Source organism: Bacillus sp. 41-22 (assembly GCF_025809295.1).
In the GTDB taxonomy this organism is placed as follows: domain Bacteria; phylum Bacillota; class Bacilli; order Bacillales; family Bacillaceae_G; genus Bacillus_A; species Bacillus_A mycoides.
The window spans coordinates 2,800,560-2,858,230 of sequence record NZ_CP084035.1 but is presented as its reverse complement, the minus strand read 5'-3'; the positions used below and the strand labels follow the sequence as shown (position 1 = coordinate 2,858,230).

Annotated in this window: 54 protein-coding genes, 3 pseudogenes and 4 other annotated features (2 of these 61 cut by a window edge); of the genes and pseudogenes, 40 read left to right on the top strand and 17 right to left on the bottom strand. The window is 34.8% G+C overall.

From position 1 onward, the window contains the following. The 4 genes from LCF45_RS14610 to LCF45_RS14595 form a co-directional block, all read left to right on the top strand. On the top strand, positions 1 to 620 hold the 3' portion of the coding sequence (locus LCF45_RS14610) for an ABC transporter ATP-binding protein (protein WP_002165550.1). 481 nt of this gene lie to the left of the window's left edge; 620 of the gene's 1,101 nt are visible here — the last part of the coding sequence; the start codon falls outside the window, past its left edge; its stop codon occupies positions 618 to 620. A 395-nt stretch (positions 621 to 1,015) separates the two neighbouring features. Continuing rightward, complete coding sequence (locus LCF45_RS14605; protein WP_033708081.1) at positions 1,016 to 1,183, top strand: type 2 periplasmic-binding domain-containing protein; 168 nt, start codon at positions 1,016 to 1,018, stop codon at positions 1,181 to 1,183. A 443-nt stretch (positions 1,184 to 1,626) separates the two neighbouring features. After that, positions 1,627 to 2,226 carry an undecaprenyl-diphosphatase gene (locus LCF45_RS14600; RefSeq protein ID WP_002127913.1) on the top strand — a complete coding sequence of 200 codons (600 nt, stop codon included), beginning with the start codon at positions 1,627 to 1,629 and terminating at the stop codon, positions 2,224 to 2,226. After that, on the top strand, positions 2,189 to 2,350 hold the full coding sequence (locus LCF45_RS14595) for a hypothetical protein (protein ID WP_002127911.1): 162 nt from the start codon (positions 2,189 to 2,191) through the stop codon (positions 2,348 to 2,350). Before LCF45_RS14600 ends, LCF45_RS14595 begins: the two co-directional genes overlap by 38 nt. Positions 2,351 to 2,921: 571 nt before the next feature. Here the strand turns inward: LCF45_RS14595 and LCF45_RS14590 are convergent. After that, on the bottom strand, positions 2,922 to 3,512 hold the full coding sequence (locus tag LCF45_RS14590) for a hypothetical protein (protein WP_243513723.1): 591 nt from the start codon (positions 3,510 to 3,512) through the stop codon (positions 2,922 to 2,924). 616 nt (positions 3,513 to 4,128) lie between these two features. Between LCF45_RS14590 and LCF45_RS14585 the strand changes: the two genes are divergently transcribed. After that, the gene (locus tag LCF45_RS14585; protein WP_002013512.1) at positions 4,129 to 5,160 is read left to right on the top strand and encodes a Delta(5) desaturase DesA; all 1,032 of its coding nucleotides are present in this window, start codon (positions 4,129 to 4,131) and stop codon (positions 5,158 to 5,160) included. A 537-nt stretch (positions 5,161 to 5,697) separates the two neighbouring features. Here the strand turns inward: LCF45_RS14585 and proC are convergent. Next, positions 5,698 to 6,516: a pyrroline-5-carboxylate reductase gene (gene proC / locus LCF45_RS14580; protein ID WP_002168136.1), complete on the bottom strand. Its 819-nt coding sequence runs from the start codon at positions 6,514 to 6,516 to the stop codon at positions 5,698 to 5,700. Between the two features lie 339 nt (positions 6,517 to 6,855). Further along, positions 6,856 to 7,066 (top strand) — a binding site (T-box leader). Positions 7,067 to 7,211: 145 nt separating this feature from the next. Between proC and proB the strand changes: the two genes are divergently transcribed. Both proB and LCF45_RS14570 read left to right on the top strand, forming a co-directional pair. Then, entirely contained in the window at positions 7,212 to 8,315 is a 1,104-nt protein-coding gene (proB, locus tag LCF45_RS14575; protein ID WP_199626780.1) for a glutamate 5-kinase, read from the top strand. 103 nt (positions 8,316 to 8,418) lie between these two features. Continuing rightward, positions 8,419 to 9,666, top strand: a complete 1,248-nt coding sequence (locus tag LCF45_RS14570) for a glutamate-5-semialdehyde dehydrogenase (protein WP_002165561.1) — start codon at positions 8,419 to 8,421, stop codon at positions 9,664 to 9,666. A 77-nt stretch (positions 9,667 to 9,743) separates the two neighbouring features. Here the strand turns inward: LCF45_RS14570 and LCF45_RS14565 are convergent, their stop codons facing one another. Together LCF45_RS14565 and LCF45_RS14560 are read right to left on the bottom strand one after the other, a co-directional pair. Continuing rightward, entirely contained in the window at positions 9,744 to 10,937 is a 1,194-nt protein-coding gene (locus tag LCF45_RS14565) for a NupC/NupG family nucleoside CNT transporter (RefSeq protein WP_002127907.1), read from the bottom strand. Positions 10,938 to 11,151: 214 nt separating this feature from the next. Then, a pseudogene (locus LCF45_RS14560) lies at positions 11,152 to 11,348 on the bottom strand (helix-turn-helix domain-containing protein); the annotation flags it as partial. Here LCF45_RS14560 and LCF45_RS14555 point away from each other — a divergent pair. Further along, positions 11,305 to 11,454: a hypothetical protein gene (locus LCF45_RS14555; protein WP_003190241.1), complete on the top strand. Its 150-nt coding sequence runs from the start codon at positions 11,305 to 11,307 to the stop codon at positions 11,452 to 11,454. The pseudogene LCF45_RS14560 and the gene LCF45_RS14555 overlap by 44 nt on opposite strands. Before the next feature lie 236 nt (positions 11,455 to 11,690). Here the strand turns inward: LCF45_RS14555 and LCF45_RS14550 are convergent, their stop codons facing one another. Then, positions 11,691 to 12,137 carry a DinB family protein gene (locus tag LCF45_RS14550; RefSeq protein ID WP_254865058.1) on the bottom strand — a complete coding sequence of 149 codons (447 nt, stop codon included), beginning with the start codon at positions 12,135 to 12,137 and terminating at the stop codon, positions 11,691 to 11,693. A gap of 370 nt (positions 12,138 to 12,507) precedes the next feature. Between LCF45_RS14550 and LCF45_RS14545 the strand changes: the two genes are divergently transcribed. The 7 genes from LCF45_RS14545 to LCF45_RS14515 all read left to right on the top strand — a co-directional run bounded on the left by LCF45_RS14545 (position 12,508) and on the right by LCF45_RS14515 (position 18,506). After that, the gene (locus LCF45_RS14545) at positions 12,508 to 13,551 is read left to right on the top strand and encodes an ArsR/SmtB family transcription factor (RefSeq protein ID WP_003190247.1); all 1,044 of its coding nucleotides are present in this window, start codon (positions 12,508 to 12,510) and stop codon (positions 13,549 to 13,551) included. A 57-nt stretch (positions 13,552 to 13,608) separates the two neighbouring features. Continuing rightward, positions 13,609 to 14,823 carry an MFS transporter gene (locus tag LCF45_RS14540; protein WP_002168141.1) on the top strand — a complete coding sequence of 405 codons (1,215 nt, stop codon included), beginning with the start codon at positions 13,609 to 13,611 and terminating at the stop codon, positions 14,821 to 14,823. A gap of 97 nt (positions 14,824 to 14,920) precedes the next feature. After that, the gene (locus LCF45_RS14535) at positions 14,921 to 15,247 is read left to right on the top strand and encodes an antibiotic biosynthesis monooxygenase family protein (RefSeq protein WP_078203508.1); all 327 of its coding nucleotides are present in this window, start codon (positions 14,921 to 14,923) and stop codon (positions 15,245 to 15,247) included. 106 nt (positions 15,248 to 15,353) lie between these two features. Further along, positions 15,354 to 15,941: a hypothetical protein gene (locus LCF45_RS14530; protein ID WP_080021423.1), complete on the top strand. Its 588-nt coding sequence runs from the start codon at positions 15,354 to 15,356 to the stop codon at positions 15,939 to 15,941. Between the two features lie 85 nt (positions 15,942 to 16,026). Next, positions 16,027 to 16,731 (top strand): nucleotidyltransferase domain-containing protein, encoded by a 705-nt coding sequence (locus tag LCF45_RS14525; RefSeq protein ID WP_002127903.1) that lies wholly within the window; start codon positions 16,027 to 16,029, stop codon positions 16,729 to 16,731. Between the two features lie 218 nt (positions 16,732 to 16,949). Beyond that, positions 16,950 to 17,369: a VOC family protein gene (locus LCF45_RS14520; RefSeq protein ID WP_263892856.1), complete on the top strand. Its 420-nt coding sequence runs from the start codon at positions 16,950 to 16,952 to the stop codon at positions 17,367 to 17,369. A 354-nt stretch (positions 17,370 to 17,723) separates the two neighbouring features. Next, positions 17,724 to 18,506 carry a class I SAM-dependent methyltransferase gene (locus LCF45_RS14515; RefSeq protein WP_002127899.1) on the top strand — a complete coding sequence of 261 codons (783 nt, stop codon included), beginning with the start codon at positions 17,724 to 17,726 and terminating at the stop codon, positions 18,504 to 18,506. A gap of 166 nt (positions 18,507 to 18,672) precedes the next feature. On the opposite strand, the gene lsrF is transcribed toward LCF45_RS14515, so the two are convergent. From lsrF to LCF45_RS14495, 4 genes are read right to left on the bottom strand one after another with little or no spacing between them, the layout of a single operon-like run. Further along, the gene (gene lsrF, locus LCF45_RS14510) at positions 18,673 to 19,455 is read right to left on the bottom strand and encodes a 3-hydroxy-5-phosphonooxypentane-2,4-dione thiolase (protein ID WP_002032842.1); all 783 of its coding nucleotides are present in this window, start codon (positions 19,453 to 19,455) and stop codon (positions 18,673 to 18,675) included. A 6-nt stretch (positions 19,456 to 19,461) separates the two neighbouring features. Next, positions 19,462 to 19,824 (bottom strand): cupin domain-containing protein, encoded by a 363-nt coding sequence (locus LCF45_RS14505; protein ID WP_000909986.1) that lies wholly within the window; start codon positions 19,822 to 19,824, stop codon positions 19,462 to 19,464. A 25-nt stretch (positions 19,825 to 19,849) separates the two neighbouring features. Continuing rightward, the gene (gene lsrK / locus LCF45_RS14500; RefSeq protein ID WP_263892840.1) at positions 19,850 to 21,412 is read right to left on the bottom strand and encodes an autoinducer-2 kinase; all 1,563 of its coding nucleotides are present in this window, start codon (positions 21,410 to 21,412) and stop codon (positions 19,850 to 19,852) included. Continuing rightward, complete coding sequence (locus LCF45_RS14495) at positions 21,397 to 22,344, bottom strand: sugar-binding transcriptional regulator (protein WP_263892839.1); 948 nt, start codon at positions 22,342 to 22,344, stop codon at positions 21,397 to 21,399. The genes lsrK and LCF45_RS14495 overlap by 16 nt, the downstream gene beginning before the upstream one ends. Before the next feature lie 197 nt (positions 22,345 to 22,541). Here LCF45_RS14495 and LCF45_RS14490 point away from each other — a divergent pair, with 197 nt between their 5' ends. From LCF45_RS14490 to lsrB, 4 genes are read left to right on the top strand one after another with little or no spacing between them, the layout of a single operon-like run. Continuing rightward, entirely contained in the window at positions 22,542 to 24,035 is a 1,494-nt protein-coding gene (locus LCF45_RS14490) for a sugar ABC transporter ATP-binding protein (RefSeq protein ID WP_002168147.1), read from the top strand. Then, on the top strand, positions 24,032 to 25,000 hold the full coding sequence (locus tag LCF45_RS14485; RefSeq protein ID WP_263892838.1) for an ABC transporter permease subunit: 969 nt from the start codon (positions 24,032 to 24,034) through the stop codon (positions 24,998 to 25,000). Before LCF45_RS14490 ends, LCF45_RS14485 begins: the two co-directional genes overlap by 4 nt. Beyond that, positions 24,997 to 25,995 carry an ABC transporter permease gene (locus tag LCF45_RS14480; RefSeq protein WP_002168149.1) on the top strand — a complete coding sequence of 333 codons (999 nt, stop codon included), beginning with the start codon at positions 24,997 to 24,999 and terminating at the stop codon, positions 25,993 to 25,995. The genes LCF45_RS14485 and LCF45_RS14480 overlap by 4 nt, the downstream gene beginning before the upstream one ends. Then, positions 25,992 to 27,035 (top strand): autoinducer 2 ABC transporter substrate-binding protein LsrB, encoded by a 1,044-nt coding sequence (gene lsrB / locus LCF45_RS14475; RefSeq protein ID WP_002168150.1) that lies wholly within the window; start codon positions 25,992 to 25,994, stop codon positions 27,033 to 27,035. The genes LCF45_RS14480 and lsrB overlap by 4 nt, the downstream gene beginning before the upstream one ends. Positions 27,036 to 27,171: 136 nt before the next feature. On the opposite strand, the gene LCF45_RS14470 is transcribed toward lsrB, so the two are convergent. Further along, positions 27,172 to 28,674, bottom strand: a complete 1,503-nt coding sequence (locus LCF45_RS14470) for a malate:quinone oxidoreductase (protein ID WP_044438243.1) — start codon at positions 28,672 to 28,674, stop codon at positions 27,172 to 27,174. Between the two features lie 432 nt (positions 28,675 to 29,106). On the opposite strand from LCF45_RS14470, the gene LCF45_RS14465 reads away from it, so the two are divergent. Both LCF45_RS14465 and LCF45_RS14460 read left to right on the top strand, forming a co-directional pair. Next, positions 29,107 to 30,153, top strand: a complete 1,047-nt coding sequence (locus LCF45_RS14465) for a DUF2332 domain-containing protein (RefSeq protein WP_263892837.1) — start codon at positions 29,107 to 29,109, stop codon at positions 30,151 to 30,153. A 112-nt stretch (positions 30,154 to 30,265) separates the two neighbouring features. Continuing rightward, positions 30,266 to 30,802, top strand: coding sequence for a DinB family protein (locus tag LCF45_RS14460; protein WP_016127168.1), 537 nt, complete (start codon positions 30,266 to 30,268; stop codon positions 30,800 to 30,802). A gap of 263 nt (positions 30,803 to 31,065) precedes the next feature. Here the strand turns inward: LCF45_RS14460 and tnpB are convergent, their stop codons facing one another. Together tnpB and LCF45_RS14450 are read right to left on the bottom strand one after the other, a co-directional pair. Further along, the gene (tnpB, locus tag LCF45_RS14455) at positions 31,066 to 31,194 is read right to left on the bottom strand and encodes an IS66 family insertion sequence element accessory protein TnpB (protein WP_002185576.1); all 129 of its coding nucleotides are present in this window, start codon (positions 31,192 to 31,194) and stop codon (positions 31,066 to 31,068) included. Further along, complete coding sequence (locus tag LCF45_RS14450; RefSeq protein WP_263894888.1) at positions 31,175 to 31,573, bottom strand: hypothetical protein; 399 nt, start codon at positions 31,571 to 31,573, stop codon at positions 31,175 to 31,177. The genes tnpB and LCF45_RS14450 overlap by 20 nt, the downstream gene beginning before the upstream one ends. Positions 31,574 to 31,787: 214 nt before the next feature. On the opposite strand from LCF45_RS14450, the pseudogene LCF45_RS14445 reads away from it, so the two are divergent. Beyond that, positions 31,788 to 31,927: pseudogene (locus LCF45_RS14445) on the top strand (RNA polymerase subunit sigma); the annotation flags it as partial. Between the two features lie 90 nt (positions 31,928 to 32,017). Beyond that, complete coding sequence (locus LCF45_RS14440) at positions 32,018 to 32,563, top strand: NADPH-dependent FMN reductase (protein ID WP_088291005.1); 546 nt, start codon at positions 32,018 to 32,020, stop codon at positions 32,561 to 32,563. A gap of 100 nt (positions 32,564 to 32,663) precedes the next feature. Here LCF45_RS14440 and LCF45_RS14435 read toward each other — a convergent pair whose 3' ends face one another. Next, positions 32,664 to 33,149 carry a GNAT family N-acetyltransferase gene (locus LCF45_RS14435; protein WP_078203504.1) on the bottom strand — a complete coding sequence of 162 codons (486 nt, stop codon included), beginning with the start codon at positions 33,147 to 33,149 and terminating at the stop codon, positions 32,664 to 32,666. A 52-nt stretch (positions 33,150 to 33,201) separates the two neighbouring features. Next, entirely contained in the window at positions 33,202 to 33,582 is a 381-nt protein-coding gene (locus LCF45_RS14430) for a VOC family protein (protein ID WP_078203503.1), read from the bottom strand. 261 nt (positions 33,583 to 33,843) lie between these two features. On the opposite strand from LCF45_RS14430, the gene LCF45_RS14425 reads away from it, so the two are divergent. The 3 genes from LCF45_RS14425 to LCF45_RS14415 all read left to right on the top strand — a co-directional run bounded on the left by LCF45_RS14425 (position 33,844) and on the right by LCF45_RS14415 (position 37,247). Then, positions 33,844 to 34,335, top strand: coding sequence for a hypothetical protein (locus LCF45_RS14425; protein WP_002127879.1), 492 nt, complete (start codon positions 33,844 to 33,846; stop codon positions 34,333 to 34,335). A 216-nt stretch (positions 34,336 to 34,551) separates the two neighbouring features. After that, positions 34,552 to 36,072: a cell wall-binding protein EntB gene (entB, locus tag LCF45_RS14420; protein ID WP_254865057.1), complete on the top strand. Its 1,521-nt coding sequence runs from the start codon at positions 34,552 to 34,554 to the stop codon at positions 36,070 to 36,072. A 500-nt stretch (positions 36,073 to 36,572) separates the two neighbouring features. After that, entirely contained in the window at positions 36,573 to 37,247 is a 675-nt protein-coding gene (locus LCF45_RS14415) for a hypothetical protein (RefSeq protein WP_016120402.1), read from the top strand. 29 nt (positions 37,248 to 37,276) lie between these two features. Here the strand turns inward: LCF45_RS14415 and LCF45_RS14410 are convergent, their stop codons facing one another. Both LCF45_RS14410 and LCF45_RS14405 read right to left on the bottom strand, forming a co-directional pair. Continuing rightward, positions 37,277 to 37,780 carry a kinase gene (locus LCF45_RS14410; RefSeq protein ID WP_002127873.1) on the bottom strand — a complete coding sequence of 168 codons (504 nt, stop codon included), beginning with the start codon at positions 37,778 to 37,780 and terminating at the stop codon, positions 37,277 to 37,279. A gap of 120 nt (positions 37,781 to 37,900) precedes the next feature. After that, positions 37,901 to 38,320, bottom strand: coding sequence for an SgcJ/EcaC family oxidoreductase (locus LCF45_RS14405; RefSeq protein ID WP_263892835.1), 420 nt, complete (start codon positions 38,318 to 38,320; stop codon positions 37,901 to 37,903). Between the two features lie 212 nt (positions 38,321 to 38,532). On the opposite strand from LCF45_RS14405, the pseudogene LCF45_RS14400 reads away from it, so the two are divergent. The 3 genes and pseudogenes from LCF45_RS14400 to LCF45_RS14390 form a co-directional block, all read left to right on the top strand. Further along, positions 38,533 to 38,828 (top strand): annotated as a pseudogene (locus tag LCF45_RS14400) (YfzA family protein); the annotation flags it as partial. Between the two features lie 22 nt (positions 38,829 to 38,850). After that, positions 38,851 to 39,390, top strand: a complete 540-nt coding sequence (locus tag LCF45_RS14395) for a GNAT family N-acetyltransferase (protein ID WP_002127871.1) — start codon at positions 38,851 to 38,853, stop codon at positions 39,388 to 39,390. Between the two features lie 42 nt (positions 39,391 to 39,432). Continuing rightward, entirely contained in the window at positions 39,433 to 39,957 is a 525-nt protein-coding gene (locus LCF45_RS14390; protein ID WP_201031270.1) for a cysteine hydrolase family protein, read from the top strand. A gap of 181 nt (positions 39,958 to 40,138) precedes the next feature. On the opposite strand, the gene LCF45_RS14385 is transcribed toward LCF45_RS14390, so the two are convergent. After that, positions 40,139 to 40,576 (bottom strand): YndM family protein, encoded by a 438-nt coding sequence (locus LCF45_RS14385; protein ID WP_002127868.1) that lies wholly within the window; start codon positions 40,574 to 40,576, stop codon positions 40,139 to 40,141. A gap of 150 nt (positions 40,577 to 40,726) precedes the next feature. Here LCF45_RS14385 and LCF45_RS14380 point away from each other — a divergent pair, with 150 nt between their 5' ends. The 11 genes from LCF45_RS14380 to LCF45_RS14330 form a co-directional block, all read left to right on the top strand. After that, entirely contained in the window at positions 40,727 to 44,239 is a 3,513-nt protein-coding gene (locus tag LCF45_RS14380) for a DUF4020 domain-containing protein (RefSeq protein ID WP_078422379.1), read from the top strand. Positions 44,240 to 44,347: 108 nt separating this feature from the next. Continuing rightward, positions 44,348 to 44,584 (top strand) — a binding site (T-box leader). Between the two features lie 54 nt (positions 44,585 to 44,638). Next, positions 44,639 to 44,875, top strand: a binding site (T-box leader). Between the two features lie 194 nt (positions 44,876 to 45,069). Beyond that, positions 45,070 to 46,146: a bifunctional 3-deoxy-7-phosphoheptulonate synthase/chorismate mutase gene (locus tag LCF45_RS14375; RefSeq protein WP_002013433.1), complete on the top strand. Its 1,077-nt coding sequence runs from the start codon at positions 45,070 to 45,072 to the stop codon at positions 46,144 to 46,146. 9 nt (positions 46,147 to 46,155) lie between these two features. Further along, positions 46,156 to 46,375: a binding site (T-box leader), on the top strand. 53 nt (positions 46,376 to 46,428) lie between these two features. Next, a complete protein-coding gene (aroC, locus tag LCF45_RS14370; RefSeq protein WP_002013434.1) occupies positions 46,429 to 47,601 on the top strand; it encodes a chorismate synthase in 1,173 nt (390 codons plus the stop codon). Positions 47,602 to 47,619: 18 nt separating this feature from the next. Next, positions 47,620 to 48,720, top strand: a complete 1,101-nt coding sequence (gene hisC / locus LCF45_RS14365) for a histidinol-phosphate transaminase (RefSeq protein ID WP_063225784.1) — start codon at positions 47,620 to 47,622, stop codon at positions 48,718 to 48,720. Then, positions 48,713 to 49,813 (top strand): prephenate dehydrogenase, encoded by a 1,101-nt coding sequence (tyrA, locus tag LCF45_RS14360; RefSeq protein WP_002131144.1) that lies wholly within the window; start codon positions 48,713 to 48,715, stop codon positions 49,811 to 49,813. Before hisC ends, tyrA begins: the two co-directional genes overlap by 8 nt. A 16-nt stretch (positions 49,814 to 49,829) precedes the next feature. Further along, a complete protein-coding gene (aroA, locus tag LCF45_RS14355) occupies positions 49,830 to 51,119 on the top strand; it encodes a 3-phosphoshikimate 1-carboxyvinyltransferase (RefSeq protein WP_002013437.1) in 1,290 nt (429 codons plus the stop codon). A gap of 154 nt (positions 51,120 to 51,273) precedes the next feature. Next, positions 51,274 to 52,437, top strand: coding sequence for a GNAT family N-acetyltransferase (gene eis, locus LCF45_RS14350; protein ID WP_263892832.1), 1,164 nt, complete (start codon positions 51,274 to 51,276; stop codon positions 52,435 to 52,437). Between the two features lie 161 nt (positions 52,438 to 52,598). Further along, entirely contained in the window at positions 52,599 to 53,003 is a 405-nt protein-coding gene (locus LCF45_RS14345; protein WP_002032786.1) for an NUDIX domain-containing protein, read from the top strand. Between the two features lie 126 nt (positions 53,004 to 53,129). Continuing rightward, positions 53,130 to 53,696, top strand: coding sequence for a TetR/AcrR family transcriptional regulator (locus LCF45_RS14340; protein WP_002185597.1), 567 nt, complete (start codon positions 53,130 to 53,132; stop codon positions 53,694 to 53,696). 252 nt (positions 53,697 to 53,948) lie between these two features. Further along, positions 53,949 to 57,065 carry an MMPL family transporter gene (locus LCF45_RS14335; RefSeq protein WP_215565919.1) on the top strand — a complete coding sequence of 1,039 codons (3,117 nt, stop codon included), beginning with the start codon at positions 53,949 to 53,951 and terminating at the stop codon, positions 57,063 to 57,065. Between the two features lie 313 nt (positions 57,066 to 57,378). Beyond that, positions 57,379 to 57,671, top strand: partial view of an ABC-F family ATP-binding cassette domain-containing protein gene (locus LCF45_RS14330; RefSeq protein ID WP_002032778.1) — the 5' end (the start) only. Its footprint extends 1,333 nt past the window's final position; 293 of the gene's 1,626 nt are visible here — the first part of the coding sequence; it begins with the start codon at positions 57,379 to 57,381; its stop codon lies off the right edge, out of view.

The window sequence follows — 57,671 nt, the reverse complement described above, 5'->3', positions numbered from 1 at the left end:
CTTTATCAAACTTAGATGCGAAGTTGCGTGTTCAAATGCGTGCTGAGATTACAAAATTACACAAGCAGCTGCAAACGACATCTGTATATGTCACGCATGATCAAATTGAAGCTATGACGATGGCGACGCGCTTAGTTGTACTAAAAGATGGGATTATACAGCAAGTCGGTACACCGAAAGAAGTGTATGATAATCCAGAGAATGTATTTGTCGGCGGATTCATCGGCTCTCCTGGAATGAATTTTTTCAAAGGAGTATTAACAGATAATGCAGTTATGATTGATAAGTGGAAAATTGAAGTGCCAGAAGAGAAGATGAAAGGCTTGCGAAATAAGGGCTATACGAATAAAGAAATCATAATAGGAATACGTCCAGAAGACTTTTATTATGGAAAAGAAATCGAGGATTTACCATATAACACAAAAGTAATGGTATGTATTGATGTAGCAGAATTAATGGGGGCAGAAACATATCTATATTCTAACATTAATGGCCAATCCTTTGTTGCACGTGTGGACACATCTTTAGATGTGCAAAGTCAATCTAATATAGATCTAGGTTTAAACATGGACAAAGTGCATTACTTTGATTCAGAAACTGAGAAACGAATTGTTTTTTAGATAATAATTAATATGATTATACCTTTAGAATTTCTTCAACTACTACAAATAAATGAATAGCAAAAAGCCGATTATCCTTTAGATTACAGGGAATCGGCTTTTTTATATAAAAGATTGCTTAGCGTATATTATCAAGACCTAAATCCAAAAAACACTTAAAATATCACGCTCCTAACATATTGTATATGACTAATATGTTAGGAGCGTTTATTTTGGTAATGAGTTTTGAAACTGAATTTGAATAGTATTTTTCTCAATCTGGATAAAAATAAGGAAAGTACCATAAACGGTCGTTTTGGGTACTTTCCTTAATTCTTTGTAGGTTTAAATTAAAGCTCGATCAAAAACATGTATTAGAAACATATAATTTTTCTTATTTAATTAACAGCGGATAGGTGTCTGCAAATAAATTATATCAATCAGAAGTTGTCTACAAAGAAATATGTGATTCTAAAATTGTTGCGGAACTAGCCGTTGCATACCGAAAGACGAATATAAACCCAGAGTTACAAGAGTTTTTGAAAATAGCGAAAGGCAAGGCGATGAACACATTTACAAAATGACGAGAAAATGACAAAACTGTAAGAATGCACGAATGTATGTAAGAAAGTTCGATGTTTTCCTTTTTCTTTTTTTATTATAGTGAAAAAGAAGAAAGAAGAAGGAGATGTCATACTCATGGTGATGCCTATTTTTATGAAAGTAAAAAAAGCGTGGGAGGGGAAGGAAGATGACGTTTTCTCAGCTCGCGTTTAAAAACGTTAGTCGAAATATACGTACGTATGCCGCTTATTTTTTAAGTGAAAACGTCATGTTAGAGGAAGAAACAGTACATTCACATAGTTAAGAAGTAGTTAAGTCCCATTTAAACCTTTTTTCCCATAATAAAATTATAAGCGTACAAGAAGGTTGGTATTTTTAGATGAGTACAATAATCAAAACTATTCGTGTAATGAAGGTATATGGCAATGAGTTAAACACCTTACTATAAAGGAGGGATTTGAAAATGTCTTTTTCTCAATTCAATATTGATATTTTTCGAGCAATTAATGATTTAGGTAAACAATATTCATTCCTAAACTCAGCCATGGTATTTTTGGCAGAATATATGGTATATATTTTTGGTTTAATTATTATAGCTTATTGGTTTACCGGGTCCAGAAAAAGTAGGATGATGGTTATTCAAGCGATGGTTGCTTTTGTGATTGCTGAGGTGATTGGAAAAATAGCAGGGAAATTTCATTTGAATTATCAACCGTTTGCAGTATTGCCTGATGTTAATAAACTTGTCGACCATGCTGTAGATAATTCATTTCCTAGTGACCATACGATTCTCTTTTTTTCGATTTGTTTTTCGTTTTTGCTTGTTCGTAAAAAGACTGGATGGTTATGGATTATACTTGCATTTTGTGTAGCAATCTCTCGTATTTGGGTAGGGGTTCATTATCCTTTTGATGTTGTAATAGGGGCTTTAATAGGATGTGTTTCAGCGTTATTTTCGTATTGGTTAGTACCGGAATTTTCTTTTATCAAGCAATTGCTTACTCTATATGAAAGAGTAGAGAAACATGTTTTACCATCCAAAAACAAATCAAAGGGATTTTGAGTATACAAGTATAAAAGTTAGCGTGAAAGATACAGATGCTGACGACCTATATATGGAATGTATTCATGTTGCAGCTATTGCTGAACAAATTAAAGAGCAACAACGAATGAAGAAGGATTCTTAATTTTGTGTGTTTGTGGATGTGATAAGCGCCCAGATTTTAGGCAGTGTTGCGGTTCTCTTTCGTTGCAAAGTAAAGGTCAAGTAACTCCAAAATATACAATACAAGTTGATTTTGGAGTTATTTTTTGTTTGCTTCACTTTTTTTCGGCACTCTACAGCTAGATGGTATTACTGACACGTACAAGTTATCAACAATCTTTATGTTGAAAGAATCTTAGCGTACGAAAATCGCTTTTTGTTGGCAGTGCCCTGTCACAATCAAGCTGAGAAAAACAAATAATCCAAAACGAGAAAATTCTTAAGTTGATGGATGTGTGATGCTACTCCTATGTTAAGGTTCGAGTCATTTGAAACAGCACCCTCTATATTGAGTGGTGTTAAAGCGACGTATATGATAAAAAAGATGTATCGCTTGTAAAAAAAATGCATCACCTTGAATGAGCTAATACGACAAGAATCCGTTTCGGGCCTAATTAGGGAATGCAGTACAGATCAGTATATAGTATACAAGCATTCCCTTTCTATAAATACGGTATGTTTTTAATATAATTAAAAGAAAATTTTTGTGTTCTTTAATATGATGTCACATAATACCAGTTTTTTTCTATTTTTGTGATTTCTTTATATTCATTATTAAAGTCGTATTTGTTTGGTCTAGTATCATTTGGTGTATAAATAAATCCTGAAAAATTATCTAATATACCACGATAAGTAAAAAAGAAAACAGAAATACCATTTTTATTTTGTTGAATAATTACATCCCCACCGTTTTTGGAAGTGGATGCAAACTGTTTAGGTAAATGAATTTGTCTACTATCATAATGAACATTAGGAGTTAACTCTTTATGTTCTATAAGTGCTATAACTTTTTCACGGTCTTCTTTATAGATAATAAAATCTAAATTTATATAAATCTCATTAAATGGTATACATATCCAAGTAATTATTATGATTAATTGAATAATTAACGGTTTCCAGTTTTTGTATTTGATAAGATGTATGATTGTGAAAATAAATATTAAGAAAAACAATCCATGAACTATTATTGAAAGAAATGGCATAACAAATGGGGTAAGGAATTCAACTAAATACCATTTGAAAAAATGATAAAGTATGAGAGCGAGACCGCTTATTAATGTAATTTTGGTTAAATTCTTATTCAAATTTTGAATCTCCTTTCTATACTAAAAACATATGATTTTAGTATGAATATAAAATATGTTTTTCATAAATTTCCCTTAGTTTCATTTTATTAACTTTGTTTGATTAATATTTTGAATATATCATAGATTTGAAATTAAATAAACGGACATTAAATTTTTACATTTTATATAGAATAAAAGTGAGGGAAGTTTTCAAAATAGACTAGTTTTTTATTTGAAATGTAATTTGATTAGTTTCATGAAATAGATCCAGTTCCGGTAAAATCAATTGCAACAAGTGAACATTACGAAACTAAGAGGAGCATATCAAAGTCGGTGACACTGACTTATGGGACAGTTCACTTCTGATTGTGGAAACGGGGCAGTACAGAAGTGGAAAAATTCTGTGTTTCTTTTTAATTAATATATTTATTGGGAAAAACTTCGAAATTTCAGGCACAAATGCTCCTTCTATCCTATAATAGAAGCTATTCTGGACGTAAGAAATTTGTAAGGAATGAGTAAGAAAAAAGAGATTTTCATAGTATAAAATATTTATTATACCTACGTATAACACCTACTACTAATAATGTGTTATAATACGAATTAGCAACATAAAGGAAAGGAATTAGAAAAAATGACCTTACAAAATACTAAAAATTTAAAAAAACAAGTTGCTCCTTTTGAAAAATCAACGGCAAAAAAAAGTGTTTGGCAAATCATCAATACGGTAGTGCCATTTATTATCTTATGGTACCTTGCTTATAAAAGTTTGTCCGTTTCTTATTGGTTAGCATTAGTTCCAGCTGTGTTAGCCGCGGGATTTATGACACGGGTTTTCATTATTTTTCATGATTGTACCCATCATTCTTTCTTTAAAAGCCGTCGTGTAAATAGAATAGTAGGGACATGTATGGGTGTTTTAACTTTATTCCCGTTTGATCAATGGGGGCATGAGCATTCCGTTCATCACGCTACAAGTGGTAATTTGGATAAGCGAGGTACAGGAGATATTTGGACACTTACAGTGAATGAATATTTGGCAGCGCCATTTAGACTCCGTTTAGCATATCGTTTATATCGCAATCCATTGGTTATGTTTGGGTTAGGTCCGATTTATGTTTTCCTACTTAAAAATAGATTTAACAGAAAAGGTGCTAGAAAGAAGGAACGCATGAATACCTATTTGACGAATGTTTTAATCGTTGCTTTAGTAGGGTTACTTTGCTGGACACTCGGATGGCAATCGTTTCTTTTAGTACATGGTTCCATATTCTTAATAGCAGGTTCAATAGGTATTTGGCTGTTTTACGTACAGCACACATTCGAGGATTCTTATTTTGAAGAAGATAAAGAGTGGGAATATGTGAAAGCGGCAGTGGAAGGAAGTTCTTTTTATAAACTACCTAAAATCTTGCAATTTTTAACTGGTAATATTGGATTTCATCATGTTCACCATTTAAGTCCAAGAGTACCTAATTATAAATTAGAAGAGGCACACAATAATACGCTTCCTTTAAAGAATGTACCAACGATTACTCTTGCTACAAGTTTGCGGTCACTCCGTTTCCGTCTTTGGGATGAGCAAAACAACAATTTTGTTAGCTTTAAAGAAGTTAAAAATTTAGTGAAAAATAATGTTTCTATTCCAGTGAAATCAGAACTATAACTTCATCAAATATGACTGACTCCCCTTAATCATTTTCGATTTAAGGGGAGTTTTTGTTTAACTAGTAGATGCACGATATGGAGAAAACTTAAATGATTTAAATTGTAATGGAGGTGGATTAAGAAATAGTAATTAATATTAGAGGACGATAAAAATATTATGTTAACAATTTGGGGAGATTGATATTACTTTTTTCAATAGATATTATGCTTAGTCTCTGAGTATATTTCATCTGGTGTGTATCATGTCTTACAAGAAACGTATGATTTAAAACTTGATAAAATTTGCAGCAAATACATATGAAAATGATGTTCCCTTAATAATAAAAGGGTATTACGCTATAAAATAAATGATAATAAGAACAGGCTAATTATTTTAGGATAATAAAATACAAAACAGACAAACTCAATTACCCTTGAATTTGTCCGTTCAGTTACTGGTGAAAAAGGAGGAGTATGTAAATGAAATGTGTATATAGTCTAAAACTGTTTAAAGATATGTGAATGTATTTAAAGTGGGTTTCTTTACACTAATTTATTACTTTTTAGTTTGCCTAGATAGTTCAACAGATTTTTGCGTACAACGCTGCATAGCTGAAATGATGGCTGTTCGTAAGCCTTTTTCCTCTAATGTTGCTACAGCTTCTATAGTTGTTCCGCCAGGAGAACAAACCATATCTTTCAATTCACCTGGATGTATGCCTGTTTCTAGTACCATTTTTGCAGAGCCTAACACAGCTTGAGCAGCGAATTTATATGCTTGATTTCTAGGCATACCATCTAATACAGCTGCATCTGCCATCGCTTCTATAATCATATATACGTATGCTGGCGACGAACCACTTACAGATGTTACAACGTCCATTAATTTTTCGCTTACGATCTCTGTTTGACCAAAGCTATTGAAAATGTTTAGCACATCTTCTAAATCTTTTTCTGTCACCATTTCATTAGGGCATAACGCAGACATTCCTTCTCCAACAAGAGCAGGGGTGTTAGGCATTACTCTTACAACCTTTAATTTTTTAGCAAAAGCCTCTTCAGTACTTTTAATGCTTTTCCCGGCAGCGATCGTTACGACGATAACATCGTTTTTGATTATTTCTTTTATTTCGTTAATGATTGATGCGTATAGGTCTGGTTTAATTGATAAAATTAAAATATCAGCATTTTTAGCTACTTCATTGTTGTCAGTAGTTGTAGTTAGCCCATATTTTTCACTAGCATTTTTTAAATTCGTAGTGTTTAAATCCGAACAAAGAATATTATTTGCAGACACTATCTTTTTGTTTAGCATCCCACCAATCATAGCCATTCCCATATTTCCGCAACCGATGAATCCAATTTGTTTATCCATAATAACTCAATCTTGCTCCTTTTATAATAAATTATATCATTTTGAAATTGTTATCTTAAAATAACAATAACATCTCCATGCAATATAAAGAAACATTCTAAGAGAATATATTCCTTTTTGCAACACCAAAAGTTGAAAATCAATTATATTCGACAATATGTAAATATATACACTTTAATTTTAGGTTTTATGTTGATGAATATGAGTTAAACTTATATCGATTTGTATTTTCATTCAGTAGGGTAATAATTTCATACAAGTAACTTGCCGCTCTATTTATTTTTAAAAATACTTCTTGACACCAAATCAAATTATATCGCATAATATAAAAAATTAAACCGAAAATCGTTGAAGGGAAATAGTACATATGTCTTCTTGCGAAAGAGAGTGGAATTCACCGGCTGAAAGATTCCTCGTATAGAATATATCGAACCTATCCCTGAGTCTTAAATGAAAGTTTAGGCGTTCGCCTGCGTTATAGGCGCCAAGTGGATATCTATGTATATCAATTAAGGTGGTACCGCGGAACAATGACCGTTTCGTCCTTTTTATTTTATTAAGGGCGAAGTGGTCATTTTTATTTTGCTCTTTAATAGGCTAGGTGCAGCACTGATAAGAATAGAAGCCGCTGTAAGCTGTATGAATAGAAGTGAAATTTATAAAAAACTTTGATTTTAGACTTGGGGGATACAAAAGTGAAAAAACAACGAATTGTTGTAAAGATTGGGAGTAGTTCCTTGGCAGATAGTCACGGAGGCATTTCTAAAGAACAACTTTCAGATCACGTTGCCGCATTGGCTCGATTGAAAGAGGAAGGGCATGAAGTTTTACTAATTACATCCGGGGCAGTCGCTGCAGGTTTTTCTGCTCTAGGGTATCCTAGCAGACCTGTGACAATTAAAGGGAAACAGGCTGCTGCGGCTGTCGGGCAAAGTTTATTAATGCAGGCATACACGGAGGAATTCCGTAAATATGGTATCGTTACTGCACAACTTTTACTAACGAGAAGTGATTTTTCTAGAAAAGAACAATACAGTAACGCTTACGCTACTTTAGGAGAGCTACTAAACCGTTCTGCTCTTCCTATAATCAATGAAAATGATTCCATTTCTTTAGAAGAGCTAACGTTCGGTGACAATGATATGCTGTCAGCTTTAGTAAGCGGACTTGTTTCGGCAGATATGCTCATGATTTTTACAGATGTGAACGGTTTATATGACCAAAATCCTCAGAAAAATGCGGATGCGAAAAAATATCATTTCCTTCCTGAGGTAACGGAAGAAATTGCTTCTCTTGCAGGAGATGCTGGTTCAAAACTTGGGACTGGCGGTATGAAATCAAAAATCGATGCTGCAAAGACGGCACTATCTCTTGGAGTGAGTGTATTTATCGGAACGGGATGTGGACAGGAGAAGTTTTTAGATGTTATGAAGGGCAAAGGTGATGGAACATATATCGGGAATGCTCCTCAAAAAGTGATTAAGATGAACAAGCAATGGATCGCCTTGCATTCGCTTGTTAGCGGACAAATTGAAGTAGATGCGGGGGCAGCTTCTGCCATCATTCAGCATGGTAAGAGTCTTCTTCCTGCTGGTGTTACAAATGTGTCAGGGTTTTTCCAAGTGGGTGAAGTCGTGGAAGTAATCACGCAACAAGGGCGCGTAATAGGAAAAGGACAATGCACATATAGCGCAGAGGAACTAAGGAATTTAAAAGGTATGCAAAGCCAAGATATTCAAGCAAAAGGCGAAAGGCATAATTATGAAGTCATCCATAGAGATCACTGGGTTTCATTTTAAGAAAAGAGAGCACTCAAATTTTAATGGGCAGGAAAGATTTAGATACTGGTGTTAAATAGTTCTCAAATAAAAACTGATTAACCTTAAAAAGGAGGAAATAAAAATGAATGAAGTGTTGGCAAAGGGGAAAAAGGCGAAAGAGGTTGCTAGAGAACTTGTGCTTAAATCTACAGATCAAAAAAATGAAGCACTTGCCGTAATTGCTGATCAGCTGATATTAGAAACAGCTTATATTTTAGAGGAAAACAAACGGGATATTGAAGAAGGGAAGACAAAAGGATTTTCTGAGTCACTCCTTGATCGTCTTATGCTGAATGAACAGCGTATCATTGATATGACTGAAGGTATTAAGCAACTAATTGATTTACGTGATCCTGTTGGAGAGCGTGTTAGTGCATGGGAACGACCAAATGGATTATCTATTCAGGAGATGCGCGTACCACTTGGTGTTGTCGGAATGATTTACGAGGCAAGGCCGAATGTGACAGTGGATGCTGCTACAATTTGCTTAAAAACGGGAAACGCAGTAATACTACGTGGTAGTTCTTCTGCTATTCATTCTAACAAAGCCATCGTTAGCGTTATTCACAGGGCGCTCAAACAAACAAGCTTGCCTTCAGAAAGTGTGCAGCTCATAGAAGATACAACGCGCGATAGTGCAAAGCAGTTGTTTACATTGAATGAGTACTTGGATGTTCTTATCCCAAGAGGTGGCAAACAATTAATTGATACTGTAGTGAGAGAAGCATCTGTTCCAGTACTTGAAACAGGTGCGGGAAATTGTCATATTTTTATTGATGAAACAGCGGATAAACAAATGGCATTTAATATTATTATAAACGCAAAAACGCAGCGTCCATCTGTATGTAATGCAATTGAAACGATTATACTTCATGAGAATTGGGCGCAGCAATTTGGTAGCGAGCTGTTTTCTTCCTTGAAGGAAAGAGGCGTGGAGCTACGTGGTGATAATAAAGCATTGGCAATTGATTCTTCTATTGCATTAGCTTCAGAAGAAGACTGGGAAACAGAGTTTTTATCTCTCACACTGGCAGTTAAAGTGGTTTCCACTACGGAAGAAGCGATTCATCATATAAATACGTATGGATCCATGCATTCCGAAGCGATTATTACAGAGAACGAGGAAAACGTCAGCAAATTTTTCACATCTGTTGATGCCGCAGCACTTTATCATAATGCATCGACTCGTTTTACGGATGGATCTGAATTCGGATTCGGCGCAGAAATTGGCATCAGTACACAAAAGCTACACGTAAGGGGACCAATGGGGTTACCTGCATTAACTTCCACAAAATATGTGATTCGTGGGAATGGACAGATTCGGGGATAAGAATTATAAAAGAACAAGTAATAAGATGAAGACACCCAATTCAGTTTAAGTGTCTTCATCTTATTACAATTATTCATTTACCATACAAAAAGCCCCACAAGCATAGCGCTTAATAAGGAAACAGCCATTCCGCTAACAAGAAGCTTCCAAACATTTTTACCGATTATTGATGATTTTTCCCCGCCAAATAATGAATTGTAAGTTCCATAAATCATACCTACTGTACTAAAGTTTGCAAAAGAAGCTAGAAATGTAGTTGCAACCGCAATTGTATGTGGTTGTAAAGACTTTAAGTTTGATTTTAAATCCATCATTGCAACAAATTCATTCGTTGTTATTTTTATCCCCATTAATTCAGCTACATACATAGCATCTTTTCCTGATAAACCGAGTAAAAAAGCAAAGGGGCTAAAGATAATAGAGAAGATTTTTTGAATTGTTAAGCCTGTTACAAAAAAGCTTAAAATACCATTTAAACATGCTGTTAATGCTACATAGCCAATTACCATCGCTAAAATAACAATAACCATATTCATCCCAACTAACATACTGTTTGAAATAGTAGAAAAGAAATCTTTTTTTTCATTTTTTGAAGGTGAATAAATAACATCATCTTCTTTAGTAACTTCTACAGGATTTAAAACATTAGCCAAGATTAATGCGTTAATACAGTTTAAAGGAATAGCGCTGAAAATATATGTTGCTGGAACCATTGATAGATAAGCACCAAGAATGGATCCGCTGACGCTACTCATACTCATAATTCCAAAAGTCAACAAACGATTTTCTTTTAACACAGATAATTGATCACGAACAACTGCAAGTGCTTCCGTATTTCCTAAAAACATCATTTGAATGGAAAAGAAGCTTTCTAACTTTGGTAAACGAGAAATCTTTGAAATGATTGCACCAACTTTATCGATAATCCAAGTTAAGATTCCAAAATACGAAAGAATATCAAAGAAAGTGATAACAAAAATGATAGGAAGTAAGGCGCTAAAGAAGAAATCAACTGTTTGATTTTCCATAGCTGAAGGAAATACAAATCGAATTCCTTCATTCGCACATGATAGTAGCCAACTGAAAAATGACGCAATTTTATTAATGATAATACTGCCCAATTTCGTGCCTAACATAAACCACGTAATAAAAAGCTCCAATATTATTAGAATAACAATTGGTCTCCATTTTATTTTTCTTTTATTAGGCGAACATAGGAAAACGATTAATATTACAACGAAAATCCCTAACATATTTAATATGAAATGCATGTCAACAACTCCTTGAGGCTTATTATTTGTATATAAAAAAGCCCCTATTCTTCCAAATTTGGATTATGATCAGAAGTTATGAAGAATTTAAGTTATGTTTGGGGTTAATCTATTTCAATTTATGTACTAAAAATTAATGTTTTTTCGCTTTATAAAGGATATGTATTAATAATGTAAAGCAACAAAATAAATCTATTGGTAGAACGAAGGACAATTAATAGCTGCATCCATTTTTAAATTGTTTAGGTGAAATACCAGTATATTTTTTAAAGATCTTTGTAAAATGACTTTGGCACGCTGAATATATTCATTTAGAGAAATTCTAACTTCCTTTTTGAAAAGGGAAGATAGATAACTTGGATTTAATGTGACTATTTCTGCTAGATGGGATAGTGATGCTTCTGAAATGATGAACTATATGCCATTACGAGCATTAGTGAACTTTAGCGCAGGTGCTTTTACAGAAGAAATGTTGAATGAAATAATTGGGCTATTGAACGATGCACAAATGAATTAATAAGCGGTGAATGCAAGGAAGTTAGGCGGGAGATAATGGTCCGTAAATGTCTAATTAAAGTTTTACTTTATCCATTGAACATTCTTTGTTGAATTTTAATTAAGCTTAATAAATCATTGCAGGACGTTTCTCCAGCATGCAAAAAGGCAAATGAGAGTTAGAATCTCATTTGCTTTTTTTGTACTTATTCTGCTAAATGTAGAATCATATGCTTGTCTATCATCTTTAATCATTGCTTATAAATATGAACGATGAGATGGCCATGAACCTTGGAGTTTACGAAGTTGTATAATTTGACCTGTATGATAAGCATTGTGCAATAGGATATTCAGATATTGTTGCCAAACTGGTAGAGAAGGACTTGGTTGATCCAGTTCTGTTTCTTGAAGGGATGTTAATGAAGATTGTAAGGCATCATGTACTTGAAGCGTTCGCTTCACTGTTTGTTGCCACGCTTCATCATCATTAGGTCCACCTTGGACAAACGTGTCATCCTGATGTAAGCGGGAAAGTAAGCGCTCTTTAAAGGTTAGTAAATGGTTTGCATTTTCCCAAATCGTATTACTGGCCTTTCCTTCTGGGTGCCAACATGCTTGTGCAGCGGTAAGATTCTTTAACGCTTCTGATATCGGTGGGTACCATTCTTCTTCGTAAAAAACTTGCTTGACCCCATTTTGTAATATTTATTTTTTACCCATTCGTATAGCCTCCTTAACTATGAGATAGACCAACAATAAGTGTTAGAGAAATTAGGTAGAAACGTACCTACTTATCATCTGATTGATGTTTGGAAGTTTCTAAAAGAACAATACGGCGCCGTTGTAGTAATTGCAGAAATAAACTTATGCTTTCAAAATCATTTTTATAAACGTAATAAATTCTCCTTTCTCTTTAATAAACCTGCCTCATAGTTGAACAAGAAAATTAACTGTAGCTTAAATTTAAAAACTTGTAGCAATATAAAGTTTCAGAAAGTTTTAAAATTCTAAAAAATTAGAAGGTATAATTCGATAAATATAGAATTTAATAATTAGCAAATAAGGAGGGGATTAAATGGAAGTCTTTCACGTAACGAGTAGAAAGAGGGAAACGTACAACGTTCAAATGAAGTATTCGATACTTTTCGAATGTGCACTTGGCATTGCGGCAGTTACTCATAAAAGGTTAATCGACACGCTTGAAAAATCTCAAAGTGAATGGGAAAAAATTAGACAATCATTATCGGTAGAGATGAGAGAGCATTTACAGTTCGTAGAAGAAAATAATACATGGAAAGCATTACTTCAGTTATTGTATGAGGGAGATTTTCAGGATCTATCACAGTTTATTGCAAATATCGATTCACTTTCAGAAGAAGATTTAAAGTATATATGTTTACCGTTTTTAGGAGAAGCGTATCAAGCGAAAAGACGTTTAGCTGCAAGCGGAGAAGTATCTGTAATACATGAACTAAAGGAACTGACACATGATCATCAGTTTTTCTCTACGTATATAGAGTTTGTATGTCATGCCGATGTGCGCGAACTAAAAACGCATTTAATCGCCGTTATGACAGGTTGGTATGACAGTGTTGTAAAAAAAGAGGCAGAAGAAATTGTTTCTATACTACAGCGAGATTATGAAGCGAAAAATGAAATGAATAAAAAGATGAAACCGGAAGAGTTTGTCGAGTGGGCTACAGGTGGAGTTACATATATGCCAGAGCCAAGTGTTCATCACGTACTTCTTATCCCGCAAATTACATACAGACCGTGGAACATAGAAGCTGATATTGAAGATACGAAAGTGTTTCATTATCCAGTCGCAAATGAAAGTATACATCCAGAAGATCCGTATGAGCCGAGTTATTTTTTAGTTCATAAACATAAGGCGCTCGGGGACGAGGCAAGGCTTCGTATTGTAAAACTACTATTTGAACAAGAGCGTACGCTGCAAGAAATAACGGAAAGATTACAACTAGGAAAATCGACAGTACATCATCATTTGAAACTTTTACGTTCAGCAAAGTTAGTTGATATTCAAGACGGAAAATATGTGTTGAGAAAGAAAGCAGTGCAGTCTTTAGCGAAAGAATTAGATGCATTTTTGAATAGATAATATACAACGAGAATGTACATAAAGGGAGGAATTTAATAGAAAAGTTGGTGAGCTATAGTGAAGAGTGTATTGAAAAACCGTTCATTCTTTTTTATGTGGATAGGTAGTGCGATTTCGGAATTAGGCGGGGCTTTCGGGACGTTATGTAATTCAATTCTCGTTTATGAATTAACAGGATCAAAAACAGCATTAAGTAGCATGTGGTTACTATATTTTATCCCGTCGCTCATACTACAACTTATAAGCGGTCCATATATTGATAAATGGAGCCGAAAGTGGATTATGATTTTTTCACAATGGATACGAGCGTCCGTATTTTTACTACCTTTGGCGATGCTAGTTACAGGTAATATAGAAGTTTGGCACATTTATGTTGTTCAAATTATAGTTGGACTTATTACACCGCTTTATACACCTGCAAGTCAAGCAATTACACCGAGCATTGTAAGTAAAGAGCACCTTCAAAATGCAAATGGGTATATTGATGGGATGACTCGTCTTATGATGTTTCTTGCGCCAGTATTAGGTGGCATCGTTATTCATTTTATTGGAATGAAGCTAACACTGTTCTTTGTGTGTATTTGTCTATTCATTAGTGGAGGGTTGTTGCTTTTCATTAGAGAAAAGAGGATAAAGCAAGAGCTTAGAAAAACGTGGCTAGAGCAGTTTCTTCATGGATTTACATATTTTTTCACAAGACCAGTTATCGTTTGGCTTGGTATCTTTCTAACATTCGTTCAATTTGGAGTAGGAGTAACGATGGTTACGAATCTTCCTTACATTAAAGATGAACTATCGGCAGGGTATGCTGAATACGGTTATTTTATGGCCGGTTTCCCACTTGGCTATGTAGTTGGATCAATATTAGTCGGAAAAGTAACATATAAAAGCCGGCGAATACTTATGCTTGGAGGATTGTTTATAGGTGGCCTTACATACATTTCTCTAGGGTTCAATCACAGTATTATAATTGCGGTAATTATTGAAGTAATTGCAGGTATTTGTATTTCATTTTTCAATGTTCATAATACGACGATATGCCAACAAACAGTACCAAACAATATGATAGGGCAAGTATTTTCAGTGCGATTATTTTTCATACGATCCGCTATGCCGTTAGGTGTGTTATTAGGAGGCATACTAAGTGAAATATGGGGAGTTAGAGCACTATACTTTATCATAGGTGCGATTATATGCGTCACTTCTTTAATAGGAATATTACTTCCATATTTTAAATTTTTAGATGAGGCAGTTGAAGAGAAAACAGCATAATTCAAAAAATTTAAAACTTTATAATTGAAAATAATTATCATAATCAACTATAATAGAAGAATACTAGTATTCGTATTACAAAGAGGGAGTGGGATATATGTTTATCGAAACTAAAACATTTACAGTAAAAGAAGGTACATCAGATATAGTTGTAGAGCGTTTTACAGGAGAAGGCATTATTGAAAAATTTGAAGGGTTTATCGATTTAAGTGTTCTCGTTAAAAAAGTGAGACGCGGAGATGAAGAAGTAGTAGTTCTGATTCGCTGGGAATCAGAACAAGCATGGAAAAACTGGGAAACAAGTGAAGAGCATTTAGCTGGACATAGAGCGGGCCGTGGTAAACCAAAACCAGATCATATCATTAACGTTGAACACGGTGTTTATTATGTGAAATCATCGAAATCGGCTTATCAACAGTCGTAAAATATAATTAGAGGTAGAGGATATTTGTTTATTAATAAACAAATATCCTCTTTTTTGATTTATAGTAAAATATGGATGTTATATATATTTATTTGTTTAGTTATAAATGGAGGTAAACGAAGTGAAAAAAATATTACTAATGGCAGCTTTAGCAACGACATTATTATCAGTATGTAGTGATAATAATGTGAAAGAAGATGTATCTAAGAATGAGGAAGAAAAACGTGAAAGCAGTGCAAAAATAGTAGAGCAGAAAGAGTATATCGTTATTGATAAGAATTATAATGAAATATTTCTAAAAGATGCTAGCTCAAATAAAGAAGAGAGCGTGAAAGTAAGTTTAAGTAATTTAAACCCAATAAAATGGAAGGCGCCTAAAAGAAACGGTAGCTTAGATATAGGTGATCATATCTCTTTGGAAAAAGAAGAGGGTAAATATACACCTACATTAGTAAAAGATCTTGTAGGTGAAATAAAGTATGATGGTTCAATTAAATATAAAATTTTAGAAGCAACTAATAAGTCAGTAAAGTGGTTACCACTAAATAAAGAGAACAATGGAGGGAGTGTTCCACCAGAGATGGTAAAAGTGGTGAATGCTTCGAAAATAAAAGGTGGAGATATTGTAACGATTCAAGATAAAACAAAAAGCAGTAAAGACGCAATTGTATATGAACTGACAATTGTTGAATAAGTATGTAGAAGATTAAAGGTATTAAGAGAAGTAAAATATATTTAGGTAACGAATAAATCTATAAGAATGTGTTTGGAGGTTACAAATGTTAGAAACACAAATATCTATTAAACATGAACGACATAAAAAATTAGTGAAAACAATAGTAGCTGAAATCTTATCTATAGATAAGGTAACTGGATGTATGCTTATTGGTTCTGTCGCAAGAGGTGATGCATATCCTGATTCGGATTTAGACTTATATATTCTTTTAGAAGACGGACAAAAGAAGCGATTTTATTCTGAAACGAGAGAAGATATTTTAGTTGAATATAAGAGTGCAGATTTTAATCTAATACAAGTAAACTTTAAAAACAATCCGATGGAACTATACTCATTTTTAGAAGGGAAATTTTTATTTGATAAAAGCGGTGAGTTGAAAAAGTTAAAGGAAATAGCTAAACATGAATTTGAAAACTACCGTGTTTCTAGTGATAAAGTAAAAGGCGTTTCTCATTGGTTACATAGTTCGCTAATTAAAATTAAGACTGCTCTGAAGGCAAAAGATGAGTTAAAAGCATCATATATAGTTCAAACATCAACTTGGACATTGTTAGAGGGAATATGGGCTATTAATAACAAGCCAGTACCGCCAGCTGGATCTGTTTTGAAATATATTGAAACATTATCTAAAGTACCAACGAATTTTGCAGGTTTTATAAATAAATTGTTTTTAGGTGATACGACAGAGCGCATCTCTTCAGCAATTTTCTTGATTGAGTGGGTTTTACTTAATTTGGAGAATAAATAATATGGCTATAACACTTGTCAATTTATATAGGTAAATCGATACTCCATGTCGAATTGTTCATATGATTGCATTCATTTCGAAAAACGTTCTAAGCTATAGGAAAAAGCATAAGACTATTAAAAAATAGTCTTATACGGAACACTTGAATATCTTTCCTTACATATGTAAGTGTTATTAATATGAGTATATATACCCTCTGCTTAAAAGGAGATGAGTGAATGAAGTTGAATCATTTAAATCTATGTTTTGATGATTTATCAGAAGCTAGACATTTCTTTGAAACATTTTTTGATTTTCAATTTTTGGAGCAAAAGGGAAAGGCACTTGTAGTAATGAGTGATGAGAGTGGATTTATACTTGTGCTAAGTGATCCAAAAGCATTTAAGGGGAATAAGGAAGTTATGTATCCTGAAGCTTTTCATATTGGTTTTTTAGTGGAAACTTCAAGTGAAGTTGATCAATCATATAATCGTTTAGTAGCTGGTGGCATTGAAATAGGCAAGGAACCTTATACGATGAGAGGTAGTAGTTATGGTTTTTATTTTACAGTATTTAATGGCTTATTAATCGAAGTGTCTTGTATTGATTATAGAGATGGTAAGAAAGTTTCAAAATCCAATGACACTCATCAAGAGTAATTGTTTGAAGGTGTATATGTAGCCCCTTATCCAGTTTGGAAAGGGGCTTGATACCATTTTAATCCTCTTTTTTAATGGAACACTAAAGTGAAAAAGAAGCGTCTTTTAGTCAGAAATCCGACTTATGAGACAGTTCCTTTATTTTTGTTTTCATATTTTAGTATAACTGAAACAATTCCCATTTTTAGCAATGTAATCAATTAATTGAAATATTGCGAAAAATGGGATGTTTATGTGTTAAAATAAATATAGAAAACCATTTATTAACTATCGGCAGGTTAATAGAAAAAGGGTGTAAATAGTTAATAATGTCACAATTAAAATGCAACTAGATAGTTAGGAGGAATGATTATAATGGATACTACACAACAAAACAGTAATGCATGGGATAAGAAGGTTGAAGAAGGTTCTAGATACACTCAACCTGTAAGTAGTGAGGTTATTGAAAAAAGTAAATCAGGTGAATGGGAAATCACAGTCACCACAGAAAAATCAGTTCCTAGAGATTGGTTTCCAAAGTCATTAGAGGGATTAAAGATACTTTGTTTAGCATCAGGTGGAGGGCAACAAGCACCAGTACTGGCTGCTGCTGGAGCAGATGTAACAGTTACTGATATATCTAAGAAGCAATTGGAACAAGATGAAATGGTAGCGGAACGGGATGGATTAACTTTAAAAACAGTACAAGGAGATATGTCAGATCTTAGTGATTTTGAAGATGAATATTTTGATATTGTCGTAAATCCTGTTTCTAATTTGTTTGTAAAAGATGTTCATCTTGTATGGAATGAGATTTCAAGGGTTTTAAAGAATAAAGGTATTCTTATTTCTGGATTTACAAATCCTTTACTATGGATTTTTGATGACAACCAAGAACAAAAAGGTATTTTGGATGTTAAACATTCAATACCTTCATCAACATTGGATTATTTACCAGAGGATGAAGTTCAAGATTATATTAATTTAAATCAAACAATAGAATACGCACATACTCTAGAAGATCAAATCCAAGGTCAAGTTGAAGCTGGTTTTGTTATAACGGGTTTTTACGAGGATGATTTTGGTGGAACAAGGATATTAGATAAGCATATTAAAACTTTTATTGCTACAAAAGCTATAAAGTTAAAGGTTGATTAAAATTTTTGGCTCGTTAGTCGAAGAAGGAAACTTGAAAACAGTAAAAGTTCAATGTATGTCAAAAAGGATGGCAAGTGCCATCCTTTTCCTTGTGTAGTTTGAGTGTCAAAACAAGTTTTACTCCTCTTAACTGAACCCGTTATAATAAATAGTCCATCTTTTCACATTAATTTTTCACATCATTATATAGTTCCAGCGCCTCTTTCACATTCAATCTATTTTTTACAATGCCATGAATCGCTTGAATCATCGCAGTTGGATGTTCGGATTGCCATATGTTTCGGCCCATGTCTACTCCGATTGCGCCTTCTTGCAGCGCATTGTACGTAATGTTTAATGCGTCTTCGATTGAATCTAGTTTCGGTCCGCCCGCGATTACGACTGGAGCAGGGCATGTGCTTGTGATTTTTTCGAATCCTTCGCAGTAGTACGTTTTAATAATATCAGCTCCCATTTCAACACATACGCGGGAGGCGAGTGCTAGAAAGCGAGCTTCACGTTTTTGTAGTTCTTTCGCAACGGCGGTAATACCGAGTACTGGCAGGCCGTAATCGTGAGCTTCAGAGACTACGTTTGCGAGATTTGAAACAGTTTGTGTTTCATAGTCTGATCCAACAAAGACAGAAACGCCGACGCCAATTGCGTTTTGTTTTACTGCTTCTTTCACAGGTGTAACAATTGTTTCATTCGCTAAATCTTTGCCTACTACAGTTGCCCCGCCTGATACACGCATAACCATCGGTGTGTTGCAGTTTTCAGGAATACAGGAACTTAATACGCCTCGTGTTAAAAAGAGGGAATCAGTATATGGAAGCAAGTTTTTAACTGTTTCTAACGGTTGTTCAAGTCCGTGAATTGGCCCTAAAAAGTAGCCGTGATCTATCGCTAACATAACCGCTCTGCCGTCAGGTAAAATTGTGTTTAATCGATTTTTAAATCCCCAAGTCATTAGGAATCACTCCTTCGTTAATGTTGGATTTTCAGTTTGTACAGTATCTTTATTTGGTAAATGTGGTGACTTTATAAAAACAGCTTTAAAAGGCTTATCAGAATGGTTAATAAGATAATGGGATTCATGAGGTCGAACTTGCAAGACATCCCCTTGTTTGATCGGAACTCTCTCGTTATTCACATAGAAATCTATTTCGCCTTCTAACGCATAGAAGACCTCTTCGCACGTTGTATGATAGTGATTTTGAAACTCTTGCCCAGGCTGAATCACGACTAGGCCAAGATCGATATTTGGACCTTGTATTAAATATTTCGGCCCGTTATCACCGAAGCGATAGGAGAAATCATTTTCATTCGCTTTTAACATACATTTCACTCCTTTATGTAATGTGTTACAGAGCACCGGGTGCAATCCACATATGTGAGGTGAGCCCTTTATCGGCTAAAGCGAGCTGACTGTTATACACAGTTTTCCATGTTTCATAGAATTCCTTATATAGTTCATGATTTTCAGTGACTGGCTCAAATGTTTTTTCCCACTGTACAAACTGTCCGGCAGTCGCTGCCATAGATGAATATATGCCAGCACCAACCCCAGCAGCAATTGCAGTTCCTAAAGCTGCCGCTTCTTTTACAACTGGTACTTTCACTGGGATTCCAAGAACGTCTGAAAGAATTTGCGGCCAAAGTTTTCCTTTAGCAGCGCCGCCAGCAAAAATCACTTCAGAAGGAAATTTCCCTGTGAGAGCCTCTATTAATTTCAAGTTGCCGAATGTAACGAAGGCGGCATTTTCTTCTATTGCCCGGAACATTTCTTTTTTACCGCATTTTTCAGCATCTAAACTTAAATTTAAAAAGGATGGTGCAGCATGTCGCCAAGAAATATAATTCATTACATTTGAAAAAGTGGGGATTATGCCATGTGAGCCTACAGGAACTTCTTTCGCTTGTTCTTCTAGTAATTCATAAGCATCTACACCGAGTTTTTCAGCGAGCCGTTTTTCTTCATGGCAAAAGGCATCTCGAAACCACCTCATAACAAGGCCAGGGAAGAAAGCAATTGTTTCGTATTGCCATAGGTTAGGAATGACGTGGCAATTAACACGAATCGCCGCATTTGGATCAGTTTCTGGTTTTGTTATATTTACTTCTTGTTGCCAAAAACTGCCTCCGCATATAAATGTTTGTTCAGGCTTTACAACTCCAGTTCCAAGCGATGCCATTTGTGCATCTCCGCCACCAGCAACGACCGGTGTTCCTTCATGTAATCCTGTTAACTCAGCACTTCGTTTTGTGATATTCCCGATAACTGTACCAGCTTCATTTACTTTTGGAGAAAAGGCTAGAGTAAGACCGCATTGCTCAGCAACCGAGTTATCCCAAGCTCTATTTTGTAAATCAAATATACCGGACGTACATCCATTTGAAGAATCAATTTGCAGTACGCCGCACAATTTATATAAAATCCAATCGTTTAACATCGTGAAAGAATGAATGTTTCTGTACACGTCTGGTTCATGCTTTTTTATCCAAAGTAAGCGAGGTAAAGCACCTAATGAAAAAGTTTGACCGGATTTTTTATATAAATCCTTTTCAATTTCGGAACGAATTTGTTTTAGTTCACTAACTTCCGCTGACGCGCGGCCATCAACATTTGCACAAGCCCATATTTCCTGCCCGTTTTTATCGTATAAAACAAAGCCTTCACGCATACTCGTTGCACTAATACCTTTAATAGAAGAGGAGGACGTATTACTTTTTTGAAGAACCTCTTTCGTACATTTTTGAACGAGCTGCCAGTTTTCAGTTACATCAAAATTCATAGAACCAGGGTAACGACTATCTGATTTATGAATCCATTCTTTTTGACTAACAGCAAGTTGATTACCGTTTAAATCAAAAAGAACTGCTCGAATGCTCCCTGTACCAGCGTCGTAAGCTAATAGAGTAGACATTGAGAGTCACCTTCCTTTCTTAATAAGGAGAGGGCAGTTTCTTCATCGGTAATTAATGTATGAATGAACTTTCCTTTTAAGGCGCCGTAAATTGCAGCTATCTTTTCCGTACCGCCAGCTACACCAACGACATGTTTCATATTTTGAAGAACAGAGAGTGGTGTGCCGATAAGACGGTTATGATGGGGAAGTTCTAATTGTTTTCCATCAGTATTATAAAATTGCCCTAAAATATCTCCTGCCCCGTTTTGACTACGTATATATGTCATTTCACGTAGTGTTAATTTTTCTTCTTTCACAATTGTGGCGTCTTGAGATAAACCGCCAATGCCAACTACTGCTGTATGAGCGAGTGAAGCGACGTGAAGCATATCTTTCACGCTCGGTTCAGATAGAATAATTTGCGTCATTTCGTTTGTAGATGTTAGAAAAGGGGTAGGAATAATATGAAGATCGCCTTGCATGTAGTTTAAATAGCTTTGGTTTCTTGGAACATAGTGATTTACGCCTCCTGTAAGAGTAACGATTGAAAGATTCATAGAGCTATCAAAATGAATGTTTTCTAGCATTTTACTTATCGTCTCTCCCCAGCCAATCCCAAGTAAATCTCCTTGTTGCAATTGAGTTTCTAAATATTGTGCGGCAGCTTTTCCGAGTGAAAATGCATAATCCTCAGTTGGCGTTGGAATAACGAAAGCATCTTTTAGATGGAATTTTTTCATAAGGTCACGTTCGATGCTTAAACAGTGCAAACCAGTACCTTTTACGTGAAATGTGACGACACCTTCCGTCCGTGCTTTATCTAACAACCGAACGACTTTATTTCTTGAAATGTGAAGAAGGGAAGCAATTTTTTGCTGGGTTAATTGATCTTTATAATAGTACCAAGCTACTTTTGTTAACAAATTGTCTTCAAAGCTCAGCTGTGACATACTCTTCATCCCTTTCAACAATTGACCACTGCTTAAACATATGTGTTCGTTATTTTGTTTATTCCAGTTGAAGCGATAAATAGTCCAGTGAAAAAAGTGTTCTAGATATGAAAAAAGAAATATACAATGCTACAAAACAAGTAGAACAAAAAATCATTTTCTCAAAAAATGTTCTGCATAAAGGCAGGTGACAACATGTGGAGAACGTGCCCTTATTACAAGTTACAAAGATGAGTAAATCATTTGCAGATCAACTCGTATTAAAAGAAGTGAATTTACAATTAGAGCCTGGAGATGTATACGCTTTAGTCGGAGGGAATGGTGCTGGGAAATCAACGTTAATGAAAATATTAACGGGCTTGTATTCATACGATGCTGGCAAGATGTATGTGAAAGGGAAAGTACAACAGTTTTCAAACACAGCAGAAGCACATCAACATAGCATATATTTAATACCACAAGAGCCACTCATCTTTCCGCATATGACAATTGAAGAGAACATTTGTATCGGAATGAAAGCGAAAAAGAAAGAACTTCGAAATAAAATTAATAAGTTGCTAGAAGGCTTAGGTTGGAACATTCAACTTCATAAGCTAGGGTTATCGTTATCCATTGCCCAGCAACAATTAGTAGAAATATTGAGGGGATTAATAAGGGAAGCTGAGATTCTTATTTTAGATGAGCCAACATCGACATTAACAACTCATGAAATTAAGAGTCTTTTTGTGTTGATAAAAAGCTTAAGAGAAAAAGGAATTGGCATGATATACATTACGCATCGTTTTCCAGAAATCTTTGAAATTGCAAATAAAGTAGCAATTTTGCGTGACGGTATGATTGTAAGTCAAGGGGATGTATCAAGCTATACATATGACATGCTAATGGAGGGGTTATTACCGAAAGATTATAAACTTGAGGAGAAGAAAGAAATCGCGCAAGAAGAAATAGAGCATTCGGAAAAAGTATTAGATGTCATGAATGCGTCTAGTTATGCTTTTCAAAATGTATCATTAACTGTACACGCTGGAGAAATTGTCGGGATTTCAGGTATTGTCGGATCAGGTAGGACTGAATTAGCTGAATCAATATTTGGATTAATGCCTTTGAAATCAGGTTCCGTTTTATTAGAGGGAACATCCATTACGAAGTATTCGGTACATAAGCGAATAAAGGAAGGTATGGTGTATGTACCGGAGGACCGGGCAGGGAATGGTATATTTTCAATTGCGTCTGTTAAGGAAAATATAACATCTGCATCTTTAAACAGTATGAGTAGCTTCTTTTTAAACAACAAAAAAGAAAGCGCTTTATCAGAGTTGTATATAAAACAGTTTCGAATTGTTGTCCCTCATATGAATGAGAAAATGACGTCTTTATCAGGTGGGAACCAACAGAAGGTCGTGCTAGCAAAATATCTTGCATGTAATCCGAAAGTGATTATTCTTGATGAACCGACCCGCGGTATTGATGCGAAAGCAAGACTAGAAGTATACGAAACGATACAAAGTTTGAAGAGAGAGGGACTTGCGATCATATTAATCTCTTCAGATGTAGAAGAAATTGTTCAATTAGCGAATCGGGTATATGTGATGAGAAACGGAGAATTCGTCTCTCATTTAGAGAAGAAGGAAATTTGTATTGATGAAGTTACACGCCTTGCGTACGGAGGAAAGAGAGGTGTAACGGAGTGAAACGTTTATTTAAAATGCATGAGACGTCTATTATTATTTTATTACTTCTTTACATAGCCTTCGTTGGAGTAATGAATCCGAGTTTTGTGCAGTTTAGCTCTTTATCTTTAATTATGAAATCAAGCGTTATTTTAGTTATTTTGGCAATTGGTCAATCTTTCGTATTGTTTACGAAAAATATAGATGTATCAGTAGGGTCTATTATGGGATTAAGCGCTGCGGTTTGCGGGATGTTGTTAACAGATGGATACAGTGCCTTTATTTCGATATTTGCGGCAATTATATTTGGTGCTCTTATTGGTATGGTAAACGGAATTGGCGTTACGAAATTTCGAGTGCCAGCTATCATTATGACATTAGGAATGCTCGGTATTATTAGAGGTGCAATGTTAATATTTACGGGCGGAAAGTGGATTGAAGATATTCCGAATGAGTATAAACAAATTGCTTCTATTATGATGTTAGGCCTTCCGATAACGGTATGGACCGTTCTTATCATATTACTACTACTATATTTCTTTTTAATGAAAGTTCAAATTGGAAGATATTTTTATGCGGTCGGTGATAATGAAGATGGTGCAAGGCTTATTGGAATACATGTAGATAAAGTGAAAATATACGCGTTTATCATATCAGGCATAAGCGCTGGGCTCGCTGGATGTATATTCGTAATGAATATTGGATTCGTTCCAAATCAAACAGGTACAGGAATAGAATTGCAAGTTATCGCCGCTGCTGTTTTAGGTGGTATTCATTTAAAAGGAGGAACAGGCTCTATATTTGGAGCGGCATTAGGTGCATTCTTCTTAGAAGTGATAAGCAGTTCACTCGTCTTTTTAAAAATACCTGCATTTTGGAATAGTGCTATTTCAGGATTTTTACTTCTACTCATCATCGTATTAGATAGTGTCTTAAAAAAATGGAAGAAACTCCGGCAATTAGAAGAAAGGAGGGTGAATCTATGAAAGGAATACGTAGCTTGTATAGATGGGAAGGGGTTCTTCTCATATTGCTTCTCGTAGAATTCATTCTCTTTAGTTTCATAAATAGTGATTTCTTAAACATTAGTAACCTCCTTTTTAGTATGAACGATTTCCTCATTATTTCAATCGCGGCTATTCCGATGACATTTGTCATTGTAACTGGTGGAATTGATGTTTCAGTAGGATCTATTATGGGGCTTACTTCGATTCTTATCGGAGTACTTTGGATGAATGGCATGCCTATACTGTTGGCTGTTATCATTGCGCTCGTAGTAAGTTGTATAGCGGGCGGATTAAATGGACTTATTATAAAAATGACAGATGTAGAACCTCTTGTTGTTACACTTGGAACGATGTTTTTATATGCGGGAATCGCCCTTGTTATTTCAGGTGGTTCGGGTGCAGCGGGCTATGAAGGAATAAGTGGTTTACCAGATTCGTATGTGCAACTGGCAAATGGTAGTTTTATCGGTATACCTAATCTATTATGGCTCCTTGTTATTTTAACGATAGTATTTACGATATTGTTTCACCGTACAACATATGGTCGCTACGCAAAATTAACTGGCGTAAATGAAAGTACGGCGAAATATTCCGGTATTCGAACGAAGAAAGTGGTGATTATTGCTTACGTACTTTCTGGGGTAGGAGGTGGATTAGGAGGAGCTTTCTTAACAGCTTATTTTGGTTCTGCTCGTGCTGATATTGGAAGTGAAACGATTTTGCCAGTTATTACGGCAGTTGTATTAGGCGGCACACTTATTACGGGCGGAAAAGGGAGTGTTATTGGGACGGTACTAGCAAGTATTTTTATAGGACTCATGCAGTACGGTTTGCAAATGACGGGCTTAACGAATGAACAATCAAATGTAGTAATAGGTATTATCCTTATTATTTCTGTTATTATGAGACATTTCAAATTACAACGATTCACCACGGGGAAAAGAAGGGATTTGCATAAGGGGGAAATGTCATGAAGAGAAAATTGGGGATTGTTATGATTATGTGTATTTGTTTAATCGGTTTAATTGCTTGTTCTAGCCAAACAGCGGATAAGAAAAAAGTAGATGATGTAAAATTTGCGTTCATTCCGAAATTAACGGGAGTTGGCTTCTTCACATCAGGCGGTGAAGGTGCAAAAGAGATGGGAGATAAGTTAGGTGTACAAGTGAAGTACGATGGACCGTCTGAGGCAAGTGTATCCGGGCAAGTAAAATATATAAACAATTTTATTAACCAAAACTATGATGCGATTATGGTTTCATCTACGTCAGTTGATGGTCTCTCGCAATCATTACAACGTGCAAAGAAAAAAGGAATGACAGTATTAACGTGGGATTCTGATGTGAATCCGAAAGACCGTTCGTTTTATATTAGCCAAGGTACACCAGACCAACTTGCAAACTTATTAATTGAAATGACTTCGAAGCAAATTGGAGATAAAGGAAAAGTAGCATTCTTTTATTCAAGCCCGACTGTAACAGATCAAAATCAATGGGTAACGAAGGCAAAAGAGATTATTAAAGAGAAATATCCGAATTGGGAAATTGTAACGACGCAATATGGTGAAAATAATGCGCAAAAATCTTTATCAGTAGGAGAGAGTATTTTAAAAACGTATCCAGATATTAACGCAGTAATATGTCCAGATGCAACAGCACTTCCAGCGATGGCGCAAGCAGCTGAAAATTTGAAAATGGATAAAAAAGTAGTCGTAACTGGTTTTTCGACACCGAACGTTATGCGTGATTATGTAAAACGAGGAACGGTACAACAATTTGGATTATGGGATGTAAAACAACAAGGTGCACTCGCAACGTATGTCGCAAATGAAATTGTTGTAAAAGGGAAAAAATTAAAAGTAGGGGATAGCTTCGAAGTAAAAGGAATCGGCAAAGTGAAAGTAGAACCAAACTCTATTCAAGGGTATGACTATGAGGCAGAAGGAAACGGTATTATCGTACTTCCTGAACGAGTTGTATTTATGAAGGATAATATTGATAAATATAATTTCTAGTTGAGAGTTAACGGAGATTTTTCATTTCTTGTCGAATCGCTGATATAATTTTAGTCACTATATTTCTTCGTCAGACATAATAAAAACGTCCGAATATATCGGACGTTTTTATTATGTCGTTTTTTTAATCTATTCATTAATTGTGAACAGCTTCTTTTTCATTTAACCCAAGTGTGCGTCCTGTTGAAGCATGAAGCTCTTGGAACAGTCTTGGATTTTCCGTAAGTGACACGCCGTAAGAAGGGACCATTTCTTTTATCTTTGGCTCCCATTCTAGTATACGTTCTGGGAAGCATTTTTCTAATACTTCAAGCATAACGTGAACCGCAGTAGAAGCACCTGGAGAAGCACCAAGTAACGCAGCGATTGATCCGTCATTTGCACTAACAACTTCTGTACCAAATTGAAGTGTTCCTTTACCACCTGCATCAGTATCTTTAATTACCTGCACACGTTGTCCAGCAACGACAGTATCCCAATCTTCACTTTTAGCGTTCGGAATAAACTCACGTAATTCTTCCATACGCTTTTCGTGTGATAACATAACTTGTTGGATTAAGTATTTTGTTAATCCCATTTCTTTTACACCGGCTGCTAACATCGTTAAGACGTTATTCGGTTTTACAGAACCAATTAAATCAAGGTTTGAGCCAGTTTTTAAGAATTTAGGTGAGAAGCCTGCAAATGGTCCAAACAGTAAAGCTTTTTTATTGTCTATATATCTCGTATCAAGGTGAGGTACAGACATTGGTGGAGCACCAACTTTAGCTTTTCCGTATACTTTTGCATGATGCTGCTCTACAATTTTTTGGTTTTTACATACCATAAATAGTCCACTTACTGGGAATCCTCCAATATGTTTTGACTCAGGAATACCAGTCTTTTGAAGTAGAGGTAGACTACCGCCACCGCCGCCGATAAAGACGAATTTTGCAGTATGATGTTCGATTTTGCCACTATTCATATCATGTACTTTTACTTCCCACAAACCATTCTTCGTGCGTTTAATATTTTCAACACTATGTTTGTAGTTTAGCTCAACATTTTTAGTTTTTAAGTAATCAAATAACATGCGCGTTAACGCACCGAAGTTAACATCTGTTCCAGAGTCAATTTTCGTTGCAGCCATAGGTTCATTAGAATTACGACCTTCCATAATGAGTGGAAGCCATTTTTTTAATGTGTCAGGTGCATCAGAAAATTCCATTCCTTGGAATAGAGCGTTTTTTGAAAGCGCTTCAAAACGTTTTTTTAGAAACTCTACATTTTTTTCCCCTTGCACCAAACTCATATGAGGTAGTGGCATAATAAAATCTTGTGGATTACGAATTAAGTTTCTTTTTACAAGATAAGCCCAAAATTGTCTTGAAAGTTGAAATTGCTCATTTACTTTTACAGCTTTACCAATATCTATAGACCCGTCAGATTTTTCGGATGTATAGTTAAGCTCACATAGCGCAGAATGTCCTGTACCAGCATTATTCCATTCGTTAGAACTTTCTTCTCCGGCATTAGCGAGTTTTTCAAATACTTTAATTTCCCATTCAGGTGCCAATTCTTTAAGTAATGATCCTAACGTTGCGCTCATAATTCCTGCGCCAATTAAGATAACGTCTGTTTTTTGCTGCATGTTGCTCATGATAATCTCTCCATCCCCTATATTGGCAAAAAAGAGTAGGTGTTTTTTATATCTAAGCCGTAAAAAGAAAACACCGCCTAGGCCCCACCTAGGTACTTACCTTTTTTGTCTCAATTATATAACCATCTCATAGTCTATTATAATAATTAATAGACTAAAATATCTAGTGTTATCTGATAATTTTAAACTATTTAACGTTTTATTTCATAGAATTCTTCTGTCATAAGGGTAAAAAGCATAGTAGTAAAGCGGAATTTGGAGAAGAATTCCAGTTTGATGTTATCTCAAAAAAACTTACTAATACTTTTATTTTTAAGTTTTTATCTTTGGAAATTTGTAAGAATCTGTTTTTATTACATCTAATTTGAAAAAATAGAGCAAATAACAAATTAATGGTAAGATTATTCTGAAAATAAAATAAGGGGGATACCAATGCTTACAAAAGAACAAATCGCAAACTTATTTCGGAATTTTTCTGAGAATGAATGTAAAGGATCAAGTGATTTATACGAGTATTTATCAATAGAAATTTCTGAAGATGAGGAAGTTCTTACGTTAGCTTCCTACGCACAACCTGGTCAACCAATCCCAAACTTATTATTAGGTGCAGTCCATTATTTATTGTTAAAAGGAAAAGAACACAGTTTAAAAAGGTATTATTATAGTTTAGTTGAAGATGCTGATACAAATTTTGAAAATGCCTTTTACCAATTTAAAGATTTTTGCCATGTATATCAAGAAGAAATTATCTCTTTATTACAAACGAAACTTGTTCAAACGAATGAAGTAAGACGAGGTGCCTATTTATATCCAAGTTTCTGTTACATATTTAATAAAGTGAACAAACCATTGGCGTTAATAGAAATTGGTACAAGTGCGGGATTACAACTATTTTGGGATCAATATCGTTATTCATATGGAACGGAAGAAATGTATGGAAATAGACAATCAAATGTTCATTTACAATCAGAAATAAAAGGGGAGAAGAAGCCCTCCTTTTTAGAACAAAGTCCACCTGTTATGGAAAGAATCGGACTAGATTTACATGTGAATAATTTAAATGATGAAGAAGATTATTTATGGTTACGCGCGCTTATTTGGCCAGAACATAAAGAAAGACTTGAACTATTCGATCAAGCAGCAACGCTTGTAAAAGAAAAATCAGTACAATTAATTGAAGGGGACGGTGTAGCACTTCTTCCAGCCATTGCAAATCAAATAAGGGAAGATGCTGTAATCTGCATTTTCCATACACACGTCGCAAATCAAATACCTGAAAATGTAAAACATAAGCTAGAAAAACAAATTAAAGAAATAGGTGCAAAACGTGATGTATTTCACCTATATAACAACATGTGGGACCGTGACCTTCATATTGATTATTATATTAACGGAAACGAATATTGTGAAACTGTTGGGGAAACGGAAGGGCATGGGAGATGGTTTAGTTGGGGGCTTGGGGATAAGCCGCTTTGTTAATGTAATCCTATATAGGATGGAGACATTTTGTTTTAAAATTAATTTTTTTGATTAATATGACAATAATTTATGATAAGTTGTATATAAGGATAAAATAAAAAGGATGATAAGCATGCAAAAGAGACCAGAGGCAAATGAATATAACCCGTATTATTCAACGTACATAGACTTAATACCAGATGGAGATATCATACATATTCTAGAGCAACAAATGAAGGAAACGAATCTTTTGTTGAAGGATATTTCTGATAGTGAGGGACATTTTAGATATGCTCCTAATAAATGGAGTATAAAAGAAGTAATCGGTCATATTGCGGATACTGAACGTATCATGGCGTATCGATTGCTTTCCATAGCAAGAGGCGAGACAGCAGAACTTCCTGGATATAACGATGATATGTATGTTCTTAGAGCAGCTTTTGATAAGCAATCTATGCAAGATCTTCTTGAGAATTTAACAGTTGTTCGCCAATCTACTATGCATTTGCTTAAAAGTTTAGATAAAGAAGCTTGGTTACAAAGGGGAATTGCGAACAATTCTGAAGTCACGGTTCTTGCATTAGCAAACATTATTGCTGGTCATGAGCTTCATCATCGTCAACTTATAAAAGAACGTTATTTGGGTTCTAATGCATATCCAGCATGTTAAAATATGAAAATAAAAAGAGAATGATTCATAGGGAATTTCTGAATTATTCTCTTTTTATTTTTCTGCGTATCAGTGGAATTATAAATGTTTTTTTACAAGGTCTATTCCTTCTCGTTGATGCTAATCGGGGGCACTATACATGCCCATCAAGTTAAGAGTGGGTATTGGGGTTTGTGTAGCAATGAAACCAAATCACGCAATAAGCATTAGCGAACATTAGAAATAGTAAAAATGCCACTTTTTCCTGTTAAAACGGGGTGATTTTAAATTTCAAATTCTTCTTTTACAACAGTCGCTAGTCCATCAATTGATTTACGTAAATCTGTTTCCCCTTGTGTAAGATATACTTTTTCTATTGTGATTTCTGACGGCTTATTTATTAGTAAATTCATCGGGAGTCCAAGTAGCGATTTCATTCCCAGGTGCAGCAACTACAAGCCAATCATCAAATTGGACCCCAGCTTGCCAGCATTCATAATAGTCATGAAAACCATTTACAAACATGATTTGCCCATTTTCAAATGTAATAATTAAATGCGGAGTTGCCTTACCTAGTTGTATGTCTGTAACTTTTTTTCTTCTCATTTCAAAAATTCTCTTATATTCTTCCTCCTCAGTATAATCGTCAAATTCATCCTCATTAGAAGGGTACTTTTCTGGTGGAGTATGAAATAAAAACCATTTCGATTCGATGTTGATATATAATTGCCCATCATAATCAACTGCAGCTTCAAAATTTGTAAAATGAATTTTTATAGTTGTTGGAGAAATACCAAATTACAATCCATCAACTTGTGCTCCTATGAAGAGATGTTTTAATACATTTTCAGCATAAAGTTTGTCTTCTTTGTTCATTATACGAATCCTCCTTTCTGTAAAATATATAGTATATTTTCATTGTAATAAATAAATTTTTATGTAAAATGAACCTTTTGTGAGAAACGGGCGAATATAGTGTGAAAGCTCATGAGAGGGGAACGTAATTTTGGATGAAGTAGAATTAAAAGAATGGCTGTATAAAATGGAGTCTGGGGACCAAGAAGCCTTTCGAGTTATTTATAAATTAGCAAGTAAAGATATTTATAGACAGTAGTATTTTTATTAGGGAATCAAAAGCAAGATGTCAAAATTGATGAATGTACAGCTTGTTAAATAGTTCAATATTTTTGATTTTTCTCTGGCTGCATAAGTATGATGTTTGTAGGAGGGGATCATATGAGTATACACAAAAAAATCATAGCGATTTCAGGAAGTATTAGGGAAGGATCATCCAACACAAACATATTAAAAACTTTAGCAGCATTTATTCCAGAAGGTATAGATTACACTATTTATAATGGGATAGAGGAACTACCTCATTTTAATCCGGATGTAGATCGAGTTGGAGCACCGGTTGTTGTTGAAGAATTTCGAAAGACATTAAGTGAAACACATGCACTTATTATTTGTACACCAGAGTATGCAAAAAGTATTCCAGGAGTTTTGAAGAATGCTTTAGAATGGCTTGTTTCATCAGCGGAACTTTATAAAAAGCCAGTGGCTATTATAACAGCTTCACCATCAATTACGGGAGGGGATAAAGCCCATGAATCTTTATTACTTACACTAGGTATGCTAGATACAATTGTCGTTCAAAATGGCTCGTTATTAATCCCATCTGTGCGAACTAAATTTAGTGATGATGCAAAAGTAACAGATGAGGATACAAAGAAAGCTCTTATCTCTTTAGTTCAAAGTGTAGTAGACGAGATAAAGAAATAGTGATTTAGTTCGTATTAAGGTGAAAATGGGACTTTTATAATAAAAAAAGATAAAGGCAATGCTACGGTTAGTTCAAATGTAGCATTGCCTTTTTATATAGTTAAATATATGTACTCAAAATCTCCCCAGGCAATCCATCAATCTCGCAAACTTTTTCAGATGTAAAACCAACGTTTAGTAAAATCTTCCGAGAGGGGGTATTGCTCGGATCGATAATTGCTTTTAGTACGCTTACATCTGTCTGCTTCGCTATTTCAATTAATTCTCTTGCGATATAACTACCATATCTTTTTCCCCAGTGCTCTGGCAAAATCATATACCCAATTTCAGCTTCTTTTACATTATCTTCATTCACTGTTACATGTCCAAGGCCGATAAATTCATTTGTTGCACTGTCATAAACTTTATAAGACCCAAACAGTTTATGTTTTTCATTGCGCCTTAACAATTTTTCATAGTCGTTTTGTGCCTCTTCTAGCGGAATAGCACGCTCTGTAATTTGTGCCATCACTCTTTCATTTGATACGAGGTGGAAATATGGACTAAAATCTGTTGCTTCAAATTTTTTGAAATGCAGTTTATGCATAGGGTCCCTCCAAACGAATTTTTATTAGTTCTTCAGAAAAGATAAACGATAGTTAAATAGTGATCTCTATTTGATTGCCTTCCGGATCACTAATTACACTTTCGTAATAGCCATCTCCAGTGAAACGTGGTCCATTTAATAAAGGAGAACCAGCTTCTTTTAACGTTTTTGTTAGTTCATTTACACGTTCGTCACTACCAACAGAGAAAGCCATGTGTGCATAGCCAGTGATATTTAGGTTAGGCTCGTTTTCTATGCCTTTCTTACGCATAATTTCAAGGCGCGCTCCAGATTCGAATGTAATAAAATAAGATTCAAAGTGTTTTGCTTCATTATGATATAAAGAGTTTGCTTTACCGTTAAAGTACTTTGTATAGAAAGTACGCATTAATTCTAAATCATTTACCCAAATTGCTATATGTTCGATTTTCATTCGTTTCACTAACCCATTCTTTATGTAAATTAAAAAATATGTACTCTGTAATAATTAGCGAAATTCAACAACACTAATTAGATGTTCACTTTATTAAATTTGCATGCATATTGCAAGAAATAAGAATGGACGTTAGGAAAAAGCGGATTGTAATGAAAAAAAATTATTAATGGTATTAGATAATTTTTAAGTCATAACATGCATACAATGTCTAATTAAGTGAATTACGTACGTCAAAATTTCAAATAAGGAGGGACATTTGTGGGGCAATTTGAACAAATGGTGATTGCCGGTATTTCCATGTCTTTTATACTGTCTATTATGATATTAGGGTCTACGTATTATAATCCTCGCCTTTGGTTAAATGATTATCCGAAAGATATTCAAAAAGTAGTTTTGCCAAAATCGATAAATGAAAAAAAACAAACGTTTTATTTCGGAATTATTTACAATATTATTCTCTTCGGAACGCCTTTAGTTTCTACATATATACTACATCACCATGGAAAATTATTGTATATTGAGGCCTATTTACATACTTTTGGGATTGTAATGATTTTCAATTTAGTAGATTTATTAATAATCGATTGGCTTATATTTTGCTGGATTACTCCAAGATTTGTTGTTATTCCTAGTACTGAGGAAATGAAAGGATATAAAGACTATAAGTTTCACTTAAGAGGTGCAATAGCTGGAACGCCATTTTTAGCAATTGTAAGTTTATTTTTGGCAGGAATTGCGACAACTATCTAGTGTGAAGTAGAAGGTCATGAAGAGTTTATAGAAGATAAGTAGATTTATAATGTATAGAATTAGAAATGAAAATTTGATAATATTGGAGTAGAAAGTTTTAAAAACAGTATATTAAGTGGTATTAATATACTGTTACAAATGTTTTGATACTCTGTGGAATTCCCTAATTTTATGGAAGCATTTGATAGAACTCAAAAAAACGCAATGGAGGCTAATATGAAAAAAATAATTGGCGCAGCAACAGCAACAGTTCTTGGATTGGGGGCTTTTACCACATCTGCTATCGCAGAAACTATCGTAACAGCGGATGTACTTAACGTACGTGAAAAGCCAACTACGGAATCAAAAATTGTCGAAAAAGTAAAAGAAGGACAAAAGTTAAAGGTCATACATACTGAAGAAGGATGGTCAAAAATTGATTTAAATGGTAAAGAATTATTTGTAAGTTCGGAGTATACAAAAGATATTTATCATGTAACAGCAAACCTATTAAATGTACGTACTGAAGCAAACACAGAATCAGAAATTCTTGGCAGACTGAAACAAGATGATGTAATTGAATCAACACATCAAGTAAAAGATGGATGGCTGCAATTTGAGTATAAAGGAAAAACAGCTTATGCAAATGTTTCTTTCCTATCAAGTACAGCACCAATTGAAAAGAAAGCTGAAGAGAAAACGAAGCGAGTAGCGAAAGTACAAAAAGCAGTTAAAGCAAAGGAAGAAGTAAAAACGCAGAAAGAAGCAAAAGTACAAGAAATAGCAAAAGCGAAAGAAACAACAAAAGAGCAGAAAGAAACGAAAGCAGAAGAAATAGTAAAGCCTAAAGAAGAAGCGAAAGTAACAGAGAGAGTAAAAGTTAAGGAAGAAACGAAAGCAGAAGAAATAGCAAAGACCAAGGAAGAAGCAAAAGTACAAGAAATAGAAAAAGTAAAAGAAGAAGCGAAAGCGCAAGAAATAGCAAAAGCTAAGGAAGAAGCAAAAGTACGAGAAATGGAAAAAGCAAAAGCACAAGAAATAGCAAAGGCTAAGGAAGAAGAAAAAGCGCAAGAAATAGCAAAGGCTAAGGAAGAAGCACAAGAAATAGAAAAAGTAAAAGAAGAAGCGAAAGCGCAAGAAATAGCAAAAGCTAAGGAAGAAGCAAAAGCACAAGAAATAGAAAAAGTAAAAGAAGAAGCGAAAGCGCAAGAAATAGCAAAAGCTAAGGAAGAAGCAAAAGTACGAGAAATGGAAAAAGCAAAAGCACAAGAAATAGCAAAGGCTAAGGAAGAAGCAAAAGCACGAGAAATAGAAAAAGCAAAAGAAGAAGCAAAAGCAAAATCGCAGGAAATAGCAAAGGCTAAGGAAGAAGCGCAAGCACGAGAAATAGAAAAAGCGAAAGCAAAAGAAGCAACAAAGACACAAGAAGTATCTAAAAATAACACACAGTCTGCTAAACGTGAATTAACGGTAGTAGCGACAGCATATACTGCTGATCCAAGTGAAAATGGTACATATGGTGGACGCGTTTTAACTGCGATGGGTCATGATTTAACGGAAAATCCTAATATGAGAATTATTGCAGTAGATCCGAAGGTAATCCCATTAGGATCTAAAGTATGGGTAGAAGGTTATGGAGAAGCTATTGCTGGTGATACTGGTAGTGCTATTAAAGGAAATCGTATTGATGTTTTAATGGGTTCAAAAAGTAAAGCTATGAACTGGGGAAGACAAACTGTTAAAGTGAAAATTTTATAATAATGGTTATCCAAATAGAAGTCAGTTCTCTTTATTGAGACTGGCTTTTATTTTTTACCTTAATGTGATTCATTGAAAAAATTTGAAGGATATGTAAAAGAATAAAACCTTAATTTTGCTGCTGAGTACCGTGAGCAGTAAAAGTAACCCTATTGAATTATATAATCCTTATTTGTATTTCTGACAACCATATTGTTCTTCTATCACTATTAAAATACAATTAGATAAATAGGAGAAAAATATTCATAAAATAGTAATTGTTTTATTTAGTCTTATACTAGGGTTTATAACGTTCCAAATCCCTATAGTGTCAGAATGGATACAGAACTCAGTCTTCTTGTAAATTGTTATTATTTTATTATCGTATTCATACCAAAAAGATAACGGTGATAAGAATGAGAAAAATGATGATTAGCAACAATAAAAAATGTTTTATGTACCGAAAGTTATTAAAAGATTAGTATCGAGGATTACCTTTATAAGCGAGAAGAGGATAGAATATGACAATGGAATTATATGGCGAACATTGGGATGGAATAAAAGGGTATAGAGTAATGGAAGGGAAAGATTCATATAATCATTATTTCGGTGGTCAAGATTGTGAAGTACCATTGTGTAAGTTATGCGGTGAGAAAATGCATCAAATTTTTTGTTTTGATTTGAAAGATGAGAAACTTGCTGAACTTAAAAATGATGAATTGATTGTATTACCATTCATCTCTTGCTTGAATTGTGCGATGGTGTGGGAGCCGCAATATTTTCAATTAAGTAATGGGGGCAAAACGGTACAAATAATAAAACAAGACAATACGGAAGAGTGGATTATGGAAGCTGAGTATAAGCTACCGGTCAATCTTCCAAAAACTAATGTAAAGCTAACGAATATGAAAAATGAAGATATACCTACTGATGAAGATAGTTACTGGGAAGCTTTTGACTTATTCGGTTCGGAATATGTATGTAGATTGGTAGGAGCGCCCCTATACGATGATGTTCCAGAAGATTTAGGATGTCCAACTTGTTCGAAAGAGATGAAATATGTTGCTACAATTACACAAGATCTTGAAGAACGGGAACTTATTTCAGTAGTTGATTTCCAGTTTGGGGAAATGAATATATATTATTATGTATGTAAAGATTGTTCCGTTATGAAAACTGAAATTCAAGGAATATAAAAGAATAAGACTGACATAAAAAGTCAGTCTTATTTTTGATGTGTCACATCATTAAGAATCGCATGAAAGATGTCTTTTTGAATGAAATCATCTGTAAAAATAGTTTCTTTATCAACTTCAATTGTATCGTGCGGGTTATACCATTTCCTCAATAAATCTTCTCCAAATTCAAGTCGTTTTTCTCTCGTATTATGCCGTTTAATTGTTTCATCTAGCGATAAATCGAAGTAATATGTATATGCGTTTCCGTCAAAATAATGTATTAATTCTTTCAACATATCTCCATATCTACGACTGTTTAATATACCTTCTAAAATGACAAATTCACATTTTCCTTTTCCGTACTTCGTAATCTCAAAAATTAAATCATGAGATAGGTTGCCCAATGTGTCGTGAACTTTTAGCATTTCCCTACGAACGACATCTTGAGAGACTAGAAGTGTTCCGTGACCGAAATGTTCTTGTAATTCTTTTGCGATTGTTGTCTTACCGCTTGCGGAGTTCCCTCGAAGAATGATTAATGTTGATTTCAAAGTCTCATCTCCTATGTGTTTTTATTAGACAATTTTCAGTAGGGCTATATTAGATTTTCAGAATAAACTCGTTTACAGAGCTTATTTTAGCTTTGTAAACGAGTGGTGTTATGCGAAGAGTTATTGTACGAATGTATTTTGTCCAGATGCAATTTTCCACGTATCTTTTTCTTTAACCATAACATACATAGCGAGGCTACTTTGTTCATTTTCTATTATCGTTCCTTCAGAAGTTGTTGGATATTGTTTAATGTGTACGATAGCTACATCGGAACGTATGAAATGAATGTCTTCAATTTCATACTGTGCATAAGAGTTGTGAAGTGGTCCTGCTAAAAGAATTTTGTGAGCTTCATTGATTTGTTTCCAGCCCGAGAGGCGAATTCCTAAGACATTTACCCATGAAGCTTGTAATGTAAAGTGACGATCAAGTTCATCGGCATCATGTTTATTGAATGCAGCTTCAACTTCATGAATGGTTTGTTCAATGTGCTTCATCCCTAATTGTAATTCTTCTTTGGAATTATAGTATTTAGTCATGTGAATTCCTCCAATTTATTGTTTATTACTTTTATTTTATTACGGGAAAATCACATTATCCTCCAACGATAGTAGTATTTATTTTAATTAAAATATAGGCGGAAGTATGATTTGTAGCAAGGGGAATGAAATGAATTTTTCGATAATTAAATAAGGTTAAGTATATAATCAATGTAATGGATAATAAAGAGGGATGTTAAATAGAGTAAGTAACAAAAAAGGCTCAGTCTTTTTGGAAGCGAGACTGGGTATGCACTCTTTTTGCATTTCTTGTTATGCAATTCATATTTTTCTTCTGTGACTTAAACTCATGGTGGCCTCCGAAATTTAGTGAAGGGGGATTATTTGAAAGAATTATGAACTCACAGTTCTTTACAGAAACATTTGCTCCGTATAAAACTTCACAATTTAACTTGTATACAGCATTTTTTATCATTGCATTACTACTATATACGCATTAATAGGCGCAATTAAAGATTTAACATCAAGGGAAAATACAAAGATTTAAGCTATTAACAAAGAGGTGTAATATGCTATTTCAAAAAGAAAATTTATCGGTTAGATACGTAACAAAAAACGATGCATCTATCATTTCAAAATGGTTAACAGATCCAGAAGTCCTGCAGTACTACGAAGGAAGAGATAATCCGCAATCTATAGAGAATGTACTTGAACATTTTATACATAATCCAAATAGTAATGAAAAACGATGTCTAGTAGAATTCAATGAAATATCGATCGGTTATATACAAATGTATCCTGTTGATTCTGAATGGAAAGCTTTATATGGATATGAAGAATCACAAAATATATGGGGCATGGACCAATTCATCGGTGAACCAGTGTATTGGGGAAAAGGAATTGGCACAAAACTTGTTCAATCAGCAAGTACATACATTATGGAGAGTTTAGGAGCAGAAGCGATAGCGATGGATCCTAGAGTAAATAATGAACGTGCGATAAGCTGTTATGAAAAATGTGGATTTAAAAAGGTGAAGATTTTAAAGGAACATGAGTTACATGAGGGGAAATTAGAAGATTGTTGGATGATAGAATTTAAACTATCATAATGAATATGCAAAGGCTTATACAAACAAAGGGAGCTGTGTGAAATGAAAAAAGCATTAATAGTTATTGATGTGCAAGTGGGTATGTATACAGCAGGAATGCCAGTACATAATGGGGAAAAGTTTTTAGAAACATTACAAAATCTTATTGAGGAATGTCGTTCAAATAGTATTCCGATTATTTATGTACAACATAATGGGCCAAAAAATCACCCGTTAGAAAAAGGTACAGCTGGCTGGCAAGTACATGCAGCGATTGCACCACAAGATGGTGATAGTATCGTTGAAAAGACGACGCCAGATTCATTCCATAAGACAAACCTAAACGAAGTGTTACAAGGAAAAGGGATTGAGCATGTTATTATTTCAGGAATGCAAACAGAGTACTGTGTTGATACGACAACGCGAAGAGCGTTTAGTGAAGGGTATAAAGTAACATTAGTAAGTGATGCACATAGCACATTTGACACAGATGTATTACGCGCTGAAGATATTGTAAAACATCATAATGTTGTATTTGGATCATTTGCAGATGTTATTACGTTAAAAGATTTAAAAGTAAAAGCGTAATTACAGAAGTTGCTGTCTCTTAATGGGGCAGCTTTTTTATTTGAAGATAGGCTATCAAACTTTGTCGATAAATCGATATTTCTTGTCGAATTGTTGATATAATTTCATTCACCGTATTGATATCACAAAAAAACAAAAAGGAGTACCACATTATCAACAAGGGTACTCCTTCACCAAAACGTTATTTCTTCTTATCTTTATCCAACACATTCTGTTCTTCAGCAAACTCGGTACCATATGCAAACCGGCGATTAATTCGAATGTTATCATTGCTGTGCCTTGTGTGGGAATTAGAAAAGCGATGGACGATTACTTCTGATAATGTAAAGACGATGGCAGAAAGGATACTGCCCCATGCAATTTGCATGTAGTTGTCTAATAAAATATTACCGAAAATCCAAACACTTAAGTACGTAAGTAAGAAATCCGTCATAATGGCAGCGGAATTGCCAATTCGATTTAAAATAATTTTATCAACAAACATATAAGAAATGATTGTGACGAAGAGACTAAAAGAAATGATTTGGACGAGCGTTGCTGGGAAAAATAGAGCTAGTCCGATACTAAAAGCGATGATGCATGATATAAATTTGATAAGTATTACAGTAATATCATTCAATATTTACACCTCCCATTTATACATAGTTTTACAATAAATACAGGAGTTCATACATTGGAACGGTTTAATTTAGATAAAACTTTATCATGCTGAAATTTTATCTAAATATTAAAAAAATAATCAAAAAATGTTATAGTGAAATGAGAGCGTATGACATTTTTAGGTAAGGGGGAATCCGGGATGTGGATAACTTCAGAAGTAGAAATTCCAGATGAGTTAATCGATCACCTTGAACAAGGTAAGTTAGTATTATTCGTTGGAGCAGGAGTTTCTATGAAGGGGAAATCAAACTTACCGAATTTCGATGATTTAGTTGATGAAATTTCGAAAGCTTTATATGTCGAAAGGCGTGAGATGACAGAACCCCACGATTATTATCTCGGTAAAATTGCGAAAACGAAAGATGTGCATCAAGTTGCAAGAGACCTCGTTAATATAGAAAAATCAAAACCAAATCCATTACACTATGCGATTCCAAGGCTGTTTCCGTTAGATACGGATGTTCGAATTGTAACGACAAACTTTGATCAACATTTTACGTCTGTAATTACAGAAATGAATAGAGAGCTGAATATTTATTATGCACCTGCTTTACCGACAGGGAGAGCGTTTAAAGGGTTGGCTTACATACATGGGAATGTAGAACAAGAGAAAGAAGCTTTAATTTTAACGGATGGTGATTTTGGAAGGGCTTACCTAACAGAAGGGTGGGCGAGACGATTTTTAGTTGATCTATTCTCAAATTACACTGTTTTATTCGTTGGGTATAGTCATAATGATCCTGTAATGAAATATTTAGCAACAGGCTTACCACCGAGTACAAGGCGTTATGCTTTCGTCGCACAAGGTGATAATACATATCATTGGGAGCATTTAGGGATAAGACCGATTGTGTATCCGAATAAAGCAAATAATCATCAGGCGCTTGTGAAAGCGGTGAAGCGGTGGGCGGAATTAATGGGGGATAATTATATTACGAAAAGAATGCGTATTCGTGATATTGTAACCGTTCCTCCATCAGTAGAGCAGGAGCAATTATCCTATATAAAACAGTCAATAAAAAAAATTGAAACCGTTCGGTACTTCGTTGAATTTGCTCGTGATTATGAATGGGTGGAATGGCTTGAAGCAGAAGGGAAACTAAGAAATTTATTTCTGCTTACAGCAAATTATGATGAAGTAGATGAATTGCTTGCGGAATGGTTAGTGGAGCAATTTCTATTTAGTCATCAAAAAGAACTATTTCAATTGATTTTTAAAAATCATTCTAAAATATCCCCGTTATGGTGGCGAACAATTTGTAGTTACTTAAACGAAACGAAAGAAACGATGGACCCTTTGTTGTTTGCAAGATGGACATTGCTTTTATTAGAAACAGCAGAGAAAGATAGTAGCTCTATTGAAATAATCACATATTTATTGCAAAAATGTTCTTTCCCTGAGCATAAAGAAATTGGCTTGTTGCTATTAACGTTTATTTTAGATGGGAAACTTAAATTGAAGCGTGTAAGAAGATGGGGAAATGATACGCAAGAGTCGATTGAACTCGAGGAATCGAGTCGTATACCGATGCCTATTTTTTCTCATGTGGAGCGAATTTGGAAAGAGAAAATGAGACCACATATCGCTTACTACGCAAATCCGATTATGGTTACGGGGTTAGAAAAGATACAACTATTGTCATTAAGACAAAATGCACTGAAAAGAAGAGATAGAGAAATTTCAGAGCAGGAGTTACAGCAAAATGATTTTACATTTTTAATTCAAATTGTAAAAGAGTGTCTTACATATTTATGTGAAAACAATGAGAAAAAAGCAAATCATTATATTACAGAAATGATAGAAACTGATAGTGTACTTCATAAGCGAATTGCAATTGAAGCAATGATTAATAATGTATTCGTTACAGCGGATGACAAACTGAAGTGGTTGTTACATGTAGATGTTCTGTTAGATTTCACATGTAAACATGAAGTGTTTCAACTTTTAAAGAATTATTACGCAGATGCTTTAGAGGAAACGAAAGAAGAAGTAATTCAACATGTATTAGAGTATCTTGCAGAAGAGAGGGCGTTTGATGCTTGTCTTGTATTAGACTTACTATTCACGTGTGATTCGAATAGTAAGTGTACGGCGGAAGGATACGAGCTAATGAAACAGAAACACCCCCATTTTTCTTCAGATCTATACAGTGTTCCAAAGAAAGAGGCAAATGAACAACGTATTACATGCAATGTAACAGCTGATGGATTACTACAGCTGAAAGACGATGAAATAATGGAGCAAGTTCGGCAATTTTCAAGAGACGGTGTTTTTGAACAACGCCATTTTTTAGAGATGTTATCAAAAGCGTGTAAATTGAATGTAGAGTGGAGTATTTCGTTTGCTTATCAACTAGTAGGCGTGCACGAAATTAGTAATGAAGTATGGTTTGTGTGTATAAGAGAGTGGCGAAATAACCGGAATTTGACGAATGAACAAATTCAAAAAATCATTCCGTTATTGCAGAAATTTATTAGAAATACTGCTTTTCATTGGCTAATTAGTAGTTTTCTATATGAAATTAGCAATCGATTAGAAGAGCTAGAAGAAAACAGTATACGGGTTGTAAAGCGCTTTGCTTTTTCAGTATTTCCACATGTTATGAGAGGGGAAACAGATTTTAAAATTGGAAAACAAGAGTTTTACAATGAGTCTATACAGCATCCTGTTGGGAAGATGACAGCTGTATTGCTAAAACTGTTAGCGTACGATCACTTATATGATCGCAATGTATATGAATATTTATTTTTATTTGAAGAACAGGTAAGGGTTACTTCGGAACGAACGAACTTTATGTTAGCTCGTTTAACAGCAGATATTACGTTTTTATACCATATTGAGAAGCAATGGTGTCGGAAAAATGTACTACCTTACTTAGATTTAAAGAAAGAAAGTGAGCTTACGAAATATGCGTGGGCGGGATTATGTTATACGCAAATTAATCTACCTTTGTTTACAGAAATAAGACGATATATTAAGTATGCAGTAGAACATTTAGATGCACTACATCCATATACGAGAGAAGCATTTTTAAAATGGCTTAGCTTTGTATTTATTAAATGCGTATTATATTGGGAGCAAAAAACAGATTGGTTATATCCACTTTTGATGCAAGAAAACGAAGAGAATAAAATTAAATTTATGCAGTATTTATGCTACTACGTAAAAACGTTAAGTGGTAAGGAACAACAAAAATTTTGGACAGCGTGGCTTAGTGTGTTTTTAAGAGAACGTCCGAAAATGGGCGTAATAACAACGAGAGAATATATGATGCTTTTACGTATTGTTTTATGCATGGATGAGGTTTTAGAAAAAGGATTAAATATTATTTCTAGTAAATTTCAAGGTGTGGAAGGACAATCTAATCAAGAAGAAATGAAACAGTTGTTTATAGAGATACTTGAAAAGAAAGAGCGTATGAAAGCGTATAAAGAATTGTATGCAAATGTGTTTTTTACTTTACTGCAGACGTGTCAAGAAGCCGATTTACTTGAAAGTGAGATCATACAAGTAAAAGAACTATTAACCAGGTATGAAGTAGAAAGACATGTATTAAATTTAATAGAAAATGAAATAATTCGCATCGGAATCGTAACGGAGAATTTACAAGAGGAATCATAGGGCGGAAGTGGAATTTTAAAAAAATATATAAAAAGTTATTGACAGTGTTTTGAAAAGCGTTCTATAATACGAATCATACTTATTCAATTTCAAAAACATTTGAATAAACAAAGTGCAATGAAGAGATCACAGTAGTGGTTAGTCTTACTGTAACAGAGAGCTGGTGGTTGGTGTGAACCAGTACAGGGATAATCATGAATTACAGTCTTGGAGCATCTTTTTCGTAGTAAAGATACTATTGTCTTTATGAAGGAAAAGCGGTCAAATGATCGTTAACAGTGAAGAGAGGTAGACAGAAATATAGTCTACAACTAGGGTGGTACCGCGATAAATATCGTCCCTACTGATTTATTCAGTAGGGACTTTTTGTATTTTAGTGGTCCAACTTGAAAATAAAATAGTCATGCATTGAAAGGAAAAGCAGTAGTTGTTGTTTCCCTGTAACAGAGAGCTGGTGGTTGGTGTGAACCAGTACAAAAACAAGAGCGAATTACAGTCCTGGAGCATCTTTTTCGTAGTAAAGATAGTTATTGTCTTTATGAAGGGAAAGACGGTCAGATGATCGTTAACAATGAAGAGAGGTAGGCGAAATAAGTCTACAACTAGGGTGGTACCGCGATAAATATCGTCCCTACTGATTGAATCAGTAGGGCTTTTTTGTACAAAAAAGTGGCTTATTAACTAGTAGTTAGTGTCTTTATGGTAATTATTAGTTTAAAATAAGAAGAGGTATCGATTCCACTTTAAATTTGTATAATTAACCAGTTCAGAAAATAGAGAATTTTTTATTCTCTTACTATACTTTTAAAACATTAGAGGAGGATTTCCAAATGGCAAATCATGAATTAGATCAATTACGTAAACAGGTAGATGAAATTAACTTACAACTATTACACCTATTAAACAAACGCGGTGAAATCGTTCAAAAGATTGGGGAGCAAAAACAAGTACAAGGTACGAAACGCTTTGATCCAGTACGTGAGCGTGAAGTACTTGATATGCTTGCAGAGCATAACGAAGGACCATTCGAAACGTCAACGATTCAACATATTTTCAAAACGATTTTCAAAGCAAGCTTAGAATTACAAGAAGATGATAACCGTAAAGCATTACTAGTTTCACGTAAAAAGAAAAAAGAAAATACAATTGTTAATGTTAAAGGTGAATTGATTGGAAACGGAACACAAACGTTCATCATGGGACCTTGTGCGGTAGAAAGTTTAGAGCAAGTTCGCCAAGTAGGGCAAGCGATGAAAGATCAAGGACTTAAATTAATGCGCGGCGGTGCTTTCAAACCGAGAACGTCTCCATACGATTTCCAAGGTTTAGGAGTAGAAGGTTTACAAATTTTACGACAAGTAGCAGATGAGTTCGACTTAGCGATTATTAGTGAAATTTTAAATCCGAATGACGTAGAAATGGCGCTAGAATACGTTGATGTAATTCAAGTTGGAGCACGTAACATGCAAAACTTCGATTTACTACGAGCTGTAGGTAAAGTTAATAAGCCAGTATTATTAAAACGTGGATTAGCAGCAACAATTGATGAGTTCATTAATGCAGCGGAATACATTATTGCACAAGGTAATGACCAAATTATTCTTTGTGAGCGCGGTATTCGCACATACGAGAGAGCGACACGTAACACATTAGATATTTCAGCAGTACCGATTTTAAAGAAAGAAACACATTTACCAGTTATCGTTGACGTAACACATTCAACTGGACGTAGAGATTTACTATTACCAACAGCGAAAGCAGCACTTGCTATTGGAGCAGATGCAGTAATGGCTGAAGTTCATCCAGACCCAGCAGTTGCGTTATCAGATTCTGCGCAACAAATGGATATTCCAGAATTCCATAGATTCATGGATGAGTTAAAAGGTTTCAAAAATAAATTATCTTAATTCCATATCATAAATGCACTGAAGAGGAAACAGTAGTGCTTATCTCACTGTTAAAGAGAGCTGATGGCCGGTGTGAATCAGTACAAAGGTAAGCATGAATTACAGCCTTGGAGCATCTTTCCCGCCAACTTTTGGAGAGAAAGACGGTCAAACGATCGTTAAAGAAGAAGAGAGGTAGACGAAAGAAGTCTACAACTAGGGTGGTACCGCGATAAACATCGTCCCTACTGAGCGCTCAGTAGGGACTTTTTTGTACAAAAAAATAGTAAAGGGGCAAGAGAAATGAGATACATTACAGCTGGAGAATCACATGGGCCGCAGTTAACAGTTATTTTAGAAGGTGTACCAGCAGGTTTAACATTAACAGCGGAACATATTAATAAAGAATTATTAAGAAGACAAAAAGGGCATGGGCGCGGAAGACGCATGCAAATTGAAACAGATACAGTTGAAATTGCAAGTGGTGTACGTCACGGAATGACACTTGGTTCACCAATTACGTTAATCGTAAAAAATGATGATTTCAAACATTGGACGAAAGTAATGGGTGCTGAACCAATTTCGGAGCAAGAAAGTAAAGAAATGAAACGTACTATAACGAAACCACGTCCAGGACATGCGGATTTAAACGGGGCAATTAAATACGGCCATCGTGATATAAGAAACGTATTAGAGCGCTCTTCTGCAAGAGAAACGACAGTTCGTGTTGCTGCTGGTGCAGTTGCGAAACAAATTTTGAAAGAACTAGGTGTGGAAATCGCAGGACATGTTCTTGAAATTGGTGGGGTACAAGCGAAGCGTATTTCAAACTTACCAATTGAAGAAATTCAAACGATAACTGAAAATTCACCAGTTCGATGTTTAGATAAAGAAGTAGAACAAGAAATGATGAATGCGATTGATGATGCGAAAAGTAGCGGAGATTCTATAGGCGGTATTGTCGAAGTCATTGCAGAAGGAATGCCAATTGGAGTTGGTAGCTACGTTCATTACGACCGCAAATTAGATGCAAAACTTGCCGGTGCTATTATGAGCGTGAATGCGTTTAAAGGTGCTGAGATCGGAATTGGTTTTGAAGCGGCAAGACAGCCGGGAAGTAAAGTGCACGATGAAATTTTATGGGATGAAGAAAAAGGATACACGAGAAATACGAATAATGCCGGCGGTTTAGAAGGCGGTATGACAACAGGTATGCCAATTGTCGTAAGAGGCGTAATGAAGCCAATTCCTACATTATATAAACCGTTAGCAAGCGTAGATATTGATACGAAAGAAGCGTTCCAAGCGAGTATTGAGAGATCTGATAGCTGTGCAGTACCAGCAGCAGGTGTTGTAGCTGAAGCTGTCGTTGCATGGGAACTTGCCGGTGCACTAGTCGAGCAATTCGGAAAAGATCGCATGGAATTACTAAAACAAAATATTTCGCAACATAACAAATACGCAAAAGAATTTTAATGAAAAGGTGGATTTAACATGCGAGTAAAAGATCAACTATCATCATTACAACCGTATAAACCAGGTAAATCACCAGAGCAAATGAAAGAAGTATACGGGAATCATTCATTTGTTAAGTTAGCATCAAATGAAAATCCATTTGGCTGTTCACCTCGTGTTTTAGGAGAATTACAAAAATCGTGGCAGGAACATGCTTTATATCCTGACGGAGGTGCTGAAGTACTCCGTCAAACAATTGCAGAGAAATTACAAGTGCAAATGGAACAAGTGCTTTGTGGTAGTGGACTTGATGAAGTCATTCAAATTATAAGTCGTGCAGTGCTCTGTAAAGGAGATAATATCGTAACTGCTGGCGCGACATTCCCTCAGTACCGTCATCATGCAATTATTGAAGGCTGTGAAGTGAAAGAAATTGCTTTAAAGAACGGTGTATATGATCTAGATGAAATTTCTTCAGCAGTTGATGAACATACAAAAATCGTATGGATTTGTAATCCGAACAACCCGACAGGCACATATGTGAATGAGCGAAAATTGACTCAATTCATTGAAAGCATTAGTGAAAATACGTTAATTGTCATTGATGAAGCGTACTATGAATACGTAACAGCAAAAGATTTCCCTGAGACATTACGGCTTCTAGAAAAACATAACAACATTCTTGTACTTAGAACGTTTTCTAAAGCGTACGGATTAGCTTCTTTCCGCGTTGGTTATGCGATTGGACAGGAAGAGTTAATCGAGAAATTAAATGTCGTACGTTTGCCATTTAACGTATCTTCATTAGCGCAAAAAGCAGCGACGATTGCTTTTAACGATGAAGCGTTTATTGAAGAAATAGTTCGTGTTAATACAGAAGGATTACAACAATACGAGAGTTTTTGTACAGAAAATGAAATTCCATTTTATCCGTCGCAAACGAACTTTATCTTCTTGCCGGTAGATGATGCTGGGGAAATTTATGAAGCTTGTGCGCATGCAGGGTTTATTATTCGTCCGTTCCCAAATGGTGTCCGTATTACAATCGGAACTAGGGAACAAAATGAAGGAGTGATTTCAGTGTTAAAACAACACTTTGAAAATAAAAAAGGTAAGTCTCGAGATGAGGCAAATGTGTAAAAAGGTAGTATTAATCGGTACTGGATTAATAGGAGGCTCTCTTGCATTAGCGATTAAAAAAGAGCACGATGTAACGATTATCGGTTATGACATATTTAAAGAGCAAGTAGAGCGCGCAAAAGAATTACATGTAGTTGATGAAGTAGCAGTAGATTTACAGCGTGCATGTGAGGAGGCAAATTTAATTGTATTTGCCTCTCCAGTTGAAGAAACGAAAAAGTTGTTACACAAACTTGCATCATTTCATTTACGAGAAGATGTCATTGTTACCGATGTAGGAAGTACGAAAGGGACAATCATGAATGAAGCAGAAGCTTTATTAACAAAGCAAGTTTCATTTATCGGCGGACATCCGATGGCAGGTTCTCACAAAACAGGAGTTGAAAGTGCGAAGGCGCATTTATTTGAAAATGCATTTTACATTTTAACACCGATGAATCATGTATTAGATGAGCGAGTAGAAGAGTTGAAAGAATGGTTAAAAGGAACAGGCTCTCATTTTCTTGTATTAAATACAAAAGAACATGATTATATAACAGGAATAGTTAGTCATTTCCCACATTTAATTGCAGCAGGATTAGTAAAACAAGTTGAGAAACATGCTGGTGATAATCCGCTTATTCATCAACTAGCGGCAGGCGGATTTAAAGATATAACACGTATTGCATCAAGTAGTCCGAAAATGTGGAGTGATATCGTAAAGCAAAATCGAGGGCATTTATTGGAACTATTAGAAGAATGGATTTCAGAAATGGAAGAGCTATATAAGACGGTTTCTAAAGGAGATGCAGGAGAAATACAAAGTTATTTTGCAGATGCGAAAGAATATCGTGACTCTTTACCAGTTCGAAAAAGAGGGGCAATTCCTGCCTATCACGACTTATACGTCGACGTTTTAGATAAAGTAGGGGCATTAGCCCATATCACAAGCATTCTAGCAGAAGAAGAAATTAGTATTACGAACTTGCAAATATTAGAAGCGCGAGAAGGATTGCTCGGAGTTTTACGAATTAGTTTCCAAAGAGAAGAGGATCGAACGCAGGCAAAAATTGCGCTCGGAAAAGAAGAATACCAAACGTATGAAACAATTTAATGAGGAGGGTGACAACGTGAAAGAAAAAACAGTACAAACTGTAAATAACGGATTGAATGGCAAAATTACAATCCCTGGAGATAAATCAATTTCCCATCGCGCTGTCATGTTTGGCGCAATCGCGGAAGGTAAAACAACAATTAAAGGATTTCTTCCTGGTGCGGATTGTTTAAGTACTATTTCTTGTTTTAAAGAAATGGGAGTAGAGATTACACAAAATAGAGACGAAGTTACGGTAATTGGAACAGGATTAGAAGGTTTACAAGAGCCAAAAGCTGTATTAGATGTTGGTAATTCGGGTACAACGATTCGATTAATGTCAGGAATACTTGCAAACACACCATTCTTTTCTTGCGTGCAAGGTGATGCTTCAATTGCGAAGAGACCGATGCAACGTGTAACAAATCCACTAAAGCAAATGGGTGCAAAAATTGATGGCCGAAAAGAAGGAACGTTTACGCCGCTCACAATACGAGGCGGGAATTTAAAGGCGATTGAATATACTTCACCGGTAGCAAGTGCGCAAGTGAAATCAGCTATTTTACTTGCAGGCCTTCGCGCAGAAGGTGTAACAGCTGTTACAGAACCTCATATTTCCCGCGATCATACAGAAAGAATGCTTGAGGCGTTTGGCGTTACAGTAACTCGCGTGGGGAAAACAGTGAAACTAGCAGGAGGACAGAAGTTAACCGCAACAGATGTTCAAGTGCCAGGTGATGTATCATCAGCGGCATTTTTCTTAGTAGCAGGTGCAATTATTCCAAATAGTAAACTACTATTACAAAATGTGGGAATGAATCCGACTCGTACAGGTATTATTGATGTTCTTGAGAAAATGGGCGCTACGTTTACTGTAGAGCAGATTAACGAAGGAGCATCAGAACCTGCTGCAAATATTACAATTGAAACATCGCCGCTGAAAGGAATCGAAATCGGTGGAGATATCATTCCACGACTGATTGATGAAATCCCAATTATCGCTTTAGCGGCAACACAAGCAGATGGAATTACAGTCATTAAAGATGCACACGAGCTAAAAGTGAAAGAAACGAATCGTATCGATACAGTCGTTGCTGAACTAACGAAACTCGGAGCCCGTATTGAAGCGACCGACGACGGAATGATTATTTACGGTAAATGTAAGCTAAAAGGAAATACAGTACATAGTCACGGTGATCACCGCATTGGAATGATGCTTGCGATTGCCGGCTGTATAGCTGAAGGAGAAACAACGATTGAAGATGCAGAAGCAGTAGGTGTATCGTATCCTACATTTTTTGAAGAACTGCAAACGTTAGCTAAATAAATTGATGAGAAGCAGATGCGTAATGTATCTGCTTTTTTATGTTAGATTGTTTCTAAATCGATATCTTTTGTTGAAACATCCTCGTAATTTCACTTACCGAATTATAATAGTTTGAATTGTGGTATAATTCAAACGAGGAATGGAGGAGAAATATATGAACGTTATACAATTAAAAGAAGATAAGTTTAGAGAAGCATTACGTTTATCAGAATATGCTTTTCAATATAAAGCAAATGAAGAACGAGTAGAGCAGCAAATTACACGAATGAAGGAAAGCCATCAAATATACGGTATTATGGAAGGAGAAGAGTTAGCTGCAAAGTTGCACTTAATTCCTTTTCATATTTACATAGGAAAAGAAAAGTTTAAAATGGGCGGCGTTGCGGGGGTAGCGACGTATCCGGAATATAGAAGAAGTGGATATATAAAAGAGTTACTTCAGCATTCACTACAAACTATGAAAAGAGATGGATATAGTGTATCGATGTTACATCCATTTGCAGTTTCATTTTATCGTAAATACGGCTGGGAACTTTGTGCGAATCGAATCGTATGTCAGATGACAAAGAGCGATTTAATAATTAAAAAACAAGTGAATGGTACAGTGAAACGTTTTAGTAAAGATAATCATCCAGAAGAAGTAGAGAATCTATATGAAACATTTGCAGAACGATTTTCTGGTATGTTAGTTCGCGGACGTAAATGGTGGCTACAAGCGGTGTATCATGATTTAACATTGGCAGTTTACTATGATGAAAATAAAACGGCGGCTGGTTACATTTTATACAAAATAGAGAATTCTAAAATGACAGTAAAAGAATTTGTCCCATTACATAATGAAGCGAGAAATGGCCTTTGGAATTTCATTTGCCAACATGATTCTATGATTAAAGATCTAGAAATGATACTAAGTGAGACAGAACCACTTCTTTACACATTACAAGAACCACGAGTAAAAGCAGAAGTAACTCCATATTTCATGGGAAGAATTGTAGATGTAGAACAGTTTTTCAAACAATATGAATGGAACTGGAACAACGAAGAGAAAGAAGTAATTTTACATATTACAGATTCATTTGCTCCGTGGAATAACGTAACGGTTCAACTTAAAAATAATGAAATAACAATCGTTAAAGAAGAAACAGCAAAAGAAAATGGAATTCAAATCGATATTAATGCGTTATCTACTATTATGTTTGGTTACAAGCGACCGCTAGAATTAAATGAAATAGACTTAATAAGCGGTAGCGAAGAGGAGATACGTGCATTTGAGAATGTAGTGCCGGTGCGTAAGCCGTTTATTTATGATTTCTTTTAATTAATGTCATGTGCTATGTATGAGTAACAAAGTACTATAATGATAAACTTTTTATTATAGTACTTTTCTATTTAATAGAGTGAAATCATTGTTTTAGGAGGAAAAGTAAAATGATTAGGCAAGCCGTAGGTGCGGTCGTATTCTAACACAGTGAATTTTTATTGGTACATAAGGTGAAAATTAGTGACATAGATGGAGAATATGCTATGTCAAAGGGGGAATGGGATTTTCCTAAAGGTGGAGTGAAACATACAGATAATGATTTAGAGAGTGCTATTTTGAGAGAGCTGGAAGAAGAAACTGGATCTACAAAGTTTAAAGTTATAAAACAATTTGAAGATAAAATTTGCTTTGGCTTTCCTGAAGAACTCAAAATGAAAATTGGATATGAAGAGCAAGAAACTACTATGTTTTATGTAGAATATATAGGTGACAGAATAGATTTACATCCAAAAGATAATGAAATAAGTCAAGTTCAATTTTTTAAGATACAAGATGTATTGAGGGTTTTAAGTCATGATGATACAAAGAAATTTTTTGATGGGATAACGCAAAAAATGTATTAATATCTTAATTGAGTGTGTTATTTGATAAATGTTTCAATAGCGTATTTACACACTTGACTTTTAATCCATGTAATTTATAATTATAAACGGAATGAATTTTCATTCCTAAAAATTGAGGTGAGAAAAATGGCTAAAAATAAGCAAGAGGATATTTTTGATGCTGGTATAAAACTTTTCGCAGAGCGTGGTTACGATGGTACGACAATTCCGATGATCGCTGAAAAAGCAAATGTCGGCGCTGGTACTATTTATCGCTATTTTGAAAATAAAGAGGCACTCGTTAACTCATTATTTTCAAAAAGCATGATACAGCTATCTGAAACAATAAAAACTGATTTTCCTGTTGAAGCAAATATTCGAGAACAGTTTAGTCATACGTATAACCGTTTATTTGAATTTGCGAGAAACAATGTGGATGCTTTTCTTTTTACAAATTCGCACTGTGATAGTTATTTTCTTGATGAACAGAGTAAGAAAATATTTGACGATTTTATAGGCTTCTTTATGAATATTATTGAAGATGGAATCGAAAAAGGTTTTCTTCGTCCATTGCCTATAATTGCTTTAATTATTATTGTATATCAACCGCTTGAAAAATTAATAAAAGTAATGGCGACAGGGCAATTAGAATACTCAAAAGAATTAGTAAAAGAATTGGAAGAGAGCTCTTGGAATGCTATTAGAATCATTTGATTCTATAGCTTTATAAGGACAGGAATGAACATTCATTCCCAAATAAATATAAAAAATGATTACAGGAGATGATATATCTGTACAATTAAAGGAATGAATATTCATTCCGTAGGGAGTGATTTAATAGAATTGAAAAATAATTTAATAGGATAATAGGAATGAACGTTCATTCCGAAATAATATTTTCAAAAACAGGGAATGAATATTCATTCTCTATGCACCATGAAACTCTAATAACAGGAGATGATTCGAATGAGCAAGCTAAAAAGTTGGAGAAGTTTATCTTTTCTATTATGGATAGTTATTACTATTGCAATGATCGTAACGATGCCTAATATGGATCAGTTAGTGAAGGAAAAAGGACAAATCACGATTCCTAATACAGAACAAAGCAGTATTGCTGACAAGATGATAAAGGAGATGGATAAAGAAGGGGCTGAAAAGTATGAAATTATAGCTGTCTTTAATAGTGGAAGTAAGAAGGCTTTAACAAATGAGCAAAAAGAGGAAATAACGAAAACGATCAATGCCCTGCAAAATGAAAAAGAGCAATTAGGAATTAAGGAAGTCGTTTCACATTTAGATAATAAAGAACTGGAGAAACAATTAGTTTCTAAAGATAATACGACTATTTTAACGCAAATATCGGTAGATAAAAAACATGGTAAAATACCGAAAATTGTAAATAATCTTCATAAAAAAGTACAAACGAAAGGAGTTACAACGTACTTAACAGGAAGTGATTTAATAGCGGGTGATTTTCTTACATCCTCTCAAGAGGGCGTGAAAAAGACAGAAGTTATTTCGATCATTTTCATTCTTGTAGTATTAATCATTGTATTCCGTTCACCAGTTGTTCCGATTATTTCTCTTCTTACAGTTGGTGTTTCGTATTTAATTTCAATGGGGATTATTGCCCATCTTGTTGATCAATTTAATTTTCCGTTTTCAAACTTTACGCAAGTGTTTGTAGTTGTCGTCCTGTTTGGAGTAGGAACAGACTATAACATTTTATTATATACGAGATTTAAAGAAGAATTAAGTAAACAAGAAAATGCATATTTAGCTACGAAAGAAACGTTTAAATCGGCAGGTAAAACCGTTTTATATAGCGGGATAGCAGTACTAATTGGCTTTGCATCTCTTGCTTTAGCAAGTTTTAAATTATATCAATCTACTTCAGCGGTAGCAATTGGTGTCGCAGTACTACTACTCGTATTAACCACTTTAAATCCATTTTTCATGGTGCTTTTAGGAAAAGGAATGTTTTATCCAGTTAAAACATTTAAAGGACATGAGGATAGTCGTTTATGGGGATTCTTTGCGAAAAATTCAGTAGCAAGACCATTTATCGCTTTAATTATCGTATTCGTGATATCGATTCCATTCGTATTAAAATATTCTAACACGCTTAATTACAATGATTTATTTGAAGTGGATAATAAATATGAATCAAAAATGGGGATTAACGTAATAGAAGAGCATTTTCCGCCTGGTTTTTCTTCACCAAGTACGTTAGTCATTCAATCGGATAAAAAGTTAGATGAGGCGAATTCTTTACAAACTTTAGATGAACTTACTGATAAAATCTCGAAAGTTAAAGGAGTCTCAGAAGTATATTCACCGACGCGTCCAACTGGAGATAAGATTAAAGAATTATATATAAATAAACAAGCCGGAGAATTGAATACAGGCTTAGGAGATGCAAATGGTGGCATAAAAGAAATTAATGAAGGATTAACTGATGCGAAAGATAAAATGGGTAGTAATGACTCAAATAGTCTTGCAAATGTTCAAAAGTTAATTGATGGAACAAATGAAGCGAAAAATGGCGTATCAGCATTAGGGACAGCTTTAAATCAATTATCGAATGGAATAAACAATGGAGCACAAGGAGCGAAGCAAATAGAGGATGGGCTAGCATCATTAAACGGAAATATCAATGCCCTGTCAAATGCAACTTCGCAGCTTCATGCTGGTTATGCTCAGTTAGAAAAAGGTTTAAGTTCGTACGATCAATATTTCGGAAGTATTTCTCAAGCGATTGATGGTGCGAAAAAAGGATATGAACAAATTGAAACGTTAATGAACAATTTCATTCAAACAAAACCAGAATTAGCAAATGATCCTAATGTGCAGCAAACATTAGGAATTGCAAAAGAAGCTCAGAAGCAATTGAGTGTTCTTTCAAATGAATTAAATCAATTAGCGACGCAGCACAAAGCAGCGATGAGTTCATTTAAAGAAGCAAATCAATCATTATTAAAAGTAGATAATGGTTTAAAGGAAATGAACAATGGAGTAATGCAACTACAAAAAGGAGCTGCTGAACTGAAAAATGGATTGAACGAAGGAGCTACAGGTTCAAAACAAATTTCGAACAAATCGGCTGACTTACAATCTGGATTAACGAAAATAAACGATGGGCAAGGACAGTTATTAACTGGACTGAAAGATTTACAAGAAAAGATGGGGCAATTGCAATCAGGTTTATCTAAAAGTACAGAGGGGTTAGGAAAAGTAAGTAACGGTCTAGGTGACGCTCAAAAATATTTAGGAGAGTTAAATGAGTCGAAAAGCTCTGAGAAATTTTATATTCCGAAAGAAGTTTTAGAAGGAGAAGATTTCCAAAAAGCATTGAATACGTACATGTCACATAATAGAAAGATTGCTAAAATGACAATTATTTTAGACGTAAACCCGTATTCAAAAGAAGCGATGCCTATCATTCAAGAAATTAATAAAACGATAGATGGTACGTTAAAGGGAACAGAACTAAATGATGCGAAAAAAGCAATTGGCGGGACAACAGCTAGAAACGTTGATTTAAAAGAAGTAACCGGGCAAGATTTCCTACGTACTGCTACGATTATGTTATTAGGGATTTCGCTTGTATTAATCGTGATTACACGCTCATTCTTAAACTCAATCTTTATTATTGGGTCGTTAATTTTAGCGTACTTTGCATCACTTGGTATAAGTGAACAAATTAGTGCACATGTATTAAACGTAGGGTCATTAAGCTGGAATGTTCCATTCTTTAGCTTCATTATGATTGTCGCTTTAGGAGTGGATTATAGCATCTTCGTTATGATGCGATACAATGAGCTAGAAGGGGATTCAGTAACGAAAATTGTAAATGCATCTCGTCACATAGGAGGAGTCGTATTATCAGCGGCACTTATTTTAGGAGGGACATTTGCAGCGTTAATTCCTTCAGGAGTATTGACACTTATACAAGTAGCATCCGTTGTTGGCGTTGCTCTTTTACTATTAGCTTTAATTGTAATGCCGATATTGTTACCTGCTTTAATAGGATTGACGAGTAAATTGAAGAGTTATAAAGAGAAAATAATGAATACGAAATAAGAAAAACCTGTAGGGAATGTTTTCTCTACAGGTTTTTTTGTATATAAAATATGAAATGAAAAAATGATTCAATGTATTACAGAATGAGAAGCGAATAGGGATATTAGAAAGAGGTCGATGATATACAAAAAATAGCTAGGGGAATGGATAAAAACTATTCGATTTCGTTGTAGAAAGCTAATCAACCGTTGCTATTCATCCAGCTTCTACTATATAATAGCTATAGTCTACAATAATTGAGTCGTAATATGCGATTTTTTAAGACAATCGGTGAGAAAACGCTGAAATAAGCGGTATTAGTAGGAGGACACAAATGATTACAGTAAGTAACGTTAGTTTGCGTTTCGCAGATCGCAAATTATTTGAAGATGTTAACATAAAATTCACGCCAGGTAATTGCTACGGTTTAATTGGAGCAAACGGTGCTGGTAAATCAACATTTCTAAAGATTTTATCTGGAGAAATTGACCAATCAACGGGTGACATACATATTACGCCAGGTGAGCGTCTAGCAGTATTAAAACAGAATCACTTCGAATATGAAGAATTCCCTGCACTAGAAACAGTAATGATGGGTCACACACGTCTTTATAAAGTAATGCAAGA

What these genes read in the sequence shown, in the direction of transcription:
- LCF45_RS14340 (WP_002185597.1), top strand. Translation starts at nt 53,130, where the DNA reads ATGGCTAAAAATAAGCAAGAGGATATTTTTGATGCTGGTATAAAACTT.
- lsrB (WP_002168150.1), top strand. Translation starts at nt 25,992, where the DNA reads ATGAAGAGAAAATTGGGGATTGTTATGATTATGTGTATTTGTTTAATC.
- LCF45_RS14440 (WP_088291005.1), top strand. Translation starts at nt 32,018, where the DNA reads ATGAGTATACACAAAAAAATCATAGCGATTTCAGGAAGTATTAGGGAA.
- LCF45_RS14600 (WP_002127913.1), top strand. Translation starts at nt 1,627, where the DNA reads ATGTCTTTTTCTCAATTCAATATTGATATTTTTCGAGCAATTAATGAT.
- proC (WP_002168136.1), bottom strand. Translation starts at nt 6,516, where the DNA reads ATGGATAAACAAATTGGATTCATCGGTTGCGGAAATATGGGAATGGCT.
- LCF45_RS14585 (WP_002013512.1), top strand. Translation starts at nt 4,129, where the DNA reads ATGACCTTACAAAATACTAAAAATTTAAAAAAACAAGTTGCTCCTTTT.
- lsrK (WP_263892840.1), bottom strand. Translation starts at nt 21,412, where the DNA reads ATGTCTACTCTATTAGCTTACGACGCTGGTACAGGGAGCATTCGAGCA.
- LCF45_RS14525 (WP_002127903.1), top strand. Translation starts at nt 16,027, where the DNA reads ATGTTAGAAACACAAATATCTATTAAACATGAACGACATAAAAAATTA.
- LCF45_RS14545 (WP_003190247.1), top strand. Translation starts at nt 12,508, where the DNA reads ATGGAAGTCTTTCACGTAACGAGTAGAAAGAGGGAAACGTACAACGTT.
- LCF45_RS14465 (WP_263892837.1), top strand. Translation starts at nt 29,107, where the DNA reads ATGCTTACAAAAGAACAAATCGCAAACTTATTTCGGAATTTTTCTGAG.
- LCF45_RS14435 (WP_078203504.1), bottom strand. Translation starts at nt 33,149, where the DNA reads ATGCATAAACTGCATTTCAAAAAATTTGAAGCAACAGATTTTAGTCCA.
- tnpB (WP_002185576.1), bottom strand. Translation starts at nt 31,194, where the DNA reads ATGAATTTACTAATAAATAAGCCGTCAGAAATCACAATAGAAAAAGTA.
- entB (WP_254865057.1), top strand. Translation starts at nt 34,552, where the DNA reads ATGAAAAAAATAATTGGCGCAGCAACAGCAACAGTTCTTGGATTGGGG.
- LCF45_RS14405 (WP_263892835.1), bottom strand. Translation starts at nt 38,320, where the DNA reads ATGACTAAATACTATAATTCCAAAGAAGAATTACAATTAGGGATGAAG.
- LCF45_RS14480 (WP_002168149.1), top strand. Translation starts at nt 24,997, where the DNA reads ATGAAAGGAATACGTAGCTTGTATAGATGGGAAGGGGTTCTTCTCATA.
- LCF45_RS14335 (WP_215565919.1), top strand. Translation starts at nt 53,949, where the DNA reads ATGAGCAAGCTAAAAAGTTGGAGAAGTTTATCTTTTCTATTATGGATA.
- lsrF (WP_002032842.1), bottom strand. Translation starts at nt 19,455, where the DNA reads ATGACTTGGGGATTTAAAAATCGATTAAACACAATTTTACCTGACGGC.
- LCF45_RS14595 (WP_002127911.1), top strand. Translation starts at nt 2,189, where the DNA reads ATGTTTTACCATCCAAAAACAAATCAAAGGGATTTTGAGTATACAAGT.
- LCF45_RS14460 (WP_016127168.1), top strand. Translation starts at nt 30,266, where the DNA reads ATGCAAAAGAGACCAGAGGCAAATGAATATAACCCGTATTATTCAACG.
- LCF45_RS14505 (WP_000909986.1), bottom strand. Translation starts at nt 19,824, where the DNA reads ATGTTAAAAGCGAATGAAAATGATTTCTCCTATCGCTTCGGTGATAAC.
- LCF45_RS14415 (WP_016120402.1), top strand. Translation starts at nt 36,573, where the DNA reads ATGACAATGGAATTATATGGCGAACATTGGGATGGAATAAAAGGGTAT.
- LCF45_RS14530 (WP_080021423.1), top strand. Translation starts at nt 15,354, where the DNA reads ATGGAGGTAAACGAAGTGAAAAAAATATTACTAATGGCAGCTTTAGCA.
- LCF45_RS14515 (WP_002127899.1), top strand. Translation starts at nt 17,724, where the DNA reads ATGGATACTACACAACAAAACAGTAATGCATGGGATAAGAAGGTTGAA.
- LCF45_RS14495 (WP_263892839.1), bottom strand. Translation starts at nt 22,344, where the DNA reads ATGTCACAGCTGAGCTTTGAAGACAATTTGTTAACAAAAGTAGCTTGG.
- LCF45_RS14380 (WP_078422379.1), top strand. Translation starts at nt 40,727, where the DNA reads ATGACATTTTTAGGTAAGGGGGAATCCGGGATGTGGATAACTTCAGAA.
- LCF45_RS14375 (WP_002013433.1), top strand. Translation starts at nt 45,070, where the DNA reads ATGGCAAATCATGAATTAGATCAATTACGTAAACAGGTAGATGAAATT.
- LCF45_RS14470 (WP_044438243.1), bottom strand. Translation starts at nt 28,674, where the DNA reads ATGAGCAACATGCAGCAAAAAACAGACGTTATCTTAATTGGCGCAGGA.
- LCF45_RS14565 (WP_002127907.1), bottom strand. Translation starts at nt 10,937, where the DNA reads ATGCATTTCATATTAAATATGTTAGGGATTTTCGTTGTAATATTAATC.
- LCF45_RS14395 (WP_002127871.1), top strand. Translation starts at nt 38,851, where the DNA reads ATGCTATTTCAAAAAGAAAATTTATCGGTTAGATACGTAACAAAAAAC.
- LCF45_RS14570 (WP_002165561.1), top strand. Translation starts at nt 8,419, where the DNA reads ATGAATGAAGTGTTGGCAAAGGGGAAAAAGGCGAAAGAGGTTGCTAGA.
- LCF45_RS14430 (WP_078203503.1), bottom strand. Translation starts at nt 33,582, where the DNA reads ATGAAAATCGAACATATAGCAATTTGGGTAAATGATTTAGAATTAATG.
- LCF45_RS14535 (WP_078203508.1), top strand. Translation starts at nt 14,921, where the DNA reads ATGTTTATCGAAACTAAAACATTTACAGTAAAAGAAGGTACATCAGAT.
- eis (WP_263892832.1), top strand. Translation starts at nt 51,274, where the DNA reads ATGAACGTTATACAATTAAAAGAAGATAAGTTTAGAGAAGCATTACGT.
- aroC (WP_002013434.1), top strand. Translation starts at nt 46,429, where the DNA reads ATGAGATACATTACAGCTGGAGAATCACATGGGCCGCAGTTAACAGTT.
- LCF45_RS14520 (WP_263892856.1), top strand. Translation starts at nt 16,950, where the DNA reads ATGAAGTTGAATCATTTAAATCTATGTTTTGATGATTTATCAGAAGCT.
- tyrA (WP_002131144.1), top strand. Translation starts at nt 48,713, where the DNA reads ATGTGTAAAAAGGTAGTATTAATCGGTACTGGATTAATAGGAGGCTCT.
- hisC (WP_063225784.1), top strand. Translation starts at nt 47,620, where the DNA reads ATGCGAGTAAAAGATCAACTATCATCATTACAACCGTATAAACCAGGT.
- LCF45_RS14390 (WP_201031270.1), top strand. Translation starts at nt 39,433, where the DNA reads ATGAAAAAAGCATTAATAGTTATTGATGTGCAAGTGGGTATGTATACA.